44 protein-coding genes, 3 tRNA genes and 1 other RNA gene (2 of these 48 cut by a window edge) are annotated in these 57,671 nt (G+C 38.5%); 46 read left to right on the forward strand and 2 right to left on the reverse strand.

All coding sequences use genetic code 11. The features are described from left to right. The 11 genes from treZ to P9M13_04425 form a co-directional block, all read left to right on the forward strand. Window positions 1–1,231: the 3' portion of a malto-oligosyltrehalose trehalohydrolase gene (gene treZ, locus P9M13_04375; protein ID MDP8262524.1), read on the forward strand. The gene continues 611 nt to the left of window position 1, outside the view; 1,231 of the gene's 1,842 nt are visible here — the last part of the coding sequence; its start codon lies off the left edge, out of view; the stop codon is at window positions 1,229–1,231. Window positions 1,232–1,316: 85 nt separating this feature from the next. Next, window positions 1,317–3,746: a DUF3536 domain-containing protein gene (locus P9M13_04380; protein MDP8262525.1), complete on the forward strand. Its 2,430-nt coding sequence runs from the start codon at window positions 1,317–1,319 to the stop codon at window positions 3,744–3,746. After that, window positions 3,743–6,535, forward strand: coding sequence for a malto-oligosyltrehalose synthase (treY, locus tag P9M13_04385; GenBank protein MDP8262526.1), 2,793 nt, complete (start codon window positions 3,743–3,745; stop codon window positions 6,533–6,535). The genes P9M13_04380 and treY overlap by 4 nt, the downstream gene beginning before the upstream one ends. Window positions 6,536–6,629: 94 nt before the next feature. After that, a complete protein-coding gene (locus P9M13_04390; protein MDP8262527.1) occupies window positions 6,630–9,398 on the forward strand; it encodes an adenylate/guanylate cyclase domain-containing protein in 2,769 nt (922 codons plus the stop codon). 83 nt (window positions 9,399–9,481) lie between these two features. After that, on the forward strand, window positions 9,482–9,697 hold the full coding sequence (locus tag P9M13_04395; GenBank protein MDP8262528.1) for a hypothetical protein: 216 nt from the start codon (window positions 9,482–9,484) through the stop codon (window positions 9,695–9,697). A gap of 443 nt (window positions 9,698–10,140) precedes the next feature. Further along, window positions 10,141–17,667, forward strand: coding sequence for a hypothetical protein (locus P9M13_04400; GenBank protein ID MDP8262529.1), 7,527 nt, complete (start codon window positions 10,141–10,143; stop codon window positions 17,665–17,667). A 247-nt stretch (window positions 17,668–17,914) separates the two neighbouring features. Then, window positions 17,915–17,986, forward strand: a tRNA-Arg gene (locus tag P9M13_04405). A gap of 76 nt (window positions 17,987–18,062) precedes the next feature. After that, the gene (gene rph, locus P9M13_04410; protein MDP8262530.1) at window positions 18,063–18,782 is read left to right on the forward strand and encodes a ribonuclease PH; all 720 of its coding nucleotides are present in this window, start codon (window positions 18,063–18,065) and stop codon (window positions 18,780–18,782) included. 58 nt (window positions 18,783–18,840) lie between these two features. Then, complete coding sequence (locus P9M13_04415) at window positions 18,841–19,437, forward strand: XTP/dITP diphosphatase (protein MDP8262531.1); 597 nt, start codon at window positions 18,841–18,843, stop codon at window positions 19,435–19,437. Between the two features lie 13 nt (window positions 19,438–19,450). Next, window positions 19,451–20,557 (forward strand): hypothetical protein, encoded by a 1,107-nt coding sequence (locus tag P9M13_04420; protein MDP8262532.1) that lies wholly within the window; start codon window positions 19,451–19,453, stop codon window positions 20,555–20,557. An 85-nt stretch (window positions 20,558–20,642) separates the two neighbouring features. Further along, entirely contained in the window at window positions 20,643–20,897 is a 255-nt protein-coding gene (locus P9M13_04425; protein MDP8262533.1) for a SemiSWEET transporter, read from the forward strand. A gap of 25 nt (window positions 20,898–20,922) precedes the next feature. Here the strand turns inward: P9M13_04425 and P9M13_04430 are convergent, their stop codons facing one another. Next, window positions 20,923–21,207 (reverse strand): hypothetical protein, encoded by a 285-nt coding sequence (locus P9M13_04430; protein ID MDP8262534.1) that lies wholly within the window; start codon window positions 21,205–21,207, stop codon window positions 20,923–20,925. Window positions 21,208–21,638: 431 nt separating this feature from the next. Here P9M13_04430 and P9M13_04435 point away from each other — a divergent pair, with 431 nt between their 5' ends. The 27 genes from P9M13_04435 to ftsZ all read left to right on the forward strand — a co-directional run bounded on the left by P9M13_04435 (window position 21,639) and on the right by ftsZ (window position 49,554). Further along, on the forward strand, window positions 21,639–22,367 hold the full coding sequence (locus tag P9M13_04435) for a CvpA family protein (GenBank protein ID MDP8262535.1): 729 nt from the start codon (window positions 21,639–21,641) through the stop codon (window positions 22,365–22,367). 63 nt (window positions 22,368–22,430) lie between these two features. Then, entirely contained in the window at window positions 22,431–23,390 is a 960-nt protein-coding gene (locus P9M13_04440; protein ID MDP8262536.1) for a hypothetical protein, read from the forward strand. Between the two features lie 86 nt (window positions 23,391–23,476). Then, complete coding sequence (gene dnaG / locus P9M13_04445) at window positions 23,477–25,276, forward strand: DNA primase (GenBank protein MDP8262537.1); 1,800 nt, start codon at window positions 23,477–23,479, stop codon at window positions 25,274–25,276. 64 nt (window positions 25,277–25,340) lie between these two features. Continuing rightward, window positions 25,341–27,251 (forward strand): RNA polymerase sigma factor RpoD, encoded by a 1,911-nt coding sequence (rpoD, locus tag P9M13_04450; protein MDP8262538.1) that lies wholly within the window; start codon window positions 25,341–25,343, stop codon window positions 27,249–27,251. A gap of 49 nt (window positions 27,252–27,300) precedes the next feature. After that, window positions 27,301–27,374 (forward strand) — tRNA-Ile (locus P9M13_04455). Between the two features lie 95 nt (window positions 27,375–27,469). Next, window positions 27,470–28,780, forward strand: coding sequence for a tetratricopeptide repeat protein (locus P9M13_04460; protein ID MDP8262539.1), 1,311 nt, complete (start codon window positions 27,470–27,472; stop codon window positions 28,778–28,780). Next, window positions 28,771–28,847, forward strand: a tRNA-Val gene (locus P9M13_04465). The genes P9M13_04460 and P9M13_04465 overlap by 10 nt, the downstream gene beginning before the upstream one ends. A 71-nt stretch (window positions 28,848–28,918) precedes the next feature. Continuing rightward, window positions 28,919–29,629, forward strand: a complete 711-nt coding sequence (locus P9M13_04470; protein ID MDP8262540.1) for a C4-type zinc ribbon domain-containing protein — start codon at window positions 28,919–28,921, stop codon at window positions 29,627–29,629. A gap of 45 nt (window positions 29,630–29,674) precedes the next feature. Next, window positions 29,675–30,098, forward strand: an RNA gene (gene rnpB / locus P9M13_04475) — RNase P RNA component class A. A 383-nt stretch (window positions 30,099–30,481) separates the two neighbouring features. Beyond that, window positions 30,482–30,682, forward strand: a complete 201-nt coding sequence (locus tag P9M13_04480) for a hypothetical protein (protein MDP8262541.1) — start codon at window positions 30,482–30,484, stop codon at window positions 30,680–30,682. Window positions 30,683–31,041: 359 nt separating this feature from the next. Beyond that, a complete protein-coding gene (gene mraZ / locus P9M13_04485; GenBank protein ID MDP8262542.1) occupies window positions 31,042–31,485 on the forward strand; it encodes a division/cell wall cluster transcriptional repressor MraZ in 444 nt (147 codons plus the stop codon). A 23-nt stretch (window positions 31,486–31,508) separates the two neighbouring features. Then, the gene (locus P9M13_04490; protein ID MDP8262543.1) at window positions 31,509–31,808 is read left to right on the forward strand and encodes a hypothetical protein; all 300 of its coding nucleotides are present in this window, start codon (window positions 31,509–31,511) and stop codon (window positions 31,806–31,808) included. A gap of 3 nt (window positions 31,809–31,811) precedes the next feature. Then, window positions 31,812–32,738: a 16S rRNA (cytosine(1402)-N(4))-methyltransferase RsmH gene (gene rsmH / locus P9M13_04495; protein MDP8262544.1), complete on the forward strand. Its 927-nt coding sequence runs from the start codon at window positions 31,812–31,814 to the stop codon at window positions 32,736–32,738. A 12-nt stretch (window positions 32,739–32,750) separates the two neighbouring features. Beyond that, complete coding sequence (locus tag P9M13_04500) at window positions 32,751–33,191, forward strand: hypothetical protein (GenBank protein ID MDP8262545.1); 441 nt, start codon at window positions 32,751–32,753, stop codon at window positions 33,189–33,191. Between the two features lie 23 nt (window positions 33,192–33,214). Continuing rightward, window positions 33,215–34,927, forward strand: a complete 1,713-nt coding sequence (locus P9M13_04505; GenBank protein MDP8262546.1) for a penicillin-binding transpeptidase domain-containing protein — start codon at window positions 33,215–33,217, stop codon at window positions 34,925–34,927. 194 nt (window positions 34,928–35,121) lie between these two features. After that, the gene (locus tag P9M13_04510) at window positions 35,122–36,627 is read left to right on the forward strand and encodes a UDP-N-acetylmuramoyl-L-alanyl-D-glutamate--2,6-diaminopimelate ligase (GenBank protein MDP8262547.1); all 1,506 of its coding nucleotides are present in this window, start codon (window positions 35,122–35,124) and stop codon (window positions 36,625–36,627) included. Between the two features lie 5 nt (window positions 36,628–36,632). Further along, on the forward strand, window positions 36,633–38,009 hold the full coding sequence (gene murF, locus P9M13_04515; GenBank protein ID MDP8262548.1) for a UDP-N-acetylmuramoyl-tripeptide--D-alanyl-D-alanine ligase: 1,377 nt from the start codon (window positions 36,633–36,635) through the stop codon (window positions 38,007–38,009). 34 nt (window positions 38,010–38,043) lie between these two features. Then, window positions 38,044–39,141: a phospho-N-acetylmuramoyl-pentapeptide-transferase gene (gene mraY, locus P9M13_04520; GenBank protein MDP8262549.1), complete on the forward strand. Its 1,098-nt coding sequence runs from the start codon at window positions 38,044–38,046 to the stop codon at window positions 39,139–39,141. Between the two features lie 22 nt (window positions 39,142–39,163). Then, on the forward strand, window positions 39,164–40,528 hold the full coding sequence (gene murD / locus P9M13_04525) for a UDP-N-acetylmuramoyl-L-alanine--D-glutamate ligase (protein ID MDP8262550.1): 1,365 nt from the start codon (window positions 39,164–39,166) through the stop codon (window positions 40,526–40,528). Window positions 40,529–40,571: 43 nt separating this feature from the next. Beyond that, on the forward strand, window positions 40,572–41,711 hold the full coding sequence (gene ftsW / locus P9M13_04530; protein ID MDP8262551.1) for a putative lipid II flippase FtsW: 1,140 nt from the start codon (window positions 40,572–40,574) through the stop codon (window positions 41,709–41,711). A gap of 64 nt (window positions 41,712–41,775) precedes the next feature. Beyond that, window positions 41,776–42,888, forward strand: a complete 1,113-nt coding sequence (gene murG, locus P9M13_04535; GenBank protein MDP8262552.1) for an undecaprenyldiphospho-muramoylpentapeptide beta-N-acetylglucosaminyltransferase — start codon at window positions 41,776–41,778, stop codon at window positions 42,886–42,888. Further along, complete coding sequence (gene murC / locus P9M13_04540) at window positions 42,872–44,269, forward strand: UDP-N-acetylmuramate--L-alanine ligase (protein MDP8262553.1); 1,398 nt, start codon at window positions 42,872–42,874, stop codon at window positions 44,267–44,269. The genes murG and murC overlap by 17 nt, the downstream gene beginning before the upstream one ends. A gap of 55 nt (window positions 44,270–44,324) precedes the next feature. Next, the gene (gene murB, locus P9M13_04545) at window positions 44,325–45,245 is read left to right on the forward strand and encodes a UDP-N-acetylmuramate dehydrogenase (protein ID MDP8262554.1); all 921 of its coding nucleotides are present in this window, start codon (window positions 44,325–44,327) and stop codon (window positions 45,243–45,245) included. Beyond that, window positions 45,232–46,203, forward strand: coding sequence for a D-alanine--D-alanine ligase (locus tag P9M13_04550; GenBank protein ID MDP8262555.1), 972 nt, complete (start codon window positions 45,232–45,234; stop codon window positions 46,201–46,203). The genes murB and P9M13_04550 overlap by 14 nt, the downstream gene beginning before the upstream one ends. A gap of 5 nt (window positions 46,204–46,208) precedes the next feature. Beyond that, window positions 46,209–47,075 (forward strand): FtsQ-type POTRA domain-containing protein, encoded by an 867-nt coding sequence (locus tag P9M13_04555; GenBank protein ID MDP8262556.1) that lies wholly within the window; start codon window positions 46,209–46,211, stop codon window positions 47,073–47,075. 79 nt (window positions 47,076–47,154) lie between these two features. Then, window positions 47,155–48,393 (forward strand): cell division protein FtsA, encoded by a 1,239-nt coding sequence (ftsA, locus tag P9M13_04560; GenBank protein ID MDP8262557.1) that lies wholly within the window; start codon window positions 47,155–47,157, stop codon window positions 48,391–48,393. A 42-nt stretch (window positions 48,394–48,435) separates the two neighbouring features. After that, window positions 48,436–49,554 (forward strand): cell division protein FtsZ, encoded by a 1,119-nt coding sequence (ftsZ, locus tag P9M13_04565; GenBank protein ID MDP8262558.1) that lies wholly within the window; start codon window positions 48,436–48,438, stop codon window positions 49,552–49,554. 60 nt (window positions 49,555–49,614) lie between these two features. Here the strand turns inward: ftsZ and mazG are convergent, their stop codons facing one another. Then, window positions 49,615–50,418: a nucleoside triphosphate pyrophosphohydrolase gene (gene mazG / locus P9M13_04570; GenBank protein ID MDP8262559.1), complete on the reverse strand. Its 804-nt coding sequence runs from the start codon at window positions 50,416–50,418 to the stop codon at window positions 49,615–49,617. Window positions 50,419–50,666: 248 nt separating this feature from the next. On the opposite strand from mazG, the gene der reads away from it, so the two are divergent. From der to P9M13_04610, 8 genes are all read left to right on the forward strand, one after another. Further along, on the forward strand, window positions 50,667–51,971 hold the full coding sequence (gene der / locus P9M13_04575) for a ribosome biogenesis GTPase Der (GenBank protein ID MDP8262560.1): 1,305 nt from the start codon (window positions 50,667–50,669) through the stop codon (window positions 51,969–51,971). 87 nt (window positions 51,972–52,058) lie between these two features. After that, on the forward strand, window positions 52,059–52,769 hold the full coding sequence (locus P9M13_04580) for a DUF1538 domain-containing protein (GenBank protein MDP8262561.1): 711 nt from the start codon (window positions 52,059–52,061) through the stop codon (window positions 52,767–52,769). After that, a complete protein-coding gene (locus P9M13_04585; protein ID MDP8262562.1) occupies window positions 52,760–53,452 on the forward strand; it encodes a DUF1538 domain-containing protein in 693 nt (230 codons plus the stop codon). Before P9M13_04580 ends, P9M13_04585 begins: the two co-directional genes overlap by 10 nt. 1 nt (window position 53,453) lies before the next feature. Beyond that, window positions 53,454–53,780 carry a P-II family nitrogen regulator gene (locus tag P9M13_04590; protein ID MDP8262563.1) on the forward strand — a complete coding sequence of 109 codons (327 nt, stop codon included), beginning with the start codon at window positions 53,454–53,456 and terminating at the stop codon, window positions 53,778–53,780. Window positions 53,781–53,789: 9 nt separating this feature from the next. Beyond that, entirely contained in the window at window positions 53,790–54,167 is a 378-nt protein-coding gene (locus tag P9M13_04595; GenBank protein MDP8262564.1) for a RidA family protein, read from the forward strand. A gap of 109 nt (window positions 54,168–54,276) precedes the next feature. Beyond that, window positions 54,277–55,701: a glucose-6-phosphate isomerase gene (locus P9M13_04600; protein MDP8262565.1), complete on the forward strand. Its 1,425-nt coding sequence runs from the start codon at window positions 54,277–54,279 to the stop codon at window positions 55,699–55,701. 151 nt (window positions 55,702–55,852) lie between these two features. Then, complete coding sequence (locus tag P9M13_04605; GenBank protein MDP8262566.1) at window positions 55,853–56,233, forward strand: hypothetical protein; 381 nt, start codon at window positions 55,853–55,855, stop codon at window positions 56,231–56,233. Between the two features lie 22 nt (window positions 56,234–56,255). Then, window positions 56,256–57,671: the 5' portion of a UvrD-helicase domain-containing protein gene (locus P9M13_04610; GenBank protein ID MDP8262567.1), read on the forward strand. It continues 750 nt past the right edge of the window; 1,416 of the gene's 2,166 nt are visible here — the first part of the coding sequence; its start codon is at window positions 56,256–56,258; the stop codon falls past the right edge of the window.

The following is a 57,671-nucleotide window of genomic DNA, read 5'->3' on the forward strand; positions in this document are numbered from 1 at the left end:
GCATGAAGGAAATTACCTGTGGGATTATGGGCCGTATTTTACTGAAAAATATAAAACACCGTGGGGAAGCGGTATTAATTTTGATGGTGCATACTCTAATGAAGTAAGAAATTACTTTATCGAAAATGCACTGTATTGGTTTGGCGAGTATCATATTGATGGGCTCAGGCTTGATGCTGTGCACGGCATATATGATATGAGTGCTCGTCCGTTTCTAAAACAGCTTGCTGAATGTGTTGAGGTTTTTTCTCAAAAGCAAAAAAGAAACTTTTTGCTCATTGCTGAAAGTGATTTGAACGATAGTAAAGTGATTACGCCTAGATCTCAGGGCGGGTATGGCCACGACGGGCAATGGTGTGATGATTTTCATCACGCTCTTCATACAGTCCTGACCGGTGAGAATTGTGGATATTATAAAGATTTTGGTGATTTGACACACCTCGAAAAATCGTTTCAGGAAGGGTATGTTTACTCGGGACAATATTCAGCGTTTCGCAAAAGAGACCACGGAAATTCTTCTTTAGAGCGATCTGCTGAGCAGTTTGTGGTGTTTAGTCAAAATCATGATCAGGTCGGGAATAGGATGAATGGCCAGAGATTGTCGTCCCTTGTGTCATATGAAGCGTTAAAACTCGCTGCGGGCACAGTGCTTTTATCTCCTTATATCCCGCTTCTCTTTATGGGGCAGGAATATGCTGAAAATAATCCGTTTATGTATTTTGTCAGTTATGGCGATAAAGCGATGATTGACGGTGTGCGAAAAGGGAGAATTGAAGAGTTTAAAGAGTTTCATACAGGTGAAGCTATCCATGATCCACAAAATGAAGAGATATTTTTGCGCTCAAAGCTTGATTGGGATAAGAGATCACATTCTCATCATGCGGTGATGTTAGAGTTTTATAAAACATTGATAAACTTACGTAAAACGGTTCCCGCGCTCAGTCATCTTGATAAAAAGTCATGTGAAATCGTTTCCGGTAATGGAGCAAACTCAATAATTATGAGAAGATGGCATGAAAAGAGTGAAGTTCTGACCTTCTTTAATTATGAAGATAAAGAAGTGCGGTTTTCGTTACCGGACAAGGAATCAATCTATACAAAACTATGCGATTCATCGGACAAGAAATGGAATGGGCTGGGCACTCTATTACCCGATAAAATAAAAGGTGCAGAAGATTTGACAGTAAACCCTTTGAGTTTTATAATATTTTCCATTGAGAGCGTTGTATAACTGTGTATGGCATCTCATCATGGAATATTTGTTATTTTCTTAAAGCTTATAGCTTATGACTTACAGCTTAAAAGTAGGAGTAGTTATGACCAATAAATTCATATGTATTCACGGACATTTTTATCAACCGCCACGGGAAAACCCATGGCTTGAGGAAGTTGAAATGCAGGATACTGCATTTCCTTATCATGATTGGAATGAGCGAATCAGTGCTGAATGTTATGCGCCGAATGCCGCCTCGCGTATTCTTGATAATGATGGCCGTATAATTCATATTGTTAACAATTATAAAAAGATCAGTTTTGATTTCGGACCGACCTTGCTTTCCTGGTTAGAAAAACATGAACCGGAAGTATACAAGTCAGTTTTGGACGCCGATAAAGAAGGACAAAAACGTTTTTCGGGACATGGTCCTGCACTTGCGCAATGTTATAACCACATGATTATGCCGCTTGCAAACGCACGCGATAAACGCACGCAAATTTTATGGGGTATCAAGGACTTTGAATATAGGTTTAAACGGAAACCTGAAGGGATGTGGCTTCCTGAGACTGCGGTTGACCTTGAATCTCTCGATATTATGGCTGAGAACGGTATCACTTTTACCGTTTTAGCTCCTCGTCAGGCTGGACGCATTCAAAAGATCGGGAGCGGTAAGTGGGATGATGTTACTGAAGAGACTATTGATTCCAGAAGACCGTATACCTGTAAACTCCCGTCAGGAAAATCAATTGCGATATTTTTCTATGAAGGTCCTATTGCCCAGGACATTGCATTCGGCAATCTGCTTGATAAGGGGGAGGATTTTGCTAAACGAATGATGAGTCCGTTTCAAGAAGACTCTAAAAGTCCGCAGCTTGCTCATGTCGCGATAGACGGAGAAACATTTGGTCATCATCACAGGCATGGTGATATGGCGTTGGCATATTGTTTGTATTACTTAGAAAAAAATAATCTCGCTAAGATAACGATCTATGGTGAATATCTTGAACACAATAAGCCGGAATACGAAGTTGAGATAATTGGGGACTCATCGTGGAGTTGTGAGCACGGTGTCGAAAGATGGCGCAATGATTGCGGTTGTAACTCTGGAAAACATTCCTCGTGGAATCAAAAATGGCGTGCACCGCTTCGTGGTGCAATGGATTGGCTCAGTGATACGTTAAATCAATTGTATGATGATGCGATGGGGAAACTGGTGAGTGACCCATGGAAAATACGCGATGAATACATAGACATTATTCTTGACCGTTCACCAAATAAAATTGACCAATTCCTTGCACGATTTGAACGCGTCGAAATATCAAAGGAAAAGAAAATAAGGGCATTAAATCTCCTTGAGATGGAACGACATTTAATGCTTATGTATACGAGTTGCGGCTGGTTTGCTGATGAAACTTCCGGTATTGAAACTGTACAAGTTATGCAATATGCTTCTCGTGCAATGCAGCTTGCGCGTGAAATCGGCGATCTATCGCTTGAAGATGCGTATATTAACCTTTTGGAACGTGTGCCGAGCAATATCAGTGAATTTAAAACCGGCGCAAAGATATATGAAATGTTTATAAAACCGTACGTAGTCGATTTCTTGCGACTTGGCGCCCATTATGCAATATCATCACTTTTTACCAAGTACCCTTCAGTGTCAAAAATATATTGTTTTACTGCTGAGGCCGAAGTGTGCGATAAGTCTGAAGTCGGGAAACAAAAGATAGCCGTTGGCAAAGTAAAAATGCGTTCGGAGATCAACCTTGAAGAAGCGTTAATCAGTTTTGCGGTACTGCATCTTGGAGATCATAATATCATTGGCGGTGTCAGAATGTTTCGCGGCGATGAATCTTTCAATGAAATGCATAGGGAGATAAGAGACGCATTTTCAAGAAGTGATATTTCAGATGTAATGCGGTTGATAGACAAACATTTTGGATCGCATAGTTATTCTCTGTGGCATCTCTTTAAAGATGAGCAAAGCAAGATCCTAAAACAAATATTCAGTGCGGCACTTTTTGATATGGAAGCGTCATTTAGAAATATTAAAGAAAACCATTATCCGGTTATGCAGACAATGAGAGAATTACGGATTCCGTTTCCTAAAGTGTTTACCTCTATCGTTGAATATATATTAAATGCTGATATACATCGTTTGCTTGAGAAAGAAAAATTCGACACCAATATGCTTGGCAGGCTTGTCGAAGAAGCGAAACGGTGGGGGGTAAAGATAAATAAAGAAGAACTCAGTTTTATCGTCAGTCAAAAAGTTAATATGCTGATTCATGAGCTTGTTTCAAGCCCGCATGATCTTAGTTTGCTTGAACAGCTCCAATCGACATTGTCTTTTCTTGATTTCTTCCCCTTAGATTTAAATTTATGGAAATCACAAAATAGGCTCTTTTCTATTGCGCGAAAATATTATAATGAAATGCGGTTGCAGGACGAAGAAGGTGATTTAAACGCAAAAGAATGGCTGGAATATTTTAACACTATTGGAAAATACATGAGGGTTAAAACAATATGATGCGGGTTCCAGAATCAACTTATCGTTTGCAGTTTATGCCATCATACGGATTCCGCAAACATCTGGAGATAGTTTCTTATCTTTCTGATCTTGGGTTCTCAGACGTGTATGCTTCACCCATTTTTAAGGCAAAGACAGGGAGTACGCACGGATATGATGTTACTAATCCCAATCAGATAAATCCGGAGCTCGGTACGCCGGAAGACTTTGCCCAGCTTGTAAAGAAAGTCAAAGAGTTGAACATGGGCTGGCTCCAGGATATTGTTCCTAACCACATGGCTTATGACGGTGAAAATGAGATGCTGATGGATGTTCTGGAAAACGGAAAATCATCACCGTATTATACGTATTTTGATATTGATTGGGGGCATCCCTACCTCAGTATTCGCGGAAGATTATTAGCGCCTTTTTTGGGTAAGTTTTATGCTGAATGTTTACGTGATGGCGAAATAAAAATGGGGTATGACCAGCAGGGACTTTGCGTAAGATACTATGAACTCAAATTTCCTCTTAAGATCGAGTCTTACGCAAAAGTTCTTTTACAAGAGATCAAAATGCTTGAAGAGAGCTTGGGTGAAAATAATCCTGTCTTTATTAAATTTGTTGGAACGATACATCTTTTTAAAGCTCCTTCGCATACCAGTGAACTCCAAAAGCGGTATAGTAATATTAAGTATGCTAAAAAGATGTTATGGGAACTCTATACCAGTAATGAAAAGATAAAGAAATATATAGATTATACCATCAGGACATTTAATGGAAAAAAAGGCGATTTTGATAGTTTGGAGCTCTTAGATAAGCTTCTTTCAGAGCAGTACTATAGGCTCTCGTTTTGGAAGGTGGCAAATGAAGAAATAAATTATCGACGGTTTTTTAGTATTAATGGTCTTATTTCGCTACGTGTTGAAGATCAGGAAGTATTCGAAAATACGCATGCTTTAATCTTTAAATTAATTAAAGATGGTACCTTTACCGGGTTACGTGTAGATCATATAGATGGATTGTATGATCCTACAGCGTATGTGCAAAAGTTAAAAAAGAAATGCGATAACACATTTGTGGTCGTTGAAAAGATACTCGATTTTGATGAGGCACTTCCTTCGTTTTGGCCGATACAGGGGACATCAGGATACGAGTTTATGAATATGGTAAATGAGCTTTTCTGTTACCATAAAAATGAGAAAAAATCTTCATCCATTTATTCAAAATTTATTGATGCGGACATGCAGTATGAAAGACTTGTTGCCGATAAGAAAAGGCTTATTATTGGTAAACATATGGCTGGAAATATCGATAATATTGCGCATCAGATGAACAAGATATCAAGTAAAGATAAATACGGTATAGATATAACATTATATGGTTTAAAACGTGCGCTAGTGGAATTTATGGCAATGTTTCCAGTGTATAGAACATATATCAGTGTTGATGAATTTAGTGACGCTGATCAGCACTACATTAAAGAAGCTGCCCGGAAAGCGACTGATTCTAATCCCGGCTTATATTATGAACTTAAGTTTATTGAAAAATTCTTTTTGTTTGGCTTAGAAAATAATATTAGCGATGCTGACCGCCAGAATTGGGCGCGATTTGTTATGAACTTTCAGCAATTTACCGGCCCTTTAATGGCAAAAGGTTTTGAAGATACTACGCTCTATATTTATAACCGCTTAATATCCTTAAATGAGGTTGGCGGTGACCCGGGAATATTTGGTGTATCAGAAAAAAGTTTCCACGAGTTTAATAGTAAAAGAGCTGCTAGGTGGCCGCACTCGATCAATGCGACTTCTACTCATGATGTAAAGAGAGGAGAAGACATAAGGGCGCGGATTAATGTTCTTTCAGAAATACCGAAGGAATGGGAACAAGCTGTTAAGTTGTGGGCTGAAAACAATAAAGGAAAGAAGATTACTGTTAAGGGAAGGAAAGTTCCTGACAAGAATGATGAATATTTCTTCTATCAAACTTTGGTTGGATCGTATCCCGAAGCTGAAGATGGCTTAGACGATTATATTAAGAGGGTTAAAGAGTATAGCATTAAGGCTGTTCGAGAAGCAAAAGTGCATACGGCGTGGTTAAAACCTGATAATGAATATGAAAGTGCATATATATCTTTTATTGAATCCGTTCTGAAGCCGTCTACAGATAATCAGTTTTTAAAGCATTTTCTTCCATTCCAGCAAAAAGTTGCCCATTACGGCAGGTTGAATTCACTTTCTCAGACGGTGCTTAAGATGACAACACCAGGTATACCTGATTTTTATCAGGGGACGGAATTGTGGGATCTTAATTTTGTTGACCCTGATAACAGACGTTCCGTTGATTACAAGAAAAGAATGGGGCTTCTGCGTGATATCCAGAAAAAAGAAAAAAATAAAGTATCTCAACTAATTCAAGAACTGCTTTGTGCGATGTGTGATGGGAAAGTTAAACAGTATGTCGTTTATCGAGCATTGCGTGCGCGTAAAGAACTGAAAGATTTATTTCAAAAAGGTTCGTATATGCCGCTTGATGTTGAAGGAGCGCGTAAAGAACATATTGTTGCGTTTACGCGCAGACATAATGATCGGTGGGTGATCATTATTGTGCCACGATTTTTGGTCTCACTGGTCAATAAAGGAGAAATACCGCTTGGAAATAAAATATGGAAAGATACAGCAATTAATCTTAATAACATGCCCGGTCAGTGGCATAATGTATTTACCGATAAAGCGATATCGATAAAAGATGTACTGACAGTGGGTGAGGTTTTAAGCGAATTTCCCGTGGCTATTTTGGTTTCAAAATAAACACGTTATCAAAAAAATAGTTCTGAAATGTAAGTTTGCACTAAGTAAGCTTTTCAAAAAGACAAAAACATTGTTCTCTGATACAATTCCCTCAATGAAAAGATCATATGTACGCCTATTTTTAATGTTTCTCCTCACGGTAATTCTTTCGGTCCATATGTATATTAATATGGATTTCTTTGTTGAAAATCCTTTTACCAGATCGTATTCATTTCAATCACCGGCTTTGGTGGCTGTAGACCCTGAAGATAATATTTACCTTGTTGATGATGGTCTTAGACGCATACTCAAAATGGATCCGGAGGGGATTGTTTCCCATGTTATAACAGGGGGATCACGTAAAGAGAAAGAATTTTATCGTGCCGACGATATTACTACTGATATAGAGGGGAATCTCTACGTATTAAATTCAGTCGAGAATTTGCAGGATGGCTATGTTGAGAAACAACAGGTTGTGCGATATTTGCCGAACGGGAAATACGACCAGGTAGTGATGGAGTTTGATAGATCAAGGGACGAACGTCTTCGGCGTGATCTCTTTATCGCCAGCAATATATCTGTACGCGGCAATGCATTGTATTATTTTTTATTGCGAAAAAATACGGGGACGCTTTATTTTAAATATGATCTTCAAGAAAGAATTCCCAGGAAAATATTCACTATCGGATCTCTTAATAAATTAATTCGGTTTGCCCAGAACAAGAACCAAGAGATATTCCTTACCAAACTTGACGGTAAAGTGTATAAAACGAATATGCACGGGGAGTTAGCGGTTATTCCTCTTCCATACCCTGAAGAGACGCTATCAATGCCGTGGGATGTTTCATGCACTAAAGAAGGGGATGTATACATATCTGACATTGCCCAGGGAACTGTTATCGGTGTTGACAAGAGTGGAAAAGAGAAAATTGTTTATCCCCGATATCAACAAAGCGGAAAAACAAAAGCCTGTGAACAATTTCTTTTTAAATCTATAACTGTGCGAAGTGATGGGGTAATTGTTGCGATAAATGAAATTGATAGTGCGCTCTATTTTGTAAGTTCTGAAGGAAAGTTGAAAACAAAACTGACCTGTGGGTATTGTAACTCATGGGATAGATTATACGGTTTATTATTATGGATAGAGTTCGCATTTTTTCTTGTGCTCATTATATATATCCCTTGGTTTCTCTACGCACGTATTTTAAAACGCAAAATATCCCTTATTTTAAAACAGCTTTTTATTTTTATTCCCGCGCTGGTTGTTTCCGTATGTTTCGTGACATTTAAGATATATGATGCGATCTATAACCAGTATGTACATGACCTCTACAATACTATGGCGGGCTTCGCGCAAGTGGCGGCAACAAAGTTTGATCCTGAGGCAGTTGCTCGGATTAATAACCCCAGTAATTATCAAGATGCCGATTACAAAAAAGTTCTCTCTACGATGCATGTGTTACTCAATGATAATAAGGATCCTTGGAACGCCCTTGCATACTCAAGAATTATTAGGCTTAAAGATAATATGCCTTATGTGTGTGTTGACTGGTCGGGTTTTAGCGGTTCCTATTATCCGTTTGTAAAAGCCCGTCCTATGCACATGAAAGCGCTTCAAGACGGCACTATATCGTATGGAAGATATTCAGATATTGATACTGAGCTCTACAGCGCTGTAGCCCCTATATATAATAAGGAAGGGAAAATAGTCGGCATATACGAATATATGTTTAATGCAGACATTGTCGATGAGGTTACTATTGATTTTGCTTCTAATCTTGTACGCGGTATTTTTATCGTAATTCTATTCTTTTCGCTCATTATTGCGGTGCTGACATTTTTCCTGCTTTCATCTATCAGTAAGCTCAAACGTGCAGTTAACCGTATGGCTAAGGGTGAGTTTGACACTACGGTATCTATTAATACGAGAGATGAGGTAGAAGATCTTGGCCGCGGGTTTAATATTATGAGCCGGTATATACAGAATTATATTGAGAAGATTGTTAATCTGAATAAAGCGTACGTAAAGTTTGTGCCGCAGGAATTTTTACAGTTTTTACAAAAGGATAGTATTGTCAATATGAAGCTTGGGGATCAGGTTCAAAAAGAAATGACAATTCTTTTTGCTGATATACGTTCATTTACATCTCTTTCAGAAAAGATGACCCCGGAAGAGAATTTTAATTTTTTGAATTCGTATTTACATAGAATTGGGCCAGCGGTACGCGACAAGCATGGTTTTATTGATAAATATATCGGGGATGCCATCATGGCGCTCTTTCCAAATAAGGCTGATGATGCGATAGAGGCGGCCATTGAGATAAAAGAGAGGCTTGCCAAGTATAATGCTGAGCGGGCAAAACATGGATATGATCCCATAAATAATGGTATTGGTATTCATACCGGAAATATGATAATGGGTATTATCGGTGAAGAGGAAAGAATTGAAGGAACGGTCATATCAGACAGTGTTAATCTTGCATCACGCTTAGAAGGGCTTACAAAGATGTACGGTGCAGGAATACTTATTAGCGGTAAGACTATGATGAAATTAATTGATCCGTCTAAGTATCATTATCGATATCTTGATAGAGTGACTGTGCGCGGCAAGAAAATACCTGTATCAATATTTGAAATATATAACGGTGAGTCTTTAGAGATTATTGAATTGAAGGACAAAACGAGAGAAGATTTTGAAAACGGAGTAAAGTTGTATTACAACAAAAAGTTACACGAAGCTCGCGAGGTGTTCAGGAAAGTGTATAGTGCAAATGCTAAAGATTTTTCCGCGGAGCTTTATGTTAGACGATGTGATAATTTAATTAAATATGGGATCCCAGATGATTGGGATGGAATAGAAGTATTAGGAGTTAAAGAAAAATAGACCCCCACCTAGATTTCACGGGTTTCACCCCGCGAAATCATGAAACAGGGGGGATAGTTTCCTAATATACAAGGAGGGCAAAGGTGAAACGATTAAAAAATGGCGTTACTTTAGCGGCTTTTCTCGTAATGATCATATGTGTGTACTCTTTCTTGAATGGCAATGGCGTTTTTAAGGGGAAGTTTGAAAACGATTTTATTGCATGGTACATACTTGCAAAAGGTGTGTTTTGCTCAATCGCATTATACTTATTGGTATGTATAATAGAAACGAATATAGGTAATAAGAACGATTCCTAATCAGCAAAGACTGTATATCTTTGCGTGCATATACCCTATCGTCTTCACCTCTGCAGTCATATTTACTTACTGCGGCGGTGGGTATGAATTGCTATAAAGCTATATAAATCGTCATAGATTGCATTAAAGTTGCTGTAATAGAGCATTGTGCTAAAAATGTTGTGTTGCGGAGAGAGTCGGGTCGTAAGTATGGTTTATGGGACAGAGCTGTCATTATTATGTTAAATAGACTGGATTTCTTAATGATTTTTAGTCTGTGAAAGAAATGTTGTTTTATTATGGCGTAAATATATAAAATATTGGGAAATAATCGAAATAAATAAACTAGTTAAAAAAAATATATACCGGCCCCTTGACAGTGTAAATTTTATATGGTATAGTATTACCAACAAGTAACAAAGAAGGATGTTGATATTTAACTGTGATTAACTGGAGGGTGAATCATGAAAACATTAATCTCGAAGCTTGTGCAAACAAGCTACAAAGCTGTACTCATTTTTACCATCGTTGTCTTGCCATTTACCGTACTTTCAACTCAAGAAGGATATACTGCAGAGAAAGACTCAATTGACATTACTGCGGTGAGGGTCCCGGAAATCTTTGGCATTGTCAAAGAGGTCCATAAGGGAACAAACGATAAAACGGTGTTCCATATTCAGGATGCGCACTGTAACTTTGAGGCGCAGGATAACAATTCGAAGATCCTGAGGAACTTTGTTGATAATTACGGCATTGATGTTGTTGCCGTTGAAGGTTCAAGCGGTGTTATTGATACCGCACCTTTTTCAGGGTATCCCAATAAAAAGGCGCGTGATGACGTTGCTTTTTATTTTATGCAACACGGTAAGATCACAGGTCCGGAATATCTAGCTATCACCGGTGACAGGAAATTCACCCTCTTTGGAATAGAAGATAAAGCACTGTATAAAGAAAACTATGATTTATTCTTGAAGTCACTTAAGTTTAAAGCTGAGGCGGCATCACGTATTGATGAGCTAAAAGGGATCTATGTTTCATTAATGAACAATATGTATGGCCCAGAGCTTAAAGGGTTCAATGCGAAGGTTTTGGAATATAAAGACGGAAAGATCAAATTTACCGAGTTTGCAAAAGTGCTCAATGAATATGCTGATCACATGAAGCTTGATACCAAAAAGTATAAGAATCTTTCCCTTCAAAAGGAAACCCAAACTATTGAAAAACAAATAAATTTTGATGATGTTGAGAAAGAGAGAGGGGCTCTCATTGATACGCTAAGCAAAAAACTCTCTAAAGATGAACTGTCTGATCTTGTCACAAAGAGTTTGTCATTCAGACTTGGCCGCATGACATCAGAAGAATACTATTCTCACCTCAAGGATTATGCAAAAAAAGCCAATATTAGTCTCAAAGATTACTCAAATCTCTCAAAATATATTGAGTATCTCAATGTGTTTGCAAAAATTGACAAAGAAAAACTCATTGATGAAGCCGATCAGCTTGAAAGTGCGATTAAGGATAAGATGTTTGCTAATAAAACGCAAAGAGAGCTTGATCGTCTTGCAAAAGACGTTGATATTCTGGGAAAACTTTTTGCCTTAAAGCTTTCAATAAAAGATTATAATACGTTTAATAATAACAAAGCTTCGTTTACATCAAAGAAGTTTCTTGATTTTGCACGTAAGCATGCAAAAAAATACGGTATTTTTGTGCCGAAAGGAAAGAATATTCCGATTATTGATAACAACATGGACACCGTTGACAGTTTTTATCAAATCGCAACAAGACGAGATAAATCACTTATTGATAACGCGTTATCAGTAATGAATAAAAGAGGCCAGAATAAGATTGTTGTTGTTACAGGTGGTTTCCATACAGAAGGTATTCGTGATCAGCTAAAAAGAGATGGGTATTCTTACATGATCATAACTCCGCGCATAACAAAGTTTGATGTTTCTAATCCATACGTAGATGTTATGACCGGTAAAGAAACCCCGCTTGAAGCGATGCTTACCGGCACGGTTATGCAAACCGGAACGCTTTCTCCTGAAACAGAATTAGATAAGGAAAAATTTAAAAAGGTTTTTACAGCGATTGCGAAAGTTAATGAAACTCTTCAGAAATTAGAAACAGGTGAAGCGGCAAAAGATGAATTGGAATTTAAAAAACGCCTAGAGAAAAATCTAAAAGTTTTAAATCCGAATAAAGATGTTGTTGTGCAGTATTCACCGCAATTCGGAATTTATTATTTTATGAAAGATCGAGGGACAGATTCATGGGGCGCGATATATCGTATAGCTCTCACTGGACAGGAAGCAGTTCCTACTGCGCTTGTCGGTAATGAATTGCCAGGCGTTACCGAAGCAGTCGGGACATTGGCAGGCGAAGGTCTTGCCTTGCCAGGATATACGGTAAAGGTGTACGCTCCAAACGCTACAACGCGCGAACGGTTGGTTGTGGAATTAGATGGGGAGATAACTGCAGCAACTTTTGGTGAACTTTTAAATGAGAAGAGAAGAGAAGTGATCGAGGGGCTTAAAGGTCAATTTAAGACTATATCAGACCAAGATGTTCCAAACGCATTAAAGGGCATTATAGACGTTATAGGGGGGACATTCAATCTGACAGTTGTTCCTTCAAATCATAAAATCAATACCAGTCAATTGCAAATTGGTGAAAAAGAAGCATATGGAGTGAGCATTGGTTCTAACTTTGTTATAACTGAAGAAGCGTTGAAGTCTACAGATCCGAAAGTGGTTGCGGAGCTCGTTAAAGCCGCAAAGCATGAAATGGCCGAAATGGATGAGCTCAGAAAAGGTGCATCGCCTGATCAGGATGTTAATCATAAAAAATATGCTCATGTTCTCGGACTTATGGCTGAGCTCGGTGATAACGAAGCGTTACCAGCACGTTATATTGAGTATATGGACAATCTTTTAAGTAGTGGTAACTTCTTGCTAATAAAACAATTGGCTGATAATACAGACGCGAAGATTGAGGAAATTGAAGCGAATCCATACTTCAAAAAAGATGAAAAGACGCGATTCTTTGCGGTCAATACTGCTCGTCTTATCAAGGCATATTTACTGAATTATAACTCCACTATCAGCGGTCAGGCTCAAATGACACAGAGTCTGGTTGATGTTATGAAGGCGCGCTCAACGATAACGGATCAAAAAGTATTGCCGCTTGCAAATGTATTTCATGAGTATGCAGTAAAACTTTTTCAGAAACAAGATATTTCAAAGCAAAAAGGCTACACCGGAGCGGTTGCAAACTACTTTAACAATAACGGCTGTGATTTACGTGTTGCTGAGGCGTCGATGTCTGAAGAGGAGAAACAGGAACTCATTGATAAAACAGAACCGCTTTCCCCAAGAGAGCTCGGGAAGGTTAGGAATCCTACCGCGGTATTTAATGGTAAAGACATTGAAAATCTTCCGGATATTGTAAAGAGAGCCATAATTCTTGGCGAAATGAAACCGATTGTTTTTATTAATATCAAAGAATTGGCCGGTGGTGAAAATTTCCTTAATTATTATGCTAAAGCCATGAATTATGCCCGTGAATTGAATGGAAATGTAACGTTTATCTTTTCAGTCGAAAAGCCAGATCAGTGGAAGCAGGATAATCCGGGCCTGATGAACGCGCAATACCGTATTGTGAAATTCTTCGGGGAGGATTTTTATTTAAACTCTGATATTGTTGGTATACCTGATGGTGGGAATAAAACCCGCGGGTTAACCCAATCAGTTGAAAAAGCGGGTGAATGGTACGTAACTGCCCAGATGAGAATGTTGTGGGCATGTTTCATCGATATGATGAGTCGAAGATTACGTATTCCGAATGTAAATGATTATGTGTCAATTGATGCAGGTGATAATGTCCTTATAACCGGAGGAGATAGTGTTGGGTTTGATGATGATGGGCAAGGAAACATGGTCAAACGTCCGATCAGTGAGATCTATCCTGAAAGAGACAACATGCTTCTTTCCGGTAAAGAAGCTCTAATTCTAGATCCGAAAGATATGGATACTTTTGCTGATATAGTAGACCGTATCATTAAAGACAAAGACCTAAGCTTATCCGCAAAGATTAAAAAAGCACGACCAAACGAAGCAAGAGTGTTAAGAAAGAATTTCTTGGAAACAAATGTTCTTAATGGTAAGGATGCTGAAGGTAATGTTGATCCAGACGAGCAAAAATTTGTTGATAAAGTGCAAGCTGAGCTTTCGCATGTTTTTGAGCGTATAGCCAAGGAAAAAATAGAACAGCTCGGGGCATTTACGACCAATGCAAAAGGTGAGATAAAGCTGTTTTTGGAAAAAGAGCGTCCGATCGCTATTATGGCTGCTGCCTATACGGACGGTGAAGGGCGCATTAACAAGAACCTCTTTGTTATGCTGTTAGCGAAAAAGTTTATGCTGGAACTCTTTAAGCAAGCCGAACAGAATCCGCTTCCAAACGATATTCTGCCATTTGAAGGATTTTACAGTTTCTTTAAAGCGTTTAGCATATCACTGCTTGATAAAAAAGGATACAGTAATGCAATAATCGACAGAGCGAAGGAGTTTAAGGTATTTTACACAAACGATATTGCTGTTAAGGAAAAAGCGGTCAGGGATCAGCTAGCAAAGAAAGATGAGAAAACTATCACGAAGGTTGAAAAAGAAAAAGAGGTTATATTAAAGAAGAAACCTGAGTTGGAAAGTCAACCTGATGTACTTGTCGATCAAGCTATATCTGCGCTTGCATTAAATCAGTGGGCCAAAGAACTTGCTAAGAACAAAAATTTCAAAGATTGGTTTAAAGAATTCAAAAGTGTTGCAGAGACCACACGCGGTGTATCAATCGAAGGATCGTGGCTTGATGCAGGTGACGTAACAAGTTATTATGAGGTTGTTTTTGACGCGTATATTAATCATATGAAATATTTCAGGGGAGAGAAGGATGCCGTTGCGGTTGATACTATAGACGATTCTGAGCTGATAACTTCCCCCGAGCAAAAAAACTTGTTCCTGGATAATGTGGTAATTAAAGGCGGTATAAAAGTAAAAGTAAATAACGATACGATATTGCAGAATTGCTATTTTGAAGGCCCAATCGGTACCAGCATTGCTCTTCCTTCGGGAATATATATGAATTGTCGAATAGTGCTCGGTAAAGATAGAAACGTAAACTTTAATGATAAAAGCGGTAAAGTGTTTATTTCCGGGATGTATTTTGACGGAACGCATGACGTCTATGAGTACGGTGCGGACATCAACAACCTATCAGAAAAGGATATCGTTAAAACCGTTGTTATACGCGGTGACGAACTTTATCGTCAGTTAGCGGTAAGAAACAATAAAGGTGAAGTTGTCTGGATAGAAACACGTGTACCTGTAACACATAATCCTAAAGGTATAACCATTAAACAAAATATTGTTAACACGGACAGGCTTGTAGGACTGCTTAATAATCCGATTATTAGGGATGGTCTTGTTAAAAAGTCTCCTGAGCAGTATACAATCGGGGATCTAGTGTACGATAATGCTAAAAGAGAAGTGGAAAAAAGAGCAGAAAAAAGAAGGGATATACAAAAAGCAAATCTCTTAGTTGAAGCGTTCCCACAGATTATTTATAAAAATGTTGTTGCTCGAATTTCTCCTGAGTTTAAGTATGTTCTTACATTTGATGAGTTTATAAATCGAGTTTCTTTACGTGCCACCACGGAGCGTAGCTGGTGGAGAGATAACGTGGCTCCGGTTATCGATGATATGTTTAATGACAAGGAGTTTCTCAAAGCAAATCTGGCTGATAAATTAATCGAGGATTATAAAGCAAATCATCCGGAAATGCTTGACAGTGAAAAGAATATCAATGAATCGTGGTATGGCAACGAAATGATTAAAGGATATCGCCTGGAAGAATTGCAGAAGACAGTGGCAAACATCAGAAACACTGAGCAGGAAGAGAAAAACAAGCAAGACATTCAAATAGAAATGGCTAAACGTGAGTTAGAGAAAAAATTCAGAGGACCTGGCATTGCTGAACAGTTCAAAGAAGAAGTTATGCCTAATGTGCCAGAACAATTTAATGAAATTTTCACAGACCAGCTTTTCGATTATTTCCCGCAATATACCGCGGACGAAATAATCAATGGCGATGAACTTCCTGTTATGAGTTTTTATTTCAGTGCGATAGTACGAGATAAAAACGGTAATCCAATCGAAATTGAAGACGAAGAATTTGCTAAAATCGCAAGAAGTAAATTGCGGGTTGTGATTGAAGATGAAGCAGGAGAAATTACCCGTATTCAAGATATTGGTATTGTGAAACTTGCTGATAGGAATGAAATGACCGGTCAATATGACATGGTATTAAATGCTCCTGGTCTTAAAAGATACAAAGTTGAATTTTCCTCAAATCGAGTGAAAAACATTCTTGCATATGCAGGTCACACCGGTAAGAATATCCTCAAGGTATCACCATGGATTATGTTGCCTGGCCAAGTTGAAGAAGTATGGGGTAATTTTATGCCGATAACAGAAGAAAACCCGTATGGTGACTTGATCGTTAGTTTAACCGGTGAACAAGTGATGACACCATCTGGGGGTGGTATGAATCCAGAGCAAAGAAGAAAACTTCTTGATGAAGGCATCTATAACGGAATAAAGACGGCACTTGTAACTGCTATTGATAATTTCAGAAATAATAAGGATCATAAGGATCAATGGAAGAATGATTTGCGTTGGGCGATGAGTGAAGTCAGCGGAAATCTTCCTGCTACACAGAAAATGAAATACCTACCAGCTTTAGTATCAGTTCTCGATGAGCTTGCTCGTGAAAGTGAAAGAGGGCAGAATTATGTTGACTCACTATATAATGATATGCTTCCAGAATACATAAGCGAGGAAGAGGCAAAAATTGCACAAGCGGGCGTGACCTCAGGTTTTAAGGCGCAAATAACTGAACAGATAGATGTTGCCAAAGCGGTACTTGCAGCGCGGGCTTTTGCTGATAGTATCATGGGGAATGTTGATGCAGTAGATGTCGTCGATAGGAAGGTAATTATCAGTACAATTCTCAAGGATGCTGAAGTTTCAGGTGTTACAGTGAAACTGCCGCCTGACGAAGGGGAAGTTATTATCGGTAAGGGGCAACCGATAGAAAACTTTACAATTGAAGGTGACCTTGTTAATAAGGAAACGATTTCAAAGCTGCTTATGGAACTTACTGCGAGAAAAGATATTATTGAAAATGATCTTGGTCTTAAGCAGATCATGGAGATGGGTGAAAGTCCGAATGTTGATCAGCTTAATATTTCGCTAGACTTGATTGCGGAATACGACGCAAGGAATAATGAAATACGTAACCGCGGTATCGGTTTTAATAAAATACTGAATAAGCTTGTCAATATGGGTGTTCATGTGAATATTGTAGTTGATCTTCAGAATGAAAATATTTCAAAAAAGATTAATGAAAAAGGAGAGCTTGAAGCAAGAACCGAAGAAGAAAAAGAGAGTATAGAGAATCAAATAAAAGCTCTTGTAAATGAGATTTTGCTTAAATCAGAGGGTATTGACGAAGCTATGATAAATAAATTAAACAAACGTGAAAAAGGTCAAGTTGAGATTGTACTGGCTAAAGATGTTGAAAAAGCGATCGCTCAAGTGGAAAAGGTAAAGGGTGTTGAGATTCCAAAAGAGAAAAACAGATGGCTTATTGATGCCAAGCAGACAACTTATATCAAAAAATTAGGAAAGGAGAAGATTCCGTATTTTGTTGGTATGCCGGGTGTTTCTATTGGTGATTTAATATCATTCATAATGACGGTTGATAACCCACTTGATATAGACGAAGTGGTGTTGGCATTGGACGAACTAGGTTTTACTGAAAAACAAATCAAAGAGTACAGAAAAAATAAGGTAATGCCACCAGTGCGTCAGACAGAAAGTATGCTTAAGTATCTCTATAATAATCCAAGAGCATTCGAAATTGCGGCATAAAACAAAACGAAGTATGAACGAAGAGAGACGAAAGACGAGAAGCACCCCGATAAATCGGGGTGCTTCTTTTTTAAATGTATCCCGCTTTGTTATTTTAAGCTCGTAAGCCCCACTCGTTTGTATTATAATGACTAGGTGTTTTGTGCTAGGTTTTAGGTGTTAAAAGCAAAATGCTTGTTAATTTTTTTGTTTTGTTTTAAATTTTGTCTTATAGCATATAGCTTACAGCTTAAAGCTGAACGAAATCGCCCCCTTAGCTTAACGGATAAAGCACAAGCCTCCGAAGCTTGTGATGGGAGTTCGATTCCCCCAGGGGGCACATCAAAAAGCTATAAGCTATAAGTTTTAAACGATAAGTAAAAATAAAAGAACAAATTAAAAGAGAAGGGTATATCATGGGACGATGTGATGGAAGAAAAAATAATCAACTGCGATCGGTAAAGATAACAAAAAACTATTTAAAACAAGCTGATGGATCCTGCCTTATTGAAATGGGAAATACGCGTATTATCTGCGCCGCATCAATTGATGAAGGTGTTCCGCGTTGGTTGAAAAATAGCGGACAGGAAAAAGGCTGGATAACCGCTGAATACTCCATGCTTCCCGCATCGACAGGATCTCGTATGCAGAGAGAGTCTTCGCGCGGAAAGGTAAGTGGTCGTACACAGGAAATCCAACGGTTAGTTGGAAGATCACTAAGGGCGATATGTGACCTTAAAAAACTGGGTGCAAGAACAGTGTGGATTGATTGTGATGTTTTAGAAGCTGATGGTGGTACGCGTACAGCTTCAATAACCGGCGGTTTTGTTGCTCTAACGCTTGCGTTACAGAAACTCATTAAGAAAGAAATCATTACTGAGTTGCCTTTTATTTCTGGGATAGCTGCTGTGAGCGTTGGTATTGTTGACGGTAAACCGATGCTTGATCTCTGTTACGAGGAAGATTCTTCAGCTGATGTTGATATGAATGTTGTTATGACGAGTACGGGAAAGTTTGTTGAAATACAAGGGACTGCTGAAAGTGACCCTTTCAGTGATGAAGAGTTAGATAAGCTCCTTGTCCTTTCACGTAAAGGTATTAAGGAACTGTTTGCAATTCAAAATAAACTAGTCTAGTTTTTAACTAATAGCTTATAGCGTATAGCTTATAGCTCAGACTGCGGAGGTTTACTTAATGAGTGAAATTGTTTTTGCAACAAGGAATACAGGTAAAAAGAGAGAATTTGCGTTACTGATGAAGGAGTTTGACCTTACCATCTCCTCGTTAGATCATTTTAATGATGTGCCGAATGTAGTTGAAGATGGGGCAACGTTTAAAGAAAATGCTGAGAAAAAAGCATTGGAAATCGCGAAGTTTACCAATAAATTGACTGTTGCAGATGATTCAGGTCTTGAGGTGTGGGCGTTAGAGAATAAACCTGGAGTGTATTCTAGCCGTTTTGCGGGTGACGCCGCAACGGATAAAGATAATAATAAAAAGCTTCTTGAAGTTATGAAGAATATTCCTCTAGCACGAAGAGGAGCTTCTTTTAGGTGTGCTATATCTATCGCAACACCTGAAGGTGTTGTTGGTACTGTAGAGGGATCATGTGATGGAGTGATCGGTTTTGAGGAAAAAGGGTTTAATGGATTTGGGTACGATCCTCTTTTTATCCGTAACGATTATGGGAAAACTTTTGCTGAGTTAGAGGATTCGATAAAAAATCGTATAAGTCATAGAGCACGTGCATTTGAAAAAGCTAAAATGATTTTCGAAAGAATACTTGGATGATTGGTTGTAACATATGAACAAAAATATTGCGGTTTCACTTGTGTTTTCTTTAGGCATACATTTATCAACGTTTACGTTGGCACGTCATGATGGACTTTATACTGATCCCCGGCAGCTTATGGCAAGGGCTATGGAAGTCCAGCGGCAGAAAGGGATGGATTTACTCTTTGTTGATACCGTAAAGCAGGAACTTAAAGGTGGGTCCCCCAGACGAACAAATGTTATTTCAAATAATGATAATGTTGCGCAAGATCTAACCAAAGGAAATCAAGGAAAACGTGGAATATCTCCGAATGCAGGGAAGCCTTCTAGTGTTAAACAGCTTGGTGATCTTTCGCCGGGTATAGGCAAACAAATGAGTAAACCTAATCCGGAGGTATTAGATGATCTTAAAGTTGCGCCACAAAAGGCCACAAAAATAGTATCAAAACCTGTTACCCCAGTAAAAAAAGCACATTCACAACCTGATAACAAGACAACAGCAAGAAAGTCTATTTCCTTCATGGATAAAATAAAACAAATGCAATCAGATGTGGTTCTTCCTGAAGATGTTGCAAAAAAGATAGACAAGATTGTCCGTGAAAAAGCAAAGGAAGAAGATTTTGTTGCCAAACGCAAAGAAATTGAAAAAACCTGGGAAGAACTTATGAAAAAAGAACGTGAAGAAAAAAAACATTCAAAAGTTTCGCGTTCACCTCGGTCACAATTGAGGCAGAAAGGAAAAATAGCGATGCTTCCGGGGGATATTAAAAAGATGAGCACAGACAGTGATGACGATGTCGCACGGTTTGGAGAGATCACTTTTAATGCGAACCAATATGAGATAGGTGAGTACTTTAAAAACCTTAAAGAAAAGATAGAAGATTATTGGCTGCCCTATTTGGCGTTTACCTATAGTGGCGGGAGTATGTTTGGGAATAAGACGGTTATCCTCTTTAGGGTGTATCCGAGCGGTAAAGTAAAAAACATAAAGGTGCTTGAGCATAAAGGCGATGAAGTATTAAAAGATTTCTGTCTTGCGGCGATTGCTAACAATGCTCCTTTTGAGCCTTTACCTCAGGGATTTATTGATGTTACGGGGTATGAGTATCTGCCAATAGTATTTACGTTTGTATATTAAATTCGTTCATAGTTCACACCCATAAAATTTAAGTAAATTTTTCTGGGTATTGTCCCCGCAGGGGATAGAAAAAAGAAAGGTAAAAATGGATATAATAAAAATTACAGGTCTTGCAGCCGGAATACTCACTACCGTATCATTTCTTCCACAGATGATTAAAGTACATAGAACAAAACACACAAAAGATTTATCTCTCTACATGTATTTTATATTTTCTCTTGGTGTAACATTATGGTTTGTCTACGGCATTATGCTTAAGGAATACCCCATCGTTATTGCTAACTTTGTTGCATTGTTCTTTGCCCTGTATATATTATGCATGAAAATCAAGTACAAGTAGCAGTTATTCAACGAGTGATGCGGGGTTAATACACACTTCTTGTTCTGATAGGTACGTGCGGGTTAGGATCTGATAATTCTTTCTCTTTGTGTTGTATCATCATCTTTTTGTGATATTCACTCGTTGGTGCGTTCTTTCTGACAACAAAATGAAATACTGCGTAGAGAAGGAATCCGAGAACAATTGCTATGAGTAGAAAATTAAATAGCACAAAACCAAAACCTTTTTTTTCTCCAAAACCGTATATTTTGTCTCTGTTAGATGTTGATGAGAGAAATGCATTTTTCAATCCTTTGAAAATATTTTTCATATAAGCATCTTTATACTAGATAGTTATTAATAAGCTGTTTGTTGTGCTGTATTATGCTCGGATGATTCCATATACAGTGATTTAGACATGTTTGGGATATACTCAGTTATAGTTAAATAAAGAAATATTGAAAGCAAAATAATAAAAGCTATTACTAATATTTTTGATATAAGCGCTCTTGTTCTGCAGCTTACAAGATACGTGTCATAAAGATCATACATGAGTATCAGAATCTTGTTATGCCACCAGTGATGAATTTTTTTTATCAAGCTAAACATGCATATATATGTACCATTATTCAGCAATATCATCAATACAAAAGTAGAAGATCATAAAAACGGCTGATTTTATGCTTGACATGGAACCTGTTGAGTAGCATAATCTTATGTTTTTTGCAATAGTGTCTTTATTAATGTTTGCCGGGGCGTAAAATGAGTTTTAACTGGGTTGATCTATTGATCGTGCTTATTGTGGTACGCGGTATATATATTGGGATAAAGACAGGTTTGTCGTACGAGTTTTACCGGTTCCTAGCACTTATACTTGCGTATTATAGTGCACTTGTTTTTCACTCTGACGGTGCTCGTTTTATTATGTCGCACACACTTATAAAAGAAAAATGGGCGCATTTGGTTGCTTTTATCGGTATTGCAACGATTGTGTTCCTTGTGGTCATCATAGTTCTTAAAGTGCTTCATAAGATAATGCGCATTGAGTTTGCTCCAGGGATAAATGGTATTGGCGGGGGGATTATCGGCGGGTTGCGGTCATTTTTTATTGTCTCACTCGTGCTTCTGGCAATATTTTTTGTGCCGTGCAGATACATAAAAAAACAAATATATGATGATTCATATTTGGGCAATTATGCTATTAAATATACGCCGCGGGTGTTTAGTTATGTTTCAAAAAATATTTCAATTACGAAATTGATAAAACGTTCGGTAAGGGTTCAAAACATTCGTGATAGAAAAATAAAGAAAAAGGACACGTATAAGGAACCCACGGTGCGTAAAGAGAAAAAACCGGATGAAGTCATAAGGAGTACTGCCACGATAGAGACTAAAAGCGATAGTAGTCCGAAGAATGAAGAAGCGACTGTCTATAGTGATGACATTCCATTTATAGTTGGTGAAGATATTGAAGAGTATCCTGGTGAATAATAGGTTGTAAATATATGACATTATCTTATAGCTTACAGCTTATAGCTTGAGAAAGGGGGATCAATGAAACTGAAAGATTTTTATAAGTTTGTTATTAATGAAGGTGTAGCAGTAGATCCACGAGGCAAAAAAGGTGTTGCAGATGAATTGAAAAGAGTAAAAGACGGGTATGATGATCTGCCGTCATGGAAAAAAGATATATTTGATAAAATACTTCTCACCAATCCTTATGCGGATACACGGATATTGCATGGTAATCCTGAGATGGATGTTAAAACAATATTAGTAGGAATTGATATTGAAATGGGTGAATTGCTTCTTGCTGATCGTCTTAATCAAAAAGGGACAAAGATTGATCTTATCATGGCTCATCATCCCGAAGGGAAAGCTCTCGCGGGCTTATATCAAGTAATGTATTTACAGGCTGACGTACTGAATAAGTATGGTGTGCCGATTAATGTTGCTGAAGGGTTAATGGCTGAAAGAATTAAAGAAGTCCGAAGACGGCTTTTACCTGTAAATCATACACGTGCTGTTGATGGTGCACGCCTTTTGGACTTACCTTTTATGTGTGCTCATACTCCTTGTGACAATCACGTGGTTGATTATTTGCAAAAACTGTTAAATAAAAAGAAACCACGAGTACTAAAAGATATTGTTGAAATGCTTGAGGAAATTCCAGAATATAGAAATAGCATCAAAAATGATGTCCCCCCCACGATTGTAAGCGGTACTGCGCAAAGACGATGCGGTAATGTATTTGTTGATATGACCGGTGGAACGGAAGGGTCGAGGAAGATTTTTGAAAAATTATCCAAAACTGATATTGGTACCGTCGTTGGTATGCATTTTACCGATGAACACGTTAAGGAAGCTGAAAAAAACAATATTAATTTGATTATTGCGGGACACATGGCCAGTGATAATCTGGGAATTAATTTGTTTTTGGACAAGGCATCTAAAAAAGACAAGAAACTGAACATTATTTCGTGTTCTGGATTCTATCGTTTTAGCAGAAATTAAATGGGGACATGCCCTTTTTTTAAGTTTTTAGTCTGTGGTATGAGAATATAGAATTTCGATATTTGGATTTAGGATTTGTGAAAGTTATGGCTGGTTTTATACCTGAGAATATACTTGATGATGTTCAATCTGCAAACGATATTGTGGAGATTGTATCCGGGTATATACCGCTGAAAAGAGCGGGGAAAGATTACAAGGCGTTATGTCCTTTTCACAATGAGAAGACACCGTCTTTTATGATCAGTCCGCAAAAGCAAATATTTCATTGTTTTGGCTGTGGTGTTGGCGGAGATGTTATAAACTTTGTAATGAAATATGAAAGAATTGAGTTTGTTGAAGCGGTACGCATGCTGTCAGAACGTGCGGGTATTATCTTGCCGGCATTTGAAAAGACGGACAAGGCTGTATCAAAAAAAGAAAAGATATATGCGTTAAACGCTTTTGCTGCAGAGATTTATAATCGATTGTTGTTTAAAGAAAAGAATGCTGATATTGGGCGCAGATATATAAAGGACAGAGGGCTCAGCTCAGGAACCTGTGAGCAGTTTTTGGTTGGATACGCGCCGAATAGTTGGGATTTTATGCTAAGTAGTGCACATAAGGCAGGGTATTCTGATAGGGAACTTTTTGATGCCGGGCTCATTATTGAGAAACAAGGAAAATCAGGAACTTTTTATGATCGTTTTAGAGATAGGATCGTATTCCCTGTCTGGAACACGCAGAATAAGATCACTGGTTTTAGTGCTCGAGTGTTAGATGGGTCGTTACCGAAGTATGTTAATACTCCTGATACGATAGTGTACAATAAAAGCAAACTGCTCTACGGACTCAATGCGGCAAAAGATGCTGTGATTGAACAGGGGTATATTGTAGTCTGTGAGGGGCATGTGGATTTTCTTACATTGTTCCAAGCAGGTATAAAGAATGTGTGTGCGTCTCAGGGAACTGCATTTACCAGTTTTCATGCACGTTTGTTTAAACGATATACCGATAAGGTCATTGTTTCATTTGATTCTGATAGCGCCGGAGAGAGCGCTACTTTGAGAAGTTGTGAGATTTTTATTGAAGAGGGACTTTCGGTAAAGATACTGGTTTTGCCAAAAGGTTATGATCCTGATAGTTATGTAAAAGAACATGGCGCTGAATCTTTTACTGAACTTATTTCTCAGGCGCACGATCTTTTTGATTTTAAGCTTGAAATTTTAATGAGAAAGATAGATTATAGTTCTCTTCATGGCAAGTCACGTATTGCTGAGAATATGTTTGAGACAATAGCCAGGTTGCCTTCCGCAATATCAGCGAGTGAATGCGTGAAGAAATTAGCTGAAAAATTGCAGATTAGCGAAGAAGCGACGTGGTTGGAATTTAGGAAGAAAAAAACTGGTAAAAAAGCATCAAGAGAGACACAGGAAGAAAAAACAGTGATATCGGTGCCCCCGTGGGAGCGTGATTATATTGCGCTTGTAATGGAGGACCATAGGTGTCTTGATGCTATGGGCGTAATAATTGCAGTATCTGATTTTTCTAATGTGCACTTGAGAAAGATACTTGAAAACATAATAAATTTGCGAAACGATAACAAACTTAATTATTCTACTCTGACAAATAGTCTTGAGGATCAAGAATTAAAAGATATGGTAAGTTCATTGGCGTTCAAACATTCTAACGCGAGTGCAGATGACAAAGTATCGATTTTTAAAGATTATTTGTGTAACATTAAAAAGAGAAGTATTAGAGGAAATATGAATAGTATTGTAACGAAAATTGCTCATGCAGAAAGGGAGCATGCAGACTATTCTGATTTGTTGCGGAAAATGGAAAAGAAGAAATTAGAATTAGGAAATATTACACGTGAGATCGCGCTGTTTTGCGAAAACTATAGATAGAAATAAACCGCAAAAACAATACACGAGTAAAATGCCGTGTATGTTGAGAATGAGGGGATGATATATGAAGAAGAAAGTTACTAAAAAAGTAAAAAAAATGCCTGAGAAAAAGAAATCTCCTGTGAAGAAAAAAACACCAAAGGCTAAGACACTAAAGAAAGTTCTGCCGGTTAAGAAGAAGAAAAAGGTAGAGAAAAAAGTAAGTATAAAGAAGGTGAAAAAGGCGGTAAGGGCGTCTTCTAAGAAGACAGCGGTAAAAGCGAAAAAAGTACGAATATCTAAAAAAACAATGGAGAGTGTAGAAAAGCAGTTGAGTAGAGATTTAAGGAGCCAGAAAGTTAAGGAGCTTATTTCTCTCAGCCATGAAAAAGGATATTTAACCTACGGAAACATTAATGACGTATTGCCTGACCAGGTGGTGAGTTCGGAAGAAATTGATTCTATTATGATGTTACTCAGGGGAATGGATATTCAGATCATTGATTCTACCGAGATTGAACGCAAAAAGTTTGAAAAAGCTGAAAAATTAAAGCAGGAGAAGACAGCAAAGGCGTCACGGATAGACATTCTCGATGATCCTGTACGTATGTATTTAAAACAGATGGGACAAGTGCCCCTCCTGAGTAGGGAAGAAGAAGTAAGCATTTCAAAGAGAATTGAAACTGCAGAAACACAAATCAGGAGAGTTATATTTCGGTATGGTTTTATTCCGAAAGAATTCGGACAACTTTCAAAGAGGTTAATCAGTGGAAAAGAGCGTTTTGACAAGATAGTGCAGGAGAAAAAAGTTAAAAACCGGGAGAGTTATGTAAAAACACTCGCAAAACTGAGCAAACAACTGAAAGCACTTGATACAAAATGTACTCAAAAATGGAAACTGACTTTAAAAAGCAATGTATCGGAAGAGAAGAGAAAGAAATTGTACAATGAGCTTGAAAAAAGCAGAAATGATATCCAGAACAGTTTGAAGAAATACTGTTTTAGGCAAAAAGCTATTGAAGATTTTGCAAAGAAGATAGATGCACTCAGCATAAAGATTGAACAGATACAGAACAGGATTAGAGAATTAGAGGGTGGACGAAAGGTTCAAAAGATTGTTGCTCTCCTTAAGAATGAGAAGAGAAAATTGAAACGTATTGAACTTGTTTCGCGTCTTCCAATTGACGAATATCATACGTTGAACGCACAGTTAAAAGATTGGATTGGCAAAGCACATCAGGCAAAATCAGAGATGGTTGAAGCAAATCTTAGGTTGGTTATCAGTATCGCAAAAAAATATACCAATAGAGGTTTGTCATTCTTGGATTTAATTCAAGAAGGTAACTTAGGCTTGATGAAAGCGGTGGAAAAGTTTGAATATAAAAGAGGATATAAGTTTAGCACCTATGCTACGTGGTGGATAAGGCAGGCAATCACGCGAGCTATTGCTGATCAGGCGCGTACTATACGTATTCCTGTGCACATGATAGAGACAATCAATAAGCTTGTACGCGCGTCAAAGAAAATTGTCCAGGATTCAGGGCGGGAACCGTCTCCAGAAGAGTTATCAGAGGAAATGGATTTGCCGCTTGAAAAGGTGCGAGGAATATTAAAGATTGCACAACATCCAATATCACTGCAGGCGCCGATAGGTGACGGTGATGATAGTCATTTCGGTGACTTTATTGAGGATAAGGGAACAGAATCACCGTCTGATGCGACGAGTTATACGCTTTTAAAAGAACAGATGCAGGAGGTCTTGGATACCTTGACCCCGCGTGAAAAGAAAGTGCTTATGCTTCGTTTTGGGATCGGGGATGGGACGCCTCGGACATTGGAAGAAGTTGGAAAAGAATTTGATGTTACGCGTGAACGTGTCAGGCAGATTGAAGCAAAAGCGCTTAGAAAAATGAGACATCCAACGCGCAGAAGAAAATTAGTTGGTTTCTTAGAAGTCGAAGATAATCAGTATTTGAAAATTTTATTTAGTTCGTAAAAAAGTTGCTATTTCAATAAAATAATATTAGTATGTACGTTCAAATTCAGGGCCCATAGCTCAGTTGGTTAGAGCAACGGTCTCATAAACCGTGGGTCGATGGTTCAAGTCCATCTGGGCCCATTTCTGTAAAACCGATTGTAAAATGTCTTTAAGGTGCAGTATGTGTAAGTTAATTGTTAATGTAAGTACTATTAAGGTGCGATTACTATCTTCTCATGTCCACTATACTCTGTAAAAGCTGTGTTTTTATTTGCTGCTTCCTGCTTATCGGTTGCAAGAATGTCCCCCTTATTAAAGATGCCAACTATTACTACCACGAAGGCGTAATATTATCTGAAAAAGATCGCTTTACTGAAGCCGAGAAGTGTTTTTCGAAAGTCATAGAAAAAAAACCCGAGCACATTAATGCTTATTATAATCTTGGGGTTATTTATGATGAGAGAATGATGCTTCCTGAAGCAATTGAAGCATATGAGAAAGTCATTTCACTTGACCCTGGATTTTATGAGGCCTGGTATAGGTTAGGTGTTATACAATGTTTAGAGGGTAACGATCCTGAAGCGATCAACTGCTTTAAGAAGGTGTTAGAATACGAACCTCAGCATCAAGGCGCATGTTATAATCTTGCGATTCTTTACAATGATGAAGGTGATTGCTCTCAGGCGCTATCATATTACAAAAAAATTGTAGAGATTAATCCAAAAAACATCCAAGCGCTTAATAATTTAGGATTGTTGTATGCAGAGAAAAAATATTATGTACTTGCAGAAGATTCTTTTAAAAAAGCGCGAAGGATAAATCCTGACTATTGTGAGGCATATAACAATTTAGGTGTGCTCTATGCCGAACAGGGGGAATACGAAAAAGCTGTCCAGGAATTTGGTGAAGTTATATATCTTGATAGAAATAATCCTGAAAGCCTTCTCAATCTTATTAATATCTACAAGGATCACTTGCATGATTATGTTAGGGCAAAAGAGAATATTGAATTATTTATAAAGAGATTTCCTCGTTCAAACAAAGTTGTGGAGTTAAAAAAGAATCTTGTTCAGATAGATACTGATCTGGATAATATGAATAAAGACTTTGTAGAAAATAAAGGCGATAAAATACGTACGGATATAGCTGCATTTATAGAGAATGTGCAGAATAAGAGATTTATAGAATTTTATGATTTGCAGCCTGAAGACTTGCGCAACCATATACCTCGCCACAGATGGCAAGCAGATATGAGCGGTTTAAGTGATGAAATACTTGAAGCACAGAAAAAATCTGTTATAGGGCTCATAGGTTTTAGAAAATTAGGGGCATATAAAGTTACCGGTATTGAAATGGTATCGCCAACAAAGGCAAAAGTGAAGCTTGCTGCAGCTGAAGTGGGTGAACTAGGTTCGCCATCAGGAGTTGACGAACGTATTTCATACTGGGAAGAATATAATGGAATGTGGGCCCCCAGCCGTTTTTTACAGCGGGTAAAAGAAAATTGGAAGAGGGCTAGGCAGGCAATATCGAGAATGGGCGATTAACTCAGACTGGTAGAGTACTACCTTCACACGGTAGGAGTCACAGGTTCAAATCCTGTATCGCCCACCATATAAATACCGAATATTCATTTGATATATGGTATACTATTACTGTATTCTGAATTGGTGAAAGGGGAGACGATGCAACAAGATGTTAAGATATTAATAAAGGTGCAAGAGATCGACATAAAAAAGAGAGATATTGAGAGGAAAAGGAAAGAGCTTCCTGAAAAGATATTGAATGTAAAGGCTCAATTAACGGGAAGAAAAAACTCCCTTCAAGAATTGAAAGAAAAGATAAAAAAAATTGAGAGTGAAAGAAAAACAGTCGAGCTTGAAGTTGAGTCAAAACAAGCACAAGCGTTAAAATATAAAGGACAGCTTGTTCAGATAAAAACAAATCAAGAATATAAAGCCTTGCAAAGCGAAATTACAGATATCAAAAATGAGTGCATAAAACTTGAAGACATAATTCTTGATATAATGGAAAAAAATGAAAGTGCGATGAGTGAAGCGGCTAAAGAAGAGGCGCTTTTAAAACAAGAAGAAGATGCTGTTCTTATTGAAGAGCAAAATATTAAAGACCAATTAACGAGAGAAGAACGAGAGCTAGAAGGGCTTCTCAAGGATAGAGAAGAATTAATACCTAAAGTAGATACATATATCCTTGAAACATATTCTTATATATTTGAGGATGGTGATGATATTGCGATTGTTCCTGCTAAAAATGGGACATGCGGGGGATGTCATATCAAACTTACTTCGCAGATTGTTAGCGATTTAAGAAAATCTCAGGAAGTTGTTGCGTGTGAAAATTGTGGAAGAATATTGTATTATATGTTGGAAGTTTAATGCGGTTGCGCAAACCAAACACTAAAAAACGTTCTTTAAAAATTTCAAGCTGGTTGGGAGATCGCTCTTTACATTTGTAAGGGGAGGAAAGTCCGAACTCCGGTCCTGTAGCAATATGGGATAGGGCAAGATGGCCGTTAACAACGGCCCCGGGTGACCGGGGGAAAGTGCCACAGAAAATATACCGCCTCGATTTTATCGGGGTAAGGGTGAAAAGGCGTCCCGATTTATCGGGACCCCGATTTAGACACAGTCTTGATCGGGGAGGTAAGAGCTCACCGCGCCAATGGTGACATTGGTGGCATGGTAAACCCCATCTGGAGCAAGACCGAATAGGAAACGGTATGGTGGCCCGCCAATTATACGTTTCGGGTAGGTCGCGTATGATTCTCGTGGTAACATGAGAACAAGATAAATGATCTCTGCTTTTTATAAAGTACAGAAATCGGCTTACATGCCAGCTTGATACTTTTTGCAACGATTCTGCAAATACGTTTTTTAACCCACCTTAAGTAGTTATATGTAAAAGTCATACGATAGAATTTATCTGTTTCATGCTTTTCTATCGTTGAATATAAAACCGGAATTAAAGACTGGTAAATCGGAATTATTCTTTGTTCGGTTGATGATAAAGGTGTCTTTCCTCCCCTGAAATACCGGCTGAAATAAGCGTTTCACGGAGAGAAAATTATCACGAGAATCTGTTTCCGATTATCCATTAGCCATTATCCATAAGCAGCTGTTTAAAAGTGTTTTCCACTCAATATGCGGAATCGTTGACTTTTTGCTTGACTATTTGTTCTATTTCCATTATTTTATTATAACAAAAGCAAAAAAAGGGGAGATAACACTATGAAAAAATGTCTTTTATTTGGTTTCATAGGTTTATACGCAGTAACACTTATCGGTTGTTGTATGTGTCAGCCTGAGAAGAGAGTGATTTGTTCGAGAATACCTGACGCAGCAGGTCAGACAATTCAGGATGTCCACTCGCTAACAATGAATGGTGAATACGGTGAGATGCCAGTGGGTGAAGAGGATATATTACGATAAGTAAAAAAGAAATACAGTTTATAGGTCCCATCTCTTAATTGCGGTGGGACTTTTTTTATATACGTTTATCGTTCATTGAATAATTCTTTTTCACTAGATATCCACGGTCAATCGAATTTCCCTACGGAGACTACATCTATATAAATTTATAAACAAATATCATGGATGAGAATTATTATACGCTATGCACTTTTTCTAATCGATTCACAAACCTCAATACATAAATACCTAACCGCTATACGTTCACGAAAACCGAAATTTCACTTTTACACTTGACAAATGTGCGTGTATGGAGTACATTAATACCAATGTGGAGAATTGTGGTGTAAAGTGGTTAATTTCTAAAGTTAGGTGATATCATGTATTACGGAGAATACAAACACACATGTGACGAAAAGGGGCGGATATTTATTCCCGCAAAGTTTCGTGTGATAGCTCAGGGGACTTCTATAGACTCGTTCTATATTACCCGTGGCTTGGAAAAATGTTTGTTTGTATATGAAGAAAGTGAATGGGTTAAATTAACTCATAAGTTTAAGGAATTGCCAATGACGCAGGCGAAATCGCGAGCGTTTACCCGACTGTTCTTTTCAGGTGCCTATGAGGCAACATGTGATAAACAGGGTCGTGTTAATATCCCTGCACATTTATTAGAATATGCCTCACTAAAAAAAGAAGCAGTAGTAATCGGCGTATCCAATAGATTTGAAATATGGGACGAGAAAGCGTGGAAAGGTTTTTACGATCAGTCACTCGCAAGTTATGAAAAGATTGCGGAGGAGCTGGTAGACTTAGGAATTTAATTGCCGAACGAAAGGAGGCGATTATGACAGTTTGCAGCAGGGCTGTTTTAGGGGGGTTGATAGAATTTTGTGAAGAAGTGAAGAATGCGCATAGGCCATACGGTATGGTGCAGGATCGTCAGAGCTCTGGAAAAGCAACTAAAAGAATTGATGCGTATGATTTTAGCAATGACATGTCTGTTCCTGATAATCTTATGGAAGAGCTAAAAAGAATACGGTCAATGAATGGTGATCCTTCTCGCTTAGGATATGATCCGATGCTTATAAAGTTGTATAAACATGAAATGAAATTAAAAAAAGATCATTTAATAATAAAGGTGTAAAACGTGCAATGTCATAAGCCAGTACTTTTAGAAGAAAGTGCGACTTACCTTAATGTGCATGCCGGTGATGTTATTGTTGACTGTACACTTGGTTTGGGTGGGCACGCGGAAGTGATCCTTGAAAATATAGTTCCTCATGGCGTATTAATAGGAATCGATAGAGATACGAGCGCTCTTCGAGAAGCGCAAAAACGGTTAGAAAAATACACAAAGAATTACCGGGTTTTTCATAGCAATTATGCTCGTATCGATGAGGTTGTTGCTTCATCCGGGTATGATCAGGTTAATGGAATACTTTTAGATTTAGGAATGTCATCGTATCAGCTTGACGGTTGCCGCGGATTTTCGTTTCAGCGCGATGCCGCACTTGATATGAGAATGGACAGTGATCAGGAGCTATCAGCAAGTGATATTGTTAATACGTACACGAAAGAGGAATTAAAAAAGATATTGAAAGAGTATGGTGAAGTTAAGTCGGCAGGAAGTATCGCCGAAAAGATAATCCGCAAGCGTGCTAAAGGAGAAATAAAAACAACATTTGAATTATTGGATGCACTGCACATGAGCCCAACATCACGAGGTAAGACGAAGGTGCATCCGGCGACAAGGATATTTCAGGCACTCAGAATAGCGGTTAATAATGAACTGGCAGGAGTAGAGGAGGTATTACCAAAAGCGATTAATCTCTTGGTAAAAGGCGGAAGAATTTGTGTTATTTCGTTTCATTCGCTGGAAGACAGAATCGTAAAAAAGACTTTTGGTTATTTTGCGGCAAAATGTGTTTGTCCTGTTGATTTTCCCGTGTGTATTTGTGAAAAGCGACAAGAGATAAAGATACTGACGAGGAAACCCGTTGTTCCCGGGGACGAGGAAATATATGGTAATCCGCGAGCACGTAGTGCCCGAATGAGAGTAGCAGAAAAATTGTAGAGGAGATGCACAGTGGCCAAAAATAGATATGTCAAAAGAAGAGTGAATACGAAAGAAGGCTACAAAACTGGGTTTGCGAAAAAATTCACTATTCTTTCAATCATAGGGGTGTGTCTTGCACTGGCATATTTGTGGCAGCATACGCAATCTATACGTCTCGGTTATGAATTGCGTGAAAAGGAGCAAACGCTAGCAGTGCTTAAAAAAGAAAATCAGTGTCTCCGATTAAGAATTTGTCAGCTTAAGGCTCCTTCTCATATTGAAAAGGTGATATCCCGCTTAGGGTTAGACCTCGTGTATACTAAAAATTGGCAGTATGTGTATTTAAAACCCGCACAGATTGTGAATGATAAAGTGAAGGCAGTTGTTCCAAACCCAAAAGTAGCATCAGCAAACAGAAGTAAGAAAATTTCATTCAAACCAACTACATCTAATAAAAAGTTTGAAGGGTAACGTCATGACGTTACAAATATAAAATGAAATTGAGAAGTTTCCAAAACCGATCCCGGTTTGTTTTTATTGTCCTTTCGCTCCTTTTTTGTGCCCTCATTGTTCGTTTAGTCTTTGTTCAATATATCTATAATGATATTTTTTCATCAAAGGCCAGAAAACAGCATACGATGAGTATTAAGCTCACCCCGAAACGTGGTGAAATTTATGATGCTAAGGGCAGGGTGTTAGCAATGAGTGTTCCTTCAATATCAGTTTTTACTGTTCCTCAAGAAATAAAGGATATAGATGTTACGGCACAAAAACTGAGTAGTCTTTTGGATGTTGATATAGATCGAATAAAAAAACAATTATCAAAAAATAAAACGTTTGTCTATATTAAGCGAAAAGTTGAGAGAGAAAAGGCTCAAAAATTGAAGGAGCTTGATTTAGCTGGTATTTATTTTCATGAAGAAAACAAAAGGTATTACCCAAATGGTTCTCTTCTTTCACACGTTTTAGGTTTTGTGAATATTGATAATGAGGGACTTGAAGGAATAGAACTTTCGCTAAACAGATATCTTAAAGGTGCGCCCGGCTTTAGGCTTTCAGAAAAAGATGCTGCCGGAAGAGAAATAATTCCCCATAGATTTCGTGAAGTACTTCCACTTGATGGTAATGATGTTTATTTAACTATAGATGAAGTCATTCAGCATATAGCTGAAACGGAATTAGCAGCTGCGATAGAAAAATTCAAACCAATCGGAGCCTCTGTTGTTGTGGTGAATCCAAAAAATGGCGATATTCTCGCGATGGCGAATTGGCCCACATATGATCCAAACATGTTTTCTGAATCGGATCCGAGTCAGAGGAGAAACCGTTCTGTAACAGATTTTTTTGAGCCCGGATCAACATTTAAGACAATTACGGGTGTGTCGGCACTGAATGAGGGTGTTGTTACGCTAAGTGATCGTTTTTTCTGTGAAAATGGAGCGTGGAGGGTATCAGGACACACGCTGCACGATTCTCACAGCTACGGCAGTTTAACCTTTCAAGAAATTATCAAGGTATCGAGTAATATTGGTATTTGTAAAGTTGCCAAACGCCTCAAAGAGAAAATATTCTATCGCTACATGAAAGATTTTGGTTTTGGGGCACGAACAGGAATTGATTTTCCGGGTGAGGTAACGGGTATTTTACGTCATCCGAAACACTGGTCAAAGTTATCTATGGCGGCTCTTCCAATGGGACAAGAGTTAACGGTTACACCTCTACAGCTTACAATGGCGTATGCCGCAGTGGCAAATGGCGGAATACTTGTTAAACCGAGACTTATTAGGAAAATAGCTGCTAAAGACGGGACGGTTATGAAAGAATATCTTGCACGGCCGGTTCGTAGAGTTGTTTCTCAAAAAGCAACTCAGGATATTACCACTGCCTTAAAAGATGTTGTGGGGGTGACAGGTACTGCACGTAGGGCGCGGCTTGAAGGATATAGTATCGCCGGAAAAACTGGAACAGCTCAGAAGATAGGTCCTGACGGGAGGTATTCCCATACTGATTTTTTTGCTTCATTCATAGGGTTCGTCCCTGCTGATAATCCACAGGTTGTTATTCTCGTGTCTTTAAATGAACCGAAACCTCATTATTATGGGGGTGTAGTTGCTGCTCCTGCATTTAAGAATATAGCCGCACGCGTTTTAAAGTATCTGAATGTAACTCCGGTAGACAAAGAACCTCATGCCCTCACTAAAAATTAGCGCATAGCGGGTAGCGTTTAGCGGATAGATTTTACGTAAATAATTTTTACTATACGCCATACGCTAAATGCTATACGCTATTAAAAAAGGGGACGGTCCCCTTTTTTTATGCTAGTATCGAGCTATTGGGAACGAGGGATTCGTAATCATTTGCCATGACTTAATCATTGGCAGTTATATATAGGTCGTACGGTATGCTTTTAAGGGAACTTATTAATGGGCTTTCCACACTAAGTGTTTCTGGTAATTTAGATATAGACATAACAGGGATTTCATGTGATTCCAGAAAGACTTTTGACGGGGATGTATTCTGTGCTATTCGTGGGTATAATAGCGATGCACACAGATACCTAAAATATGCTATATTAAAGGGAGCCTCTGCATGTATTGTTGAAGAAGTACCTGATGGGTTTCCTGATACAGTTACCATTATCAAAGTACACAATACGAGAGAAGCGCTTTCTTATGTTGCTCATTGCTTTTATGGGAACCCTTCACAAACATTTCCTGTTATTGGTATTACCGGAACAAACGGGAAATCGACTGTTTCATATCTTATTGCTGATATCTTAAAGAATGCCGGGTATCTTCCCGCTGTTATGGGAACACTCGGATTTTCTGTTTCTAATAACCGGAAGACACTTGCAAACACAACACCAGGATCACTTACGATAGCTCGTTTAATGAAAGAAATAAAAGATGCGCGTGGAGATGTTCTTGTTATGGAGGTGTCGAGTCATTCTTTGATGCAAGATCGAGTGCGGGGAGTGCAATTTGACGCTGCTGTTTTCTTAAATATTACCAATGATCATCTTGATTTTCACAAAACGATGGATGAGTATCTTATAGCAAAATCGCGCCTGTTTGATATGCTCGAACTATCATCTAAGAAAAATAAGGTAGCAGTGTTGAATTGTGATGATCCTGCCGTATGTTCTTTGCTTCCCAAAATTAAAACCGATATTATAACATTTGGTTTTTCTCCTCGGGCTCAAGTCAGGGCTATCAGGATAAAAATGGATGCTCGCGGTACACGATTCACTCTTGTTTTTTCGGGAAAAAAGTATGATGTTTGGACATCTCTCATTGGTGGATTTAATATATCGAATTGTCTTGCGGCATTTGCTGTCGGCATTGGTATGGGGATTGATCTTAAGATCATGATTGATGCTGTAAGAAATTTCATACCTCCGGCAGGGAGAATGATGAAGGTCCCTTCAGGAAAGAATTATTCTGTAATAGTTGATTATGCTCATACCCCTGACGCTCTCTCTCATGTTCTAACTGCTTTACGTGAGATTGTACGGGGACGGATTATTCTTGTGTTCGGTTGTGGAGGACAAAGGGATATTCATAAACGTGAACTTATGGGGGCAATTGCGGGCACGTGCGCAGATATATCTATTATTACCAATGACAATCCTCGACAGGAAGATCCGCAAAAGATTGTTTCCGATATTAAAAAAGGTTTTGATTCTCTATCAAAGTGTCGCTATGAGGTCATATTAGACCGAGAGAAAGCAATATATGATGCTCTTTCTCTAGCGAAAGATAATGATATTGTTGTTGTTGCCGGTAAGGGGCATGAACAATATCAGCTGATAGGAGATGAAAAAATTCCATTTGATGACGCCAACGTTATAAAGCATTGTTTAAAAAATATGAATGTACACATAAAAAGAGAAAAGAGTTTTATCTAAAAAATATGAAAGAATATACGATTTCTACCATTGCACAAATAACAGGGGGAAAAGTAGTATACGGTGCTCCTTCCCAGAAAGTATCATCCTTTTCTACCGATTCAAGAACGATATCTCCTGGTAATTTTTTTATCCCGATAAAGGGTGTTCATTTTGATGGACATGCGTATATCAAAGAAGCAGTAAAACGCGGTGCTGTGGGATACGTTTTTCAGGACCAAATGCATGATCAGACCGTGAGCGATCCATCAGTAGCTGTAATTAAAGTGGATAATACGTTAGTAGCATATGGAGCTATGGCCCATTATCACAGAATGCATTGTGATGCTTTAAAAACGATAGCCGTAACAGGAAGCAATGGGAAAACGACAACAAAAGATATGATCGCCACATTACTGAGCGCGCGATATTCGGTACATGCCACGTCTGGAAATTTTAATAATCTTATAGGTGTTCCGCGTACATTGTTAGACATCGGAGAGGATGTCCCGTACGCTGTTTTGGAGCTTGGGATGAATGCACCCGGAGAAATAAAAGCATTAAGTGAGATGGTGTTTCCAGAAATTGCTGTTATTACAAATATCGGATGGGCGCATATTGGTGAATTGGGAAATGTTGATCGTATTGCGGATGCCAAAGCTGAAATAGTCAACGGATTACAACTAGATGGGGTGCTTGTAATCAATAGAGACGATGACTACTATGAGTATATCTCTTCACGCGTAGAGCAAAAGATAGTTACTGTTGGCGTTAATAACGATGCCGATTTTTGTGCCTCTGATATTCAGTGTCGTGGGGATATGATTTCATGTATGGTGCATATAAAAAAGAAAAAACAGTCTCATCGTATAGAACTGCCGATTGTTGGAATACACAATATATATAATTTTCTCTTTGCTGTAGCGGTAAGTTATATATGCGGTTTAGATTTTGATGATATATCATCCGAACTGGAACACATTGTGTTGCCTAAGATGCGCACCCAAATGTATACTTCGGATGGTGTTCTTATCATTAATGATGCATATAATGCAAATCCCTCTTCTCTTAAAGCGGCATTACGTATGATTGATACGATTACGGTGCCGGGAAAGAAAGTGGTTGTTTTGGGTGATATGCTTGAGCTGGGGGATTATAGCCATCAAGCGCATGTTGAGGCAGGCCGTGATGTTGCTGGTTCATCCGCTGAAGTTTTAATAACGGTAGGATCGTTAGCTCAGTTAAGTGTGGATCCCCTAAGTAGATTAAAATCATGTGTATGTCATTCTAATACTGAAGTTACCCGTACATTATCAACAATGCTCTGTGCGGGAGATCTCTTGCTGATTAAGGGGTCGCGTGGTAATAAACTAGAAGAAATTGTAACATCGTTACATAAATAGACGGCTTGATATGTAGGCTGATTGTGGAGGAGATATGCTTTACCATTTGTTGTTTCCGTTACGAGAATACTTCTTTGCGTTTAATGTGTTTAAATATATTACTTTTAGGGCTGCTTTTGCCAGTGTTACTGCAATGATAATTGTTATATTGCTGGGCCCTTTAGTTATCAGGATGCTTTACAGCATGAAGATCGGGCAGAGAATCAGAAAAGAAGAGTGCCTGAAATTATATTCACTGCATAAGGAAAAGGAAGGTGTGCCGACAATGGGCGGTATACTCATTATTGTCAGTGTTTTGTTTTCAACATTATTGTGGGCTGATATATTTAACCTGAATATAATAATTGTTACTGGGGCATTTCTATGGCTTGGGGCTATTGGGTTTTGGGATGATTATATAAAAATAAAAAAGAAACGGTCACTTGGACTGACAGCAAAAATGAAATTTTTCCTGCAATTGGTTCTTGCTGTTGCGATAGGTCTTATAATGGTGTTTTCTCCAGAGATGAAGCTCTATGGGACAGTTCTTACCGTGCCGTTTTTTAAAGAGGTAATATTTTATTTAGGTCCCTTTATCATTTTGTTTATAGCTATTGTTGTTGTAGGAAGTTCAAATGCGGTTAATCTTACCGATGGTCTTGATGGATTAGCGATAGGATGTGTTATCATTGCTTCACTTGCACTTGGTGTCATGAGTTATGTTACCGGACATGCTGCATTTGCTCGTTATTTACAGCTCATTTATATTCCGGGAAGTGGTGAGCTTGCTGTTTTTTGCGCAAGTATTGTTGGTGCGGGGCTTGGTTTCCTCTGGTTTAATTGTTATCCAGCACAAGTCTTTATGGGTGATACAGGGTCATTATCGCTCGGTGGTGCGCTTGGTGTTGTAGCAATATTAATTAAAAAAGAACTTGTTCTTTTTATTGTTGGCGGTGTGTTTGTGATAGAAGCATTATCAGTGATGATTCAAGTACTCTCTTTTAAGATGACAGGCAAAAGGGTGTTTCGCTGTGCCCCTATTCATCATCACTATGAGATGAAAGGTCTGGCGGAGCCGAAAGTAACTATACGCTTTTGGATTGTTGCGATAATTTGCGCGCTGATAAGTATTGCTGCCTTGAAGCTGCAGTAACTGTAGTATGTAATCAAAAAATATGAATTTGAATAATAAAAAAATATTAGTTGTTGGGGTAGGAAAAAGCGGAATTGCAGCTGTGCGATTGCTGCAACAAAGAGGTATTCCTGTTAAAGCAACTGATAAATATATATGTAAAAATACACGTATTCTAAAAAATGAGGGTGTTGAAATAGAAATTGGTCACATGAACTCCTCCTTCATTGATGATGTTGATTGCGTTATTATTAGTCCCGGTGTTTCTGATACATGCGAAGTTATCACATGGGCAAGGGAAAGAAAAATACCCCTCATAAGCGAAATTGAACTTGCGGCACATTTCCTAAAAGCTCCTCTTATTGCTGTTACCGGTACAAACGGGAAAACAACAACAACATCGCTTATTACTCATATATTTAATGTAAACGGGATAGATGCTGTTAGTTGCGGCAATATTGGATATCCGCTATCTACTGCATGTATTGAGCACTCTCAGTTAGATTATTATGTGTGTGAGCTCAGTTCTTTTCAGCTTGAGAGAATACATACGTTTACTCCGCACATTTCGGTTCTTTTGAATATTACTCCTGATCATGGTGACCGCTACGAGTCAGTACTTGAATATCAAAAAGCGAAGCTCAATATGTACCAGAATCAAGGAAGTGATCAGTGGGCGGTCGCAAACATTCGCTGTAAAGAAATCGTTCACCCTATTGTTACCAGAGATAGAATTAAAACATTTTATTTCGGGCTATCCCGAGACTCTCAAGCTGATATATTTTATGAAAATGATGCTATTATAATGTGTGTAGATGGCAATGAAACAGTTTTGTGTAATCGAGAGGACATAAAAATACCCGGACATCATAATGTAGAAAATATAATGGCGGCATTACTGTGTGCTTACATTGGAAAAGTCTCTACAGAGGGGTGCCGGCAAGCACTCAAAACGTTTTATGGGGTTACTCACAGGCTTGAATATGTTGATACCCTTAACGGAGTCCGTTTTATAAATGATTCTAAAAGTACGAATATTGATTCATTATCTGTTGCCATTGAGTCATTTGATATGCCAATTATTTTAATTGCCGGGGGCCGAAACAAAGGGGGTGATTTTGGTGTTTTAGGCGAGGCTATTAAAGAAAAGGTGTCTCATATAGTATGTATTGGTGAAGCAGCGGATGAAATAGAAACCAGTCTCAATGCATTTACAAACGTTGAGAAACAACTTACACTGAAAGCGGCAGTTAATAAAAGTTACGAGATTGCGGAGGCAGGGTCGGTGGTTTTGCTTTCACCGGGATGTGCGAGTTTTGATATGTTTAGCAATTTTGAACAGCGCGGGAATGAATTTAAAAAGTATGTAAAGGATATCGACGGTAGGATACATCATGCCGAGAGATAAGTAGTTATCGTGGAAAAATAATGACAGAAAGAGTAAGAGCTCTATGCAACGTGAAAGAATTTTGATTTTTATAATCGTTATGGTCCTTTTAAGTATCAGTATTATTATGATATATAGTACGAGTGCTATATATGCTGACAGTAAGTTTGGTGCTAGTAATTTCTTTCTTAAGAGACAGATACTATGGGTCATTATTGGTGTTATTGGTTTTTTTGTATGTTCTCAAATTGATTATCATTTTTTGAGAAAGTTCAGCAAGATATTATTGATAGTGTCAATTGCATTGCTTCTGGCAGTATTTATTCCGTATCTTGGTAGAACTGCAGGTGGAGCTCAAAGATGGGTTTCACTTGGTTTTTTTAGTTTTCAGCCCTCAGAAATCGCGAAATTTGCTGTTATACTGTATCTTGCTGATTTTCTTGACAGAAAAAGAGGTGAGGTCCGCAGCTTTTTTAAAGGATTTCTCCCACTGTGCTTTGTTTTAGGGACTGTATTGCTTTTAATTATTATCCAGCCTGATCTCGGGACGGTTATCGCAATAACACTTGTAGCTTTAATCATGTTCTTTATCGGTGGTATACGTATAGCACATATTGTTACGCTATTGCTGGCTTCCATTCCAGCCCTGTATCTGCTGATTTTTAGAGTGGCATATAGACGCAGAAGGATACTTACATTTCTCGATCCGTGGAAAGATCCCCAGGGAGCTGGTTTTCAAATTATTCAATCCTTTATTGCTCTTGGGTCAGGGGGGATATTTGGTGTGGGACTTGGTCATAGCATGCAAAAACTGTTTTATTTGCCTGAAGCACATACAGATTTTATTTTTTCGATACTTGGCGAAGAGTTAGGACTTATTGGTACATTATCTGTTGTGATACTTTTTGTCCTTCTCACCATTATCGGCGCAAAAATTGCCTATTATGCGCCTGATATTTTTGGGATACTTCTGGCGAGCGGGATAGTTTCGATGATTGCGTTACAATCAATTATCAATATTAGTGTTGTAACCGGCTCTGTTCCGACAAAAGGACTGCCCCTCCCATTCATTAGTTTTGGGGGTACGAACCTTGTTCTTATGCTCTGTGCAACAGGGATACTTCTGAGTATTGCAAAACAGAGTCAGCGGCGTATAGTAAGTGACCCTTTTGGTAAAAAGAACAATCGCATAGTAAATGTGTAAAATACCCTTGATATTCCCCTAAATTGATGGTATTATAAGCCAACGAAGTTCAAAGGGTGTGCAAATGAGATTATTAATCGCAGCTGGAGGTTCTGGAGGTCATATACTTCCCGGTATATCAGTTGCGCAAGCTTGCAGTAAAAGGTGGTCTCAGGTTGAAATTCTTTTTATATGTTCTAAAAGAGAGATTGAGAAACGTATTTATCAAGGAAAACAGTTTTCATATCGAAAAATAGGCGCGCGTCCAATCAGTGCCGGAGTATTTGGTAAATGTATTTTTATGTGGGCCTTCGTTATATCGTTCTTTGAGGCACTGGGAATTATACTTTCTTTTAAGCCTGATATCATTCTTGGAATGGGTGGCTATGTTAGTGCGCCTGTTGTTGTTGCTGGGTGGGTGCTCAGGAAACAGATGATTCTCCATGAACAAAATAGTGTTCCAGGCAAAGCGAATCGTTTTTCCGCGCGCTTTGTGGATACAGTGATGATAGGCATTAAGTCTGCAAAGAACCATTTTACTCATAATGATTTGCGGTATACGGGCAATCCTGTTCGGGATACATTGCTCAAGGCGGATCCTGATGATGCGTGTGTAAAATTTGGTTTAGAAAAAGGCGTTTTTACCATTTTGGTTGTTGGTGGCAGTCAAGGCGCTGAGGGGTTAAACCGTATTGTTCTTGATGCATTAGAACAAATGCATAAGAAAAAGATCAATTTTCAAGTGATACATATGGCAGGCAGGACATGCCAGGAAGTTAAAACTCGTTACAAGGAGTTATGTATTAACGCATATTGTGAAACATATTTTGATGATATCGGACTTGCATACGCAGCCTCCGACGTGGTGGTGAGTCGTGCTGGAGCAAGTGCAATCACTGAAATAACCTTGTGCCGTAAACCTTCAATCCTTATCCCTTATCCGTACAGTACAGACGCACACCAGGAACAAAATGCATTGCACCTAGTGAATGCTGATGCGGCAATAATGGTTAAAGAAAATGATCATGCCGCAACTCAATGTGTAGATATTTTGTGTGACTTATACACACATCCAGATAAAAGAGAAATGTATGCAAAAAATTGTGAATCGCTTGCAGAATATGATGCAGATAAAAAGATTGCTGAAACTATACACGTAATATACGCAGAAAAAAGAAAAAATGTTAAGTACGCATAAAAGATATCATTTTGTAGGACTTGGCGGCATTGGTATGAGTGCCATCGCTGAAGTCCTTCTTGCGAGGGGATATCGTGTTAGCGGGTCAGATATTGTAGAAAACGGAAACCTAATGCGCTTACGCAAGGCAGGCGCAGTTGTTTTAATAGGCCACTCTGAAAATAATATTCCTGACTGTGATGCGGTTATAGTGTCCACTGCCGTCTCAGAACATAATTCCGAAATATCTGCGGCGCGTGCGCGTGGTATTCCTGTTATGCATCGTTCAGATCTGTTGCATGAAATTTGCCGGGAGTCTTGCAGTATAGCTGTTGCGGGTACCCATGGTAAAACAACTACAACAAATATGCTTGCACACGTTTTAACGTATGCACAATATTCTCCCTCGGTTATTCTCGGCGGTATTTCACTGAATTTTAATAGTAATGCACAAATTGGTAAAAGTGATTATTTTATATATGAGGCTGATGAAAGCGATGGCACACTTCTTACATACACTCCTCAATATTCAGTTATTACCAATATTGAAGAGGACCATATCGGATATTATAATAGTCTACAGGAGATCTGTGATGTCTTTTCATCTTTTATGGACAATACATCGAGTATTAAAAACGTTTACTGCTGTCTAGATTGTCCTAATGTTAGGCATCTTGTTGAAGGCAAAAATGGTTGTGTCTCGTACTCTGCAGAAGGCGTAGCAGATGTGTATGCTACTGACATTGTAACATCTGATACATATAGTTCATTTAACGTTATTTATTATGGACATATCCTTGGAGAAATACTACTTTCCCTTGCAGGTATGCACAACGTTTCTAATGCACTTCCTGTTATTGCATGCGCACTCGATCTCGGTATTACTTTTGATATTATTCAAAAGGCTCTTGCAAGTCACCAAGGGACTTCACGGCGAATGGAAACACTATTTGATGCAGAGGGGGTAAAGGTAATAGACGATTATGCTCATCATCCCACTGAGGTAAGGGTAACACTTTCCGCAATAAAAAAAGAGACGTTCGGGCGCACTATAGTGGTATTTCAACCTCATCGATATTCTAGGCTGACTTATTTTTTTGATGATTTTGTATCAGCGTTTTCTGGAGCTGACATGGTATTTATAAGTGATGTATATAGTGCAGGCGAGGAGCCGGTAAATGAAATAAACTCTCAAAGTCTTTGTACTGCTATGGCAAAGGCAGGGGATAACAATGTTACGTATCGAGCTGCTATTGATGAAATTGTAAATGAATTACAATCTATTGTACAAGAAGGAGATTTAATAATATTTATGGGTGCAGGTGATAGCACAAAACATGCGCGTAGATATGCAGGTATGCTCGATGAAAAATTTCGCCCATGTGTTGCATCAACCGCATAAGTTTATGTATGGTATTCCTATAACTTTTTATAACATAATGTGATAGGGGGGGCGTATGAGAAAGCATGATCGTGATATATTTTTTAAGCTGGTGAGAGGGAAAGTTCTTTTTAATGAGCTTTTGAGCAGACATACCAGTTTTAAAATTGGCGGTCCGGCAGAAATATGGATCGAACCGGCTGATGTAATAGAGTTACGCCTTATACTTACCTATGCGCGGATGAATTCGCATCCGGTATTTATTATTGGCAATGGATCAAATCTTTTGGTAAGCGATAATGGGGTGACAGGTTTTGTTCTAAAATTATCAGCGCATGAATTTAAAAAGATCGAAGTTGTTAACGAAACGGTTGTTGTTGGCGGTGCGGTACAGCTGTCACATCTTATTGAGAAAATGTGTAGTTTAGGATTGAGTGGCTTGGAGCCATTTGTTGGTATTCCCGGTTCAATAGGGGGGTCAGTCTTTATGAATGTAGGTGCCTGGGATGCACAGTTTGGAGATTATGTTCAAAGTGCTACCATCATGCAGTCAGATGGCAGCATTGTTAATTTAGATAAGGATGAGCTTGGCTTTGAGTATCGGACCTGTAAAGGTATTGAAACCGGTATCGTGCTTGATGTTGTGCTCGATCTTGCAAAGGCTAGTAAAGAAGAGATAGAAAAACGATTTAAAAAATATAGTGATGCCCGCACAGATAGTCAGCCAAAAGGATCGAGTGCAGGGTGTGTTTTTAAGAACAATAATGAAATTCCAACCGGACGGCTTATTGATAAACTTGGCTTGAAAGGAACTCGTATTGGCGGTGCAGTCGTATCTGATACGCATGCAAATTTTATCGTTAATGACAATCAAGCGACGGCCCGTGATGTTGTTGACTTGATGAAAAAGATAAAAGCGCGAGTATTAGAAGTTGAAGGCATACATTTAGAACCTGAAATAAAATTTATTGGAGAAGGAAACTATGCGGCATTCTAAGGTGGGGGTTCTTTTCGGGGGGAGTTCAAGTGAGCGCGATATTTCTTTGCGTTCAGGAGATGCTATTGTATGTGCCCTTAAAGAAAGAGGATACGATGTCACCGGTATAGATGTTGATACAGATCATGTTGAGGAACAACTCTTAACCGCTGGTATTGATGTTGCATTTATTGCGCTTCATGGGAGATATGGCGAGGATGGAAGCATTCAGACCGTGTTAGAACGCCTTAATATTCCCTATACTGGTTCAGGGCCAGAGGCAAGTTCTGTAGCGATTTGTAAGGTTAAGACAAAAGAGGTACTCGTTAATAACAATATCCCAACGCCACGTTACGAAGTCATTACCCACGGTTCTGGAAAATCTAATATTGCCCGTTTACTGACTGATTTTAGATTTCCACTTGTCGTGAAACCGTCATTGGAAGGATCAAGCATTGGGCTCTCGATTATTCAAGAATCGCAATGTATTGATCATGCTTTAGAAAAGGCATTCTCGTATGAGTGTGATGCGCTGATCGAAGAATATATTGCGGGTAAGGAAGTCACGGTAGGGGTGTTAGGGGAGAGCGCATTGCCGGTCATTGAAATAGTGCCTAAAAATCAATTTTATGATTATCATGCAAAGTATACAAAAGGTATGACAGAATACCTTTTGGTAGATGACGCTCGTCAAGGGGTATGGAAAATCATAAAAGATATAGCATTAATGACCCATAAAGCTATCGGATGCGAACATTTTTCTCGTGTTGATCTTATAATAGGAGATGATGGCATCCCGTATGTTCTTGAAATCAACACTATTCCTGGATTTACTGAGACATCACTCTTGCCGAAAGCTGCTCGAGCTGATAAAATGTCTTTTGAGGATTTATGTGAACAGATTCTACAGATGGCGCTCACAGAAAAACGTGATAATGCATCTATGGCAAATATGGGAATGCGCCATAAAAGGAACTAATATATATGAAACGCAAGCAAGGGGTAAAAACTCTTAAATATCAAAGATCACGCAAACTGCATCTACTCTTAGATGCCAAGAGTAATCGTAAAAAGAAAAAAAAGGGAGATGATGCTTCTCACGGTCTTTTTCCAAAAATTATTCTTGGGGTGACATTTATAGTTATATTCGTATGTGTTAGCGTGTTTTTGGCGCATAGTGTTGTCGCGTTTTTTATAGAAGATGATGATTTTAAAGTAAGAACATTGTATGTTTCCAATAACAGTATCTATTCTAACGATGAGATTGCGGTATTTTCAGGGATTCTATCAGGAGAGAATATTTTTTCCGTGGATCTTACTGATGCACAAAAAAAACTTGAAGACCATTCAAACATAAAAAAGGTCGAACTTACAAAACAATTTCCGGATTCTGTTCATATAAAAGTATATGAGAGGGAGCCTGTTGCAATACTTTCTGTTGGGAAAAAATATCTTATTGATGAAGATGCTGTGCTTTTGTCCTGGGATAGGCGTTGGAAAACCGAGCTTTTACCGTATCTTATAGGCGTTAGCAGAAAAACACGTTTTAAGGATAAGAGGCTTCATTCGTATAATCTGACTGAAGGGTTACGACTTATTGAGCTATATAATAATTCACCTATGAAAACTGAAGTTTCGATCAGTAAAGTTGATATTCAAAACAGCAATGAAATAATATTTTATACCGATGAAGACTTTGTTTTCAAGCTTGATGCTGGGTGCGGTAAGAAGGCATTTGAAAAACTTTATTCGGTGTATACTGATTTGAAAGAGAAGCGTAAAAGACCATCAATTATTGATGTACGCTTTAAGGATGTTGTGGTGTTACCAAAAGAGGCATCTAAAAGGTAAAACAGGGGTTGTATTGCAACTCCCGAACACTAATATTAATAAATATATGTGAAACATATCGAATGGGAGAAATAAGAGTATGGGAAAAGATGTTGGGGTCATAGTTGGTCTTGATATCGGGACAACAAAAATATGTGCTATTGTTGCAGAAAATGATACTGAAGGACATCTGCGTGTAATTGGTATTGGGTCTGCCCCCTCAAAGGGGTTAAGAAAAGGTGTTGTTGTCGACATTGAAAGCACGGTTGAATCAGTACGGAAAGCAGTTGAAACTGCCGAAGAAATGACGAATATTGAAATCGAATCTGTCTTTTCCGGTATTGCCGGAGGGCACATAAAAGGATTTAATAGCCGTGGGACTATCCCTATTGCTGGTGATGCCGGTGAAGTTACGGAAGAGGATATAAAACGTGTTATAGATTCTGCTAAGGCCGTTTCTATTCCGATGGATAGGGAATTGATACATGTTATCCCGCAAGCCTTTATTGTTGATGGTCATGACGGTGTAAGAGATCCTCGTGGTATGTCTGGCGTTAGGTTAGAGTCAGAGGTACACGTTATTACCGGTGCTATTGCATCTGCGCAGAATATTATTAAAAGTATTAACCGGGCAGGGATAGAGGTAGAAGACATTGTATTGCAGCCTTTAGCGTCAAGTCTTGCGGTGTTGACCGAAGATGAAAAAAAGAATGGCGTTGTTCTTATCGATATAGGCGGGGGAACGACAGACGTTGTTGTATATGTAGACGGGGCGATTAGGTATACCAATGTTCTGGCAGTAGGCGGTGATCATATCTCCAATGATATCGCTATAGCTTTAAAAATCCCGGTTGGAAAAGCCGAGGAAATAAAAAAGAAGTATGGACATGCACATACACAAATGGTTTTACCGAATGAAAAATTTGTTGTACCCGGAATCGTTGGGCGCGGGGCAAATGAAATGCATAAAAAATACTTAGCTGAAATTATCCAGCTACGCATGGAGGAACTCTTCTCAGTGATAAAACAAGAGATCAAAAAAACTGAATATAATGAATATATAGGATCAGGGGTAGTGATTACCGGTGGAAGCGCACTGGTAAGGGGGACTCAAGACGTTGCGAAAAAGATATTTAATGTACCCGTACGCATAGGCAAACCTCATAACGTTGCGGGACTAATGGAAATTATGGATAGCCCTATATATTCAACGGGTGTTGGGCTGGCACTCTACGGAGCTCAGTATAGACGTGAAAACGATATGGGGAAATTTCGTGGGAGAAACATCTTTGGAAAAATAACTGAACGTATGCGAGATTGGGTGACAGAATACTTCTAAAAAATATAATGACAATAAATAATAAAGTGCAAAGGTGAAAGTATGGAAGAACAGACTCAAATATTAAGAATAAAAGTGTTGGGCGTCGGTGGTGGCGGATCGAACGCGGTAAATAGAATGATATCAATGGGAATTGAGGGCGTTGACTTTGCTGTAATGAATACTGATATTCAGGCATTGTCAATTTCGCCTGTTGCTGAAAGAATTCAGATTGGAGAGAAATTAACCCGCGGATATGGCGCTGGTTCGGATCCTGAGAATGGAAGACTGGCCGCAGAAGAAAGCGCGCTTGCAATAGCCGAATGTTTGGGTGGGTATGATCTTGTTTTTATTGTTGCTGGTTTTGGTGGTGGCACTGGTACCGGTGCAGTACCTGTTATAGCGAGAATCGCAAAAGATATGAATATTATGACTATAGGCATTATCACTAAACCGTTTAATTTTGAAGGCGAAAAAAGATACTCAAAATCAAAAAAAGGACTCGCTGTATTAGGTGAATATATTGATACCGTTATTATTATACCGAATGATCGTTTGCTTGAATTTGTTGATCAGGAAACTTCTCTTGATAGTGCATTTTCTCTTACCGATGATATTCTGGGAAACGGTATAAAGTCGATATCTTCACTGCTCTTAAAACCCGGTATGATTAATTTAGAATTTGCCGATGTAAAAACAATCCTTGCTGAAAAAGGCGGGACGTTATTGGGGTACGGTGAAGCTGAAGGTGCAAACAAAGAGGTTGATGCTATTGAAGCGGCTCTCAAGAGTCCTTTGATTGAAAAAAATGGGATTGTTGGTGCACGAGGCATTCTCATTAATTTTATGGGTGGAAAAGATCTTGCGCTTAAGGGTATCAATAGTGCTGTGGGGCTAATCAGTGAACTTGTCCACAAAGAAGCGAACATCATATTTGGCGTATCGGTAGACGAATCATTAAGCGAAAAAGTACAGGTGACTCTTCTTGCTGCTGGCCTTGATCTGTCCTATGATGTTGAATACTATGAAGAAGATAAAAAGATCGTTGACGGGAAAGAAGAGCCTGAACAAACAGTCATTAATTTTAAGACAAGTGAACGAGGGCAATTCGCGAAAATGGATGCAACTATTGTAAACGGTGAGGATTTTGACATCCCGACTTTTTTAAGAAGGAAAAAATAACTAAAAAAGTAAAGTATGGTAGCAGCTTTAAACTGCTTTATATTGTATAATACCTTAGATCTACCTTTTACCTTTTTCGTTTTTACTTTTTATTTTTTTCGCTTTGTTCCAAATCGCATCCATTTCGGCCAGTGACGCGTCTTCCAGTTTTTTTCCTTTTCGAGATAGTTCTTTTTCGATTGTTTGGAAACGACTCGTAAATTTTCTTATTGTGCCACGCAGGGCGCCTTCAGGGTCGAGGCCTAAAAACCGTGAGAGGTTTGCAGTAGAAAAAAGCAAATCACCGAGTTCATCATATATATGTTTTTTGTCATTTGTCTTAATAGCTTCTTTTACCTCTTGTAGTTCCTCGTCAACTTTTGCAAGCACTTTATCGATATGATCCCAGTCAAATCCCACACGGGATGCTTTTTTTTGTAATTTATGTGCTTTTTGGAGTGCTGGAAGCTTGCGAGGGACTCCATCAATAACAGATGGTCTTTTTGTACCATGCTCAGCTTTTTTTATTTTATGCCATTGTTTGAGAACTTGTTCGGCAGACGATAGGTTTTTGTCACCAAAGACATGCGGATGCCGCCGCGTAAGTTTCTCAATGAGTGTTTGTATAATATCATCAATCGTGAATTCGTTTTGATCCTCAGCGATTTGTGCGTGGAATACTACCTGGAGGAGGAGGTCTCCCAGCTCTTCTTTTAGTTTTGACATATCGTTATCGTCGATTGTGTCAATAACTTCGTAGGTTTCTTCAATAAGATATTGTTTCAGTGAAGCGTGATCCTGCTCTTTATCCCACGGACAGCCTTTTGGGCCGCGTAAGATCTTCATTACCTTAAGAAGCTCTTGGAAAGAAGTAGTTTTTTTCATAGTAAGTGCATTATAGCTTTTCTTTGTGTTTTGTGCAATAATATGTCACGCGATAATTGGTTCTCGATAGGTGTGCGAGCAGGTACAGTAATTTAGTTTTTTTCTATCCCCTGCGGGGACAATACCTAGAAAAATTTATTTATAAATTTTATGGGTGTGAACGATAAACGATTAACAATCCCCTACGGGGACAATACCCAGAAAAATTTATTTATAAATTTTATGGGTGTGAACGATGAACGAGGAAAATGGATAAAAGTCTAGTAGCTATAGTTGGAAGGCCAAATGTAGGTAAGTCTGCGTTATTTAACAGGTTAATACAAAAACGCAAGGCTATTGTTGACGGGGCCTACGGGGTAACCCGCGACAGAATATTTGGAACCGTGCAATGGGGGAAGAAAGTATTTCGCATTGTTGATTCCGGTGGGCTTGAGTTTGAAGATACTGATCATGTAAGAAAAGAAATGAGATCGCAAACGAAAGCCGCTATTGAAGATGCAGGGACGGTTATTTTAGTCGTTGATGTTACAGCGGGTATTATGCCTTTAGATAAAGAAGTAATGAATCTTCTAAGAAAAAACGGTAAACAGGTAATTCTGGCAGTTAACAAAGTAGATAATGATAAACTGGTAGCCGAAACACATAGCTTTCGTTCATTAGGAGTGGATGAGATTGTACCAATATCAGCATTACACGGACTAGGTATCGGAAAACTTTTAGACGCGGTCTATGAGTATGTGTCTGATTATGAAGAAATTGAGCATCACAAAGAGATCAAAGTAGCGATAGTGGGAAAGCCAAATGTTGGAAAATCATCGTTTGTTAACAGTGTATTAAGGGAAAAACGTGTTATTGTTGACGGGACTCCGGGAACAACCAGAGATGCGGTAGACACTGTTCTTCATTGGCGTGATCACGAATTTCTATTGATCGATACTGCCGGAATGAAAAGAAGCAAAAAAGTTGCCAATGCTCCTGAATTCTACAGCGTATCACGTTCCATGGAAAGCATTAAACGATCAGATATCGTTGTGTTGATTATCGATGCTGTTAATGGCCCAACCCTAGAAGATGCGAAAATCGCTGATATGAGCGTTTCCTCAGGGAAAGGTTTTATTATTTGTGTGAATAAGTGGGATCTAATGGGGCAGGTAAGTGTGAGATCCTATTCGAAAACGGTCTATGAAAAACTTAATTTTGTTTCATACAGTCCTATTATCTTTATGTCAGCTTTAAACGGTAAAAATGTATATAAGGTTATAGATAAAATATTGTTTGTAGATGAACAGCGTAACCTGAGTATTCCAACATCATTTCTCAATAAGAAAGTTACCGAAGCGCAAGAAAGGGTTCCTCATCCCTATAAGGGAAGGAAAAGATTTAAGATATATTTTGCGGCGCAAACACGGAAGAATCCGCCACTTTTTACATTTTTTGTCAATGACAGCAAAATGCTTATTCTTTCATATGAAAAATATCTTATTAATCAGATGAGAGAAAAGTTTGGGTTTGAAGGGGTACCCATATCTTGCAGATTCAAAAACAGAAGATAACTAAGAATAGGTAAAAAATAAGTTTAAATTAGTCTCAATTTCTATTGCAATATTCTTGCAATGCTACGAGTGCATTTAGGGAAAATAATGAATATTCTTCTACGCTACTTTACTAAAATACTCAAAGAAACAATACGGGCAGTTTTACCGGTCAGTTTGTTTCTTATTATGTTTCAGCTTTTAATATTGAGGGCTCCCATATACAATTTTATGTCAGTATTATTTGGGCTTCTTCTCATTACCTTAGGATTAATGATTTTTTTAGAAGGATTAAAGTATGGTCTTATGCCTTTAGGTCAAAGTGTTGGTTCTCTCCTTCCTCAGAAAACGAGTTTACTCGTAATACTCATTTTTAGTTTTCTCGTAGGGTACGGCGTTACCGTTTCAGAACCTGCCATTAATGCCTTAAAAATCGCTGCCGGTGGGAGCACTTTAGCGCCGCTCCAGAATAAGTTTCTTGTACCGTCTATCGGTGTTGGTGTAGGGGTTGCAGTTGTTTTAGGAATATTAAGAATTGTGCGTAATCTTTCGCTTGTTTTGTTTGTATTACCACTGGTCGTATTATGCGGCGTGCTGAGCTACTTTGCCCCAGCTGACTATCTTTCTCTTGCATGGGATTGCGGGGCAATAACAACAGGGCCTGTTAGTGTGCCTATAATTTTATCACTTGGTATTGGAGTTGCAACCGTTACAAAAGGGTGTGATCCTGCTATGGCAGGATTTGGTATTGTGGCTATAGCGTCACTTATGCCGATTATATCAGTATTAACATTAGGGATTGTTAGCTCATGGATGTAATAATATATATAGCCAAATCATTTTTTTCAGCAGTACTTATGATAGTACCGTTGGTAATGTTTTTGCTTTTTTATCAGATGGTGGTAATGAGGACTAAAGTACATGGGTTAAAGAACATATTAGTTGGTATTTTAGTATGTGTTATTGGACTTGCTATCTTTAATGAAGGGTTGATATTTGGGCTTATGCAGCTTGGGAGTCAAGTGGGAGGATCCATGAAACCACCACCGATAACTGCGATAATTACAATCGGTATTTTTACATTTATCTTAGGATATGGCGCAACCATGGCAGAACCTGCGCTACTTGCGACAGCTCTTCAAGCTGAGGAATTAACATCCGGAGCCCTCAAAAAAAACCTTTTCATTCAAGCGGTGGCTGTTGGTGTTGCCGTTGGTGTAACCTTGGGTATTTTGCGGTTAGTGTATCATTGGCCGCTTATGTATATATTGATACCATCATATTTGTTTACAATATTTCTTACGTTCGTTTCTTCTGCACGTACAATACCTATATCATGGGATGCCGGTGGTGTGACAACGGGACCTATTACCGTGCCATTGGTGCTTGCCTTAGGGCTTGGTGTTTCTGCCGGTGCAGACGGATTCGGAATCTTAAGTCTTGCAAGTGTTTATCCAATAATGTCAGTATTGCTTTTAGGTGTAGTGACTAGGAGGTCATAATATGTTATACGAAAAAAAGGATACGGAACTGATTACAGTTGTTATTCAACGCGGTTATGCCGATAAAGTGATTGATGCGGCGATTAAATCGGGGGCACAGGCTGCAACAACATTTTATGCACGTGGCACAGGTGTAAGAGAAAAACTTGGCTTTCTCGGTGTGGCAATTGCCCCTGAAAAAGAGGTTTTTTTTATCGTAATCGAAAAAGAAAAAACCGGTCAGGTATTTGATGCAATTATTAAAGCGGGAAAACTTGATCAGCCAGGTAATGGTTTTGTTTTTGTACAGGAAGTTGCTCGTGCATACGGATTTTTAGAAGAGGAATAAATCATATTTATGAAAGAATGTTTCTCATCGGACAGAGTTCCTCAACCGGTTGGTCCATATTCTCAGGCAGTGAAAGCCGGAAATTTTCTTTTTCTTTCCGGTCAAATACCAATAGATCCTGATTCTAATAAAATCGTTTGTGGTGATATAACTGATCAAACAAAATGTGTACTAAATAATATTAAGGGACTCTTGGAAGAGAATAATCTTTCACTAGAGGCAGTGATTAAAGCAACGATATATGTGCGTAATATGGAGCAATTTGTGCAGGTTAATGAGGTGTATGGATCCTATTTTACCAGTAACTATCCCGCCCGTGTTACCGTAGAAGTATCGAGACTCCCCAAAGATGTTGATATAGAAATCGATGCTATAGCACTGCTCTGACAACATATATGTTTAAATGAAATATAAAATAAATGTATACGCAAGAAGTATAAGTTTATACTATGGATATATAAAGATCACTGGTAAAAACTCGCTATAGGAGGGCAGCATGTCGCAATCATTTAAGAGAGAAAGAATGCTTTTTGATTTTAACAACATGATGGATAAGGCAATTGGGGCAGAGCATGGTGTTTCTCAAGAGGAATTGGAATCAATAATTCCATCGATCAACGATGCATTTGCGGAAATTGATGGAAAGAAAGATTCAAAGGAATTAGGTTTTGCAAAGCTGCCGTATGAGACCGATAATGCAAAAAAAATCGTTGAGATGGGTAAAGAGATTGCTAAGCGCAGCAACGATTTTGTTGTGGTAGGTATCGGGGGATCGGCATTAGGTAATATTGCTCTTCATAAAGCATTGAATCATCCGTGGTACAATCATTTGAGCAAGAAAGACAGAAATGACCGGCCACGCATATTTGTTACCGATAACATTGATCCTGATTTCCTAAAAAGTCTCTTTGATGTTCTTGACCTTGAAAAAACTTTTTTTAACGTGATAACCAAGTCCGGTGATACCGCTGAGACAATGTCAACATTCTTTGTATTTATGGATCATATGAAAAAGACATTTAAGGGAAAAGATATAAGTTCGCATTTTACTGCAACAACGAGTCTTACAAAAGGAAATCTCCTCAAAATTGCCCAAAAAGAAGGATTTGATATTCTTGAGATACCTGATGATGTTGGAGGCCGTTTTTCAGTGCTTTCTAATGTAGGGCTGTTATCGCTTGCAACATCGGGAATAGATATCGAGGAACTTTTAGCGGGTGCCCGCGATATGGATGAATTTTGTAATAATTCTGATATTTGGGAAAATCCAGCGCTTATGTCAGCTGCACTACAATATTTGATGTATCGTAAAGGAAAGCCAATGTCAGTTCTTATGCCATATTCAAACGCGTTGAAAGAATTTGCTGACTGGTATGCCCAATTATGGGCTGAGAGTCTCGGTAAAAAGGTTAATAAGAATGGAGACGAAGTTTTTGTTGGTCCTACACCGATAAAAGCATTAGGTGCAACCGATCAACATTCGCAGGTCCAGCTATATAGAGAAGGGCCTAATGATAAAGTAGTTACCTTTATCAGTGTCCAAAAACATAACGATGAACTGAAAATACCAAAATGTATCGAAAAAATGGATATAAGCTATTTGTGCGGGCATTCAGTAGGAGAGCTTTTGCACGTCGAGGAAAAATCTACTGAGCTGTCACTGACAAAGAGTTTACGTCCAAATTGTAAGATTACTATACCTGAGGTGCGACCATATTATTTAGGCGCATTAATATATTATTACGAACTTCAAACAGCATATGCCGGGGAGTTATTTAATATTAATACCTATGATCAACCGGGTGTTGAAGAAGGCAAGACATTCGCATACGGTGTTATGGGGCGTAAAGGGTATGAGGCAAAGAAAAAAGAGTTTGATGCGGCTCAGCATAATGATATCCAACATATCATACATTTCTAAGTGCTCGCAACACAAAAGGTTATAGATAATAATCAAGCAATCCCCCTATGTTGCTGAAAATTTGTATTGCTTTTTAGTGGGTGAGTTGGTTATTGTATAAGATTACAGAGATAGGATTTGCTTAGTGAATAATCAGTTTATGGAGGGCAATATGGGTGATTCAACTGGGGTGATGGAGTTTCAGTGTGTAAAAGAAGGGTGTAAAACCATGATTTCTTTTACCGTTAATGAAATGAGTAAAGATAAGAAACTCTTATGTGATGCATGTAAAAATGAGTATTCGTTTGATGATAAGCTCATAGAGAATATTCAAAAGTTTGATAACCTAATTCGTGCGGTAAAAGATGCTGAAGATATACTTGGCAGCACTAATGTCGCAATTGATATTGAAAATAACACTATCAAAGTTCCGTATCGACTTCTTTTGACGAGACTCAGCACTTTATTAACATTAAAGATTGGTGATGAAGAGCTTCATTTTCGATTTCGTGTAGAACCTCTCAAAGAAAATGAGTTTATGGTATTAAAATAATACAACTTCAGGTGTATATCCCATGAAAAACATATTAAAAGAACTCAATTTGTCGCAGCAACAAGCGGTAAAACACAATAGGGGACCAGCACTGGTAATTGCGGGTGCCGGGACAGGAAAGACAACCGTACTTACTTATAGAATCTGTTATCTTATTCAAAATGGTACAAACATAGACAATGTGTTGGCGGTAACATTTACGAATAAAGCAGCTAATGAAATCAAATCACGTGTACGGAAGCTTGTTAAACACGATAATTTTAAGTGGATTGGTACCTTTCACTCCATATGCTTAAAGATACTTCGGCAAGAAGCAGAATTAGTAGGTTTTGGTGCAAATTTTGTTATTTATGATTCTGCTGACCAGAGGGCTCTTATCAAGATTTGTTTGAAGGAGCTTGGGATTGAAGAAGCTCAGTATAAACCGCAAGCTGTTCAAGAGCACATATCTCGAGCTAAAAGCAGACTGATCTGGCCAGATGAATACCGCAGTAAACGATCGCAGGTTCGTGACGCAATAATTGCAAAAGTGTATACATTATACCAGAACAAGCTGCGTCAGTGTAATGCGCTTGATTTTGATGATCTTATTGCCTATACCGTAAAATTACTCATGGATAATCCCCGGACTTTGCAGAAGTATCAGAATATGTATAAACACGTATTAATTGATGAATATCAGGACACAAATTGCGCGCAACATAAGCTGGTCAAGTTGCTTTCTAAGCATAACGGTAATGTGTTTGCAGTCGGTGACGAAGATCAATCAATATATGGTTTCCGTGGTGCGGAAGTTGGTAATATTCTTGATTTTAAAAATAGTTTTACCAAGACTAAGCTCTATAAGTTAGAGCAAAATTATAGGTCGACACAAACGATTCTTCGGTGTGCAAACGGTTTAATTGGGCACAATTCTGAACGTATAGGAAAGACACTCTGGACAAAAAATGAGGTAGGGGACAAGATTATGCGAAACCATGCAGTGTCAGAGCATGAAGAAGTTGAGCTTATTGTCCAATCAATAAAAGAGCTATATAAGAAACGGCGATTTAGTCTTGGTGAAATGGTTGTTTTCTACAGGGTGCATGCACTTTCACGCATAATTGAAGAAGGCTTTAGACGGGCACGCATACCCTATGAAATAGTAGGCGGGGTAGGTTTTTATGGCAGAAAAGAAATAAAAGATATTCTTGCATATTTAAAGCTGGTCGTTTCTTCTTCTGATGATGTGAGTTTTTTAAGGGTAATAAATACACCTGTTCGCGGTATTGGGCAAGGTTCGGTAAAGATACTCGCTGAATACGCAAAAAATCACAAGATGTCATTATATGCAGCCGCGCATATTGTAGCAGAAATACCAAAAATCCCGACAAAAGCGAAAACCGCCTTTGAAGCATTTGTGAAAATGATTGAGAATCTGAGGCTCGAAAAAGAAGAT

The sequence above is a fragment of the Candidatus Ancaeobacter aquaticus genome (assembly GCA_030765405.1).
GTDB lineage: Bacteria > Auribacterota > Ancaeobacteria > Ancaeobacterales > Ancaeobacteraceae > Ancaeobacter > Ancaeobacter aquaticus.

Coding starts and splice junctions, on each gene's coding strand:
- rpoD (MDP8262538.1), top strand. CDS start 25,341: ATGAAGAAGAAAGTTACTAAAAAAGTAAAAAAAATGCCTGAGAAAAAG.
- P9M13_04550 (MDP8262555.1), top strand. CDS start 45,232: ATGCGGCATTCTAAGGTGGGGGTTCTTTTCGGGGGGAGTTCAAGTGAG.
- P9M13_04490 (MDP8262543.1), top strand. CDS start 31,509: ATGACAGTTTGCAGCAGGGCTGTTTTAGGGGGGTTGATAGAATTTTGT.
- murF (MDP8262548.1), top strand. CDS start 36,633: ATGAAAGAATATACGATTTCTACCATTGCACAAATAACAGGGGGAAAA.
- murD (MDP8262550.1), top strand. CDS start 39,164: ATGAATTTGAATAATAAAAAAATATTAGTTGTTGGGGTAGGAAAAAGC.
- murB (MDP8262554.1), top strand. CDS start 44,325: ATGAGAAAGCATGATCGTGATATATTTTTTAAGCTGGTGAGAGGGAAA.
- P9M13_04510 (MDP8262547.1), top strand. CDS start 35,122: ATGCTTTTAAGGGAACTTATTAATGGGCTTTCCACACTAAGTGTTTCT.
- P9M13_04425 (MDP8262533.1), top strand. CDS start 20,643: ATGGATATAATAAAAATTACAGGTCTTGCAGCCGGAATACTCACTACC.
- P9M13_04505 (MDP8262546.1), top strand. CDS start 33,215: ATGAAATTGAGAAGTTTCCAAAACCGATCCCGGTTTGTTTTTATTGTC.
- P9M13_04390 (MDP8262527.1), top strand. CDS start 6,630: ATGAAAAGATCATATGTACGCCTATTTTTAATGTTTCTCCTCACGGTA.
- mraY (MDP8262549.1), top strand. CDS start 38,044: ATGCTTTACCATTTGTTGTTTCCGTTACGAGAATACTTCTTTGCGTTT.
- P9M13_04580 (MDP8262561.1), top strand. CDS start 52,059: ATGAATATTCTTCTACGCTACTTTACTAAAATACTCAAAGAAACAATA.
- P9M13_04480 (MDP8262541.1), top strand. CDS start 30,482: ATGAAAAAATGTCTTTTATTTGGTTTCATAGGTTTATACGCAGTAACA.
- P9M13_04600 (MDP8262565.1), top strand. CDS start 54,277: ATGTCGCAATCATTTAAGAGAGAAAGAATGCTTTTTGATTTTAACAAC.
- P9M13_04460 (MDP8262539.1), top strand. CDS start 27,470: ATGTCCACTATACTCTGTAAAAGCTGTGTTTTTATTTGCTGCTTCCTG.
- murG (MDP8262552.1), top strand. CDS start 41,776: ATGAGATTATTAATCGCAGCTGGAGGTTCTGGAGGTCATATACTTCCC.
- murC (MDP8262553.1), top strand. CDS start 42,872: ATGTTAAGTACGCATAAAAGATATCATTTTGTAGGACTTGGCGGCATT.
- dnaG (MDP8262537.1), top strand. CDS start 23,477: ATGGCTGGTTTTATACCTGAGAATATACTTGATGATGTTCAATCTGCA.
- rph (MDP8262530.1), top strand. CDS start 18,063: ATGGGACGATGTGATGGAAGAAAAAATAATCAACTGCGATCGGTAAAG.
- mazG (MDP8262559.1), bottom strand. CDS start 50,418: ATGAAAAAAACTACTTCTTTCCAAGAGCTTCTTAAGGTAATGAAGATC.
- ftsA (MDP8262557.1), top strand. CDS start 47,155: ATGGGAAAAGATGTTGGGGTCATAGTTGGTCTTGATATCGGGACAACA.
- ftsW (MDP8262551.1), top strand. CDS start 40,572: ATGCAACGTGAAAGAATTTTGATTTTTATAATCGTTATGGTCCTTTTA.
- P9M13_04605 (MDP8262566.1), top strand. CDS start 55,853: ATGGGTGATTCAACTGGGGTGATGGAGTTTCAGTGTGTAAAAGAAGGG.
- P9M13_04470 (MDP8262540.1), top strand. CDS start 28,919: ATGCAACAAGATGTTAAGATATTAATAAAGGTGCAAGAGATCGACATA.
- der (MDP8262560.1), top strand. CDS start 50,667: ATGGATAAAAGTCTAGTAGCTATAGTTGGAAGGCCAAATGTAGGTAAG.
- P9M13_04555 (MDP8262556.1), top strand. CDS start 46,209: ATGAAACGCAAGCAAGGGGTAAAAACTCTTAAATATCAAAGATCACGC.
- P9M13_04440 (MDP8262536.1), top strand. CDS start 22,431: ATGAAACTGAAAGATTTTTATAAGTTTGTTATTAATGAAGGTGTAGCA.
- mraZ (MDP8262542.1), top strand. CDS start 31,042: ATGTATTACGGAGAATACAAACACACATGTGACGAAAAGGGGCGGATA.
- treY (MDP8262526.1), top strand. CDS start 3,743: ATGATGCGGGTTCCAGAATCAACTTATCGTTTGCAGTTTATGCCATCA.
- P9M13_04595 (MDP8262564.1), top strand. CDS start 53,790: ATGAAAGAATGTTTCTCATCGGACAGAGTTCCTCAACCGGTTGGTCCA.
- P9M13_04420 (MDP8262532.1), top strand. CDS start 19,451: ATGAACAAAAATATTGCGGTTTCACTTGTGTTTTCTTTAGGCATACAT.
- P9M13_04435 (MDP8262535.1), top strand. CDS start 21,639: ATGAGTTTTAACTGGGTTGATCTATTGATCGTGCTTATTGTGGTACGC.
- P9M13_04400 (MDP8262529.1), top strand. CDS start 10,141: ATGAAAACATTAATCTCGAAGCTTGTGCAAACAAGCTACAAAGCTGTA.
- P9M13_04430 (MDP8262534.1), bottom strand. CDS start 21,207: ATGAAAAATATTTTCAAAGGATTGAAAAATGCATTTCTCTCATCAACA.
- P9M13_04380 (MDP8262525.1), top strand. CDS start 1,317: ATGACCAATAAATTCATATGTATTCACGGACATTTTTATCAACCGCCA.
- P9M13_04590 (MDP8262563.1), top strand. CDS start 53,454: ATGTTATACGAAAAAAAGGATACGGAACTGATTACAGTTGTTATTCAA.
- P9M13_04415 (MDP8262531.1), top strand. CDS start 18,841: ATGAGTGAAATTGTTTTTGCAACAAGGAATACAGGTAAAAAGAGAGAA.
- P9M13_04585 (MDP8262562.1), top strand. CDS start 52,760: ATGGATGTAATAATATATATAGCCAAATCATTTTTTTCAGCAGTACTT.
- ftsZ (MDP8262558.1), top strand. CDS start 48,436: ATGGAAGAACAGACTCAAATATTAAGAATAAAAGTGTTGGGCGTCGGT.